This window comes from Arthrobacter sp. SE2 (genome assembly GCF_058244265.1).
Genome location: NZ_JBZAYA010000006.1, coordinates 1 through 56929, shown reverse-complemented (window position 1 = coordinate 56929; position 56929 = coordinate 1). Strand labels below are relative to the sequence as shown.

Annotated in this window: 55 protein-coding genes and 3 riboswitches (1 of these 58 cut by a window edge); of the genes, 28 read left to right on the top strand and 27 right to left on the bottom strand. The window is 63.9% G+C overall.

Annotated features, from left to right (window positions below):
* The 7 genes from AC4CS3_RS10150 to AC4CS3_RS10120 all read left to right on the top strand — a co-directional run.
* Positions 1-102, top strand: the 3' end of a protein-coding gene (locus AC4CS3_RS10150; protein ID WP_490783339.1) for an acyl-CoA dehydrogenase family protein. It extends 1059 nt beyond the left edge of the window; the window shows 102 of its 1161 coding nt (coding positions 1060-1161); the start codon falls outside the window, past its left edge; it ends in the stop codon at positions 100-102.
* Between the two features lie 354 nt (positions 103-456).
* Positions 457-1785, top strand: a complete 1329-nt coding sequence (locus tag AC4CS3_RS10145; protein WP_490783338.1) for an MFS transporter — start codon at positions 457-459, stop codon at positions 1783-1785.
* Positions 1786-1798: 13 nt separating this feature from the next.
* Positions 1799-3043, top strand: coding sequence for an MFS transporter (locus AC4CS3_RS10140; protein WP_490783337.1), 1245 nt, complete (start codon positions 1799-1801; stop codon positions 3041-3043).
* Positions 3044-3090: 47 nt separating this feature from the next.
* Positions 3091-3744: a histidine phosphatase family protein gene (locus AC4CS3_RS10135; RefSeq protein ID WP_490783336.1), complete on the top strand. Its 654-nt coding sequence runs from the start codon at positions 3091-3093 to the stop codon at positions 3742-3744.
* Between the two features lie 53 nt (positions 3745-3797).
* Positions 3798-4556, top strand: a complete 759-nt coding sequence (locus AC4CS3_RS10130) for an SDR family oxidoreductase (RefSeq protein ID WP_345046611.1) — start codon at positions 3798-3800, stop codon at positions 4554-4556.
* On the top strand, positions 4553-5026 hold the full coding sequence (locus AC4CS3_RS10125; RefSeq protein ID WP_490783335.1) for a MaoC family dehydratase: 474 nt from the start codon (positions 4553-4555) through the stop codon (positions 5024-5026). The genes AC4CS3_RS10130 and AC4CS3_RS10125 overlap by 4 nt, the downstream gene beginning before the upstream one ends.
* 64 nt (positions 5027-5090) lie before the next feature.
* Positions 5091-6293 carry an acetyl-CoA C-acyltransferase gene (locus tag AC4CS3_RS10120; protein WP_490783334.1) on the top strand — a complete coding sequence of 401 codons (1203 nt, stop codon included), beginning with the start codon at positions 5091-5093 and terminating at the stop codon, positions 6291-6293.
* Between the two features lie 89 nt (positions 6294-6382).
* Here AC4CS3_RS10120 and AC4CS3_RS10115 read toward each other — a convergent pair whose 3' ends face one another.
* Complete coding sequence (locus tag AC4CS3_RS10115; protein ID WP_490783333.1) at positions 6383-7450, bottom strand: YeiH family protein; 1068 nt, start codon at positions 7448-7450, stop codon at positions 6383-6385.
* Between the two features lie 166 nt (positions 7451-7616).
* On the opposite strand from AC4CS3_RS10115, the gene AC4CS3_RS10110 reads away from it, so the two are divergent.
* The 7 genes from AC4CS3_RS10110 to AC4CS3_RS10080 all read left to right on the top strand — a co-directional run bounded on the left by AC4CS3_RS10110 (position 7617) and on the right by AC4CS3_RS10080 (position 12834).
* Positions 7617-8522, top strand: coding sequence for a LysR family transcriptional regulator (locus tag AC4CS3_RS10110; protein WP_490783332.1), 906 nt, complete (start codon positions 7617-7619; stop codon positions 8520-8522).
* A gap of 162 nt (positions 8523-8684) precedes the next feature.
* Positions 8685-9071 carry a DsrE family protein gene (locus AC4CS3_RS10105; RefSeq protein ID WP_490783331.1) on the top strand — a complete coding sequence of 129 codons (387 nt, stop codon included), beginning with the start codon at positions 8685-8687 and terminating at the stop codon, positions 9069-9071.
* 300 nt (positions 9072-9371) lie between these two features.
* Entirely contained in the window at positions 9372-9728 is a 357-nt protein-coding gene (locus AC4CS3_RS10100) for a hypothetical protein (protein ID WP_490783330.1), read from the top strand.
* Positions 9729-9968: 240 nt separating this feature from the next.
* Positions 9969-10418, top strand: a complete 450-nt coding sequence (locus tag AC4CS3_RS10095) for a DUF2293 domain-containing protein (protein WP_490783329.1) — start codon at positions 9969-9971, stop codon at positions 10416-10418.
* Between the two features lie 54 nt (positions 10419-10472).
* Complete coding sequence (locus tag AC4CS3_RS10090; protein ID WP_490783328.1) at positions 10473-10640, top strand: hypothetical protein; 168 nt, start codon at positions 10473-10475, stop codon at positions 10638-10640.
* Between the two features lie 48 nt (positions 10641-10688).
* Complete coding sequence (locus AC4CS3_RS10085) at positions 10689-11240, top strand: heme-degrading domain-containing protein (protein WP_490783327.1); 552 nt, start codon at positions 10689-10691, stop codon at positions 11238-11240.
* Positions 11241-11820: 580 nt separating this feature from the next.
* Positions 11821-12834, top strand: a complete 1014-nt coding sequence (locus AC4CS3_RS10080; protein ID WP_490783326.1) for a YncE family protein — start codon at positions 11821-11823, stop codon at positions 12832-12834.
* Between the two features lie 276 nt (positions 12835-13110).
* On the opposite strand, the gene AC4CS3_RS10075 is transcribed toward AC4CS3_RS10080, so the two are convergent.
* Together AC4CS3_RS10075 and AC4CS3_RS10070 are read right to left on the bottom strand one after the other, a co-directional pair.
* Entirely contained in the window at positions 13111-13323 is a 213-nt protein-coding gene (locus AC4CS3_RS10075) for a hypothetical protein (protein ID WP_490783325.1), read from the bottom strand.
* Between the two features lie 319 nt (positions 13324-13642).
* Positions 13643-14311, bottom strand: a complete 669-nt coding sequence (locus AC4CS3_RS10070; protein WP_490783324.1) for a TetR/AcrR family transcriptional regulator — start codon at positions 14309-14311, stop codon at positions 13643-13645.
* A 97-nt stretch (positions 14312-14408) separates the two neighbouring features.
* On the opposite strand from AC4CS3_RS10070, the gene AC4CS3_RS10065 reads away from it, so the two are divergent.
* Together AC4CS3_RS10065 and AC4CS3_RS10060 are read left to right on the top strand one after the other, a co-directional pair.
* Positions 14409-15155 carry a maleylpyruvate isomerase family mycothiol-dependent enzyme gene (locus AC4CS3_RS10065; RefSeq protein WP_490783323.1) on the top strand — a complete coding sequence of 249 codons (747 nt, stop codon included), beginning with the start codon at positions 14409-14411 and terminating at the stop codon, positions 15153-15155.
* Between the two features lie 49 nt (positions 15156-15204).
* Positions 15205-15444, top strand: coding sequence for a hypothetical protein (locus AC4CS3_RS10060; protein WP_490783322.1), 240 nt, complete (start codon positions 15205-15207; stop codon positions 15442-15444).
* Positions 15445-15639: 195 nt separating this feature from the next.
* Here the strand turns inward: AC4CS3_RS10060 and AC4CS3_RS10055 are convergent, their stop codons facing one another.
* Positions 15640-16032, bottom strand: coding sequence for an LGFP repeat-containing protein (locus tag AC4CS3_RS10055; protein WP_490783321.1), 393 nt, complete (start codon positions 16030-16032; stop codon positions 15640-15642).
* Entirely contained in the window at positions 15974-18712 is a 2739-nt protein-coding gene (locus tag AC4CS3_RS10050) for an Ig-like domain-containing protein (protein ID WP_490783320.1), read from the bottom strand. The genes AC4CS3_RS10055 and AC4CS3_RS10050 overlap by 59 nt, the downstream gene beginning before the upstream one ends.
* Before the next feature lie 1323 nt (positions 18713-20035).
* On the opposite strand from AC4CS3_RS10050, the gene AC4CS3_RS10045 reads away from it, so the two are divergent.
* A complete protein-coding gene (locus AC4CS3_RS10045; protein WP_490783319.1) occupies positions 20036-22324 on the top strand; it encodes a fibronectin type III domain-containing protein in 2289 nt (762 codons plus the stop codon).
* A gap of 129 nt (positions 22325-22453) precedes the next feature.
* Here the strand turns inward: AC4CS3_RS10045 and AC4CS3_RS10040 are convergent, their stop codons facing one another.
* The 3 genes from AC4CS3_RS10040 to AC4CS3_RS10030 all read right to left on the bottom strand — a co-directional run bounded on the left by AC4CS3_RS10040 (position 22454) and on the right by AC4CS3_RS10030 (position 24804).
* Positions 22454-22747 carry a type II toxin-antitoxin system RelE family toxin gene (locus tag AC4CS3_RS10040; protein WP_490783318.1) on the bottom strand — a complete coding sequence of 98 codons (294 nt, stop codon included), beginning with the start codon at positions 22745-22747 and terminating at the stop codon, positions 22454-22456.
* Positions 22744-23019, bottom strand: coding sequence for a type II toxin-antitoxin system Phd/YefM family antitoxin (locus tag AC4CS3_RS10035; RefSeq protein WP_441431936.1), 276 nt, complete (start codon positions 23017-23019; stop codon positions 22744-22746). Before AC4CS3_RS10035 ends, AC4CS3_RS10040 begins: the two co-directional genes overlap by 4 nt.
* A gap of 120 nt (positions 23020-23139) precedes the next feature.
* Positions 23140-24804, bottom strand: a complete 1665-nt coding sequence (locus AC4CS3_RS10030; protein ID WP_490783317.1) for a PucR family transcriptional regulator — start codon at positions 24802-24804, stop codon at positions 23140-23142.
* Between the two features lie 126 nt (positions 24805-24930).
* On the opposite strand from AC4CS3_RS10030, the gene AC4CS3_RS10025 reads away from it, so the two are divergent.
* Genes AC4CS3_RS10025 through AC4CS3_RS10005 form a run of 5 tightly spaced genes read left to right on the top strand, consistent with a single transcriptional unit; the run spans position 24931 to position 29303 of the window.
* The gene (locus AC4CS3_RS10025) at positions 24931-26226 is read left to right on the top strand and encodes an alpha-hydroxy acid oxidase (RefSeq protein ID WP_490783316.1); all 1296 of its coding nucleotides are present in this window, start codon (positions 24931-24933) and stop codon (positions 26224-26226) included.
* On the top strand, positions 26223-27173 hold the full coding sequence (locus tag AC4CS3_RS10020; protein WP_490783315.1) for an ABC transporter substrate-binding protein: 951 nt from the start codon (positions 26223-26225) through the stop codon (positions 27171-27173). Before AC4CS3_RS10025 ends, AC4CS3_RS10020 begins: the two co-directional genes overlap by 4 nt.
* A 12-nt stretch (positions 27174-27185) precedes the next feature.
* On the top strand, positions 27186-28109 hold the full coding sequence (locus tag AC4CS3_RS10015; protein ID WP_490783314.1) for an amino acid ABC transporter permease: 924 nt from the start codon (positions 27186-27188) through the stop codon (positions 28107-28109).
* On the top strand, positions 28106-28870 hold the full coding sequence (locus AC4CS3_RS10010) for an amino acid ABC transporter ATP-binding protein (RefSeq protein WP_490783313.1): 765 nt from the start codon (positions 28106-28108) through the stop codon (positions 28868-28870). Before AC4CS3_RS10015 ends, AC4CS3_RS10010 begins: the two co-directional genes overlap by 4 nt.
* Positions 28871-28922: 52 nt before the next feature.
* Positions 28923-29303 carry a RidA family protein gene (locus tag AC4CS3_RS10005; protein WP_490783312.1) on the top strand — a complete coding sequence of 127 codons (381 nt, stop codon included), beginning with the start codon at positions 28923-28925 and terminating at the stop codon, positions 29301-29303.
* 61 nt (positions 29304-29364) lie between these two features.
* On the opposite strand, the gene AC4CS3_RS10000 is transcribed toward AC4CS3_RS10005, so the two are convergent.
* The 3 genes from AC4CS3_RS10000 to AC4CS3_RS09990 form a co-directional block, all read right to left on the bottom strand.
* Complete coding sequence (locus AC4CS3_RS10000; RefSeq protein ID WP_490783311.1) at positions 29365-29994, bottom strand: hypothetical protein; 630 nt, start codon at positions 29992-29994, stop codon at positions 29365-29367.
* A 133-nt stretch (positions 29995-30127) separates the two neighbouring features.
* Complete coding sequence (locus AC4CS3_RS09995) at positions 30128-30562, bottom strand: SRPBCC family protein (protein ID WP_490783310.1); 435 nt, start codon at positions 30560-30562, stop codon at positions 30128-30130.
* 54 nt (positions 30563-30616) lie between these two features.
* Entirely contained in the window at positions 30617-31270 is a 654-nt protein-coding gene (locus AC4CS3_RS09990; protein ID WP_490783309.1) for a hypothetical protein, read from the bottom strand.
* Between the two features lie 317 nt (positions 31271-31587).
* Here AC4CS3_RS09990 and AC4CS3_RS09985 point away from each other — a divergent pair, with 317 nt between their 5' ends.
* Entirely contained in the window at positions 31588-32640 is a 1053-nt protein-coding gene (locus tag AC4CS3_RS09985) for an iron ABC transporter substrate-binding protein (protein ID WP_236813736.1), read from the top strand.
* A 73-nt stretch (positions 32641-32713) separates the two neighbouring features.
* Here the strand turns inward: AC4CS3_RS09985 and AC4CS3_RS09980 are convergent, their stop codons facing one another.
* Together AC4CS3_RS09980 and AC4CS3_RS09975 are read right to left on the bottom strand one after the other, a co-directional pair.
* A complete protein-coding gene (locus tag AC4CS3_RS09980; RefSeq protein WP_490783543.1) occupies positions 32714-33487 on the bottom strand; it encodes an SDR family oxidoreductase in 774 nt (257 codons plus the stop codon).
* A 78-nt stretch (positions 33488-33565) separates the two neighbouring features.
* Entirely contained in the window at positions 33566-34279 is a 714-nt protein-coding gene (locus tag AC4CS3_RS09975) for a response regulator (protein ID WP_490783308.1), read from the bottom strand.
* 203 nt (positions 34280-34482) lie between these two features.
* Between AC4CS3_RS09975 and AC4CS3_RS09970 the strand changes: the two genes are divergently transcribed.
* Entirely contained in the window at positions 34483-34686 is a 204-nt protein-coding gene (locus tag AC4CS3_RS09970) for a cold-shock protein (RefSeq protein ID WP_035743560.1), read from the top strand.
* A gap of 18 nt (positions 34687-34704) precedes the next feature.
* On the opposite strand, the gene AC4CS3_RS09965 is transcribed toward AC4CS3_RS09970, so the two are convergent.
* The 13 genes from AC4CS3_RS09965 to speB all read right to left on the bottom strand — a co-directional run bounded on the left by AC4CS3_RS09965 (position 34705) and on the right by speB (position 48653).
* Positions 34705-35439, bottom strand: coding sequence for a maleate cis-trans isomerase family protein (locus AC4CS3_RS09965; RefSeq protein WP_490783307.1), 735 nt, complete (start codon positions 35437-35439; stop codon positions 34705-34707).
* A gap of 7 nt (positions 35440-35446) precedes the next feature.
* Positions 35447-36895: an amidohydrolase family protein gene (locus tag AC4CS3_RS09960; protein WP_490783306.1), complete on the bottom strand. Its 1449-nt coding sequence runs from the start codon at positions 36893-36895 to the stop codon at positions 35447-35449.
* 8 nt (positions 36896-36903) lie between these two features.
* Complete coding sequence (locus AC4CS3_RS09955) at positions 36904-37728, bottom strand: aspartate/glutamate racemase family protein (RefSeq protein WP_490783305.1); 825 nt, start codon at positions 37726-37728, stop codon at positions 36904-36906.
* Positions 37725-38408: a GntR family transcriptional regulator gene (locus tag AC4CS3_RS09950; protein ID WP_490783304.1), complete on the bottom strand. Its 684-nt coding sequence runs from the start codon at positions 38406-38408 to the stop codon at positions 37725-37727. The genes AC4CS3_RS09955 and AC4CS3_RS09950 overlap by 4 nt, the downstream gene beginning before the upstream one ends.
* Before the next feature lie 101 nt (positions 38409-38509).
* Positions 38510-39862, bottom strand: a complete 1353-nt coding sequence (locus AC4CS3_RS09945) for an MFS transporter (protein ID WP_441412298.1) — start codon at positions 39860-39862, stop codon at positions 38510-38512.
* Between the two features lie 558 nt (positions 39863-40420).
* The gene (locus AC4CS3_RS09940; protein WP_490783303.1) at positions 40421-41368 is read right to left on the bottom strand and encodes a proline dehydrogenase family protein; all 948 of its coding nucleotides are present in this window, start codon (positions 41366-41368) and stop codon (positions 40421-40423) included.
* Between the two features lie 80 nt (positions 41369-41448).
* On the bottom strand, positions 41449-41703 hold the full coding sequence (locus AC4CS3_RS09935) for a hypothetical protein (protein WP_490783302.1): 255 nt from the start codon (positions 41701-41703) through the stop codon (positions 41449-41451).
* Between the two features lie 29 nt (positions 41704-41732).
* Entirely contained in the window at positions 41733-42596 is an 864-nt protein-coding gene (locus tag AC4CS3_RS09930) for an ACT domain-containing protein (RefSeq protein WP_490783301.1), read from the bottom strand.
* 122 nt (positions 42597-42718) lie between these two features.
* On the bottom strand, positions 42719-43150 hold the full coding sequence (gene mscL, locus AC4CS3_RS09925) for a large conductance mechanosensitive channel protein MscL (RefSeq protein WP_490783300.1): 432 nt from the start codon (positions 43148-43150) through the stop codon (positions 42719-42721).
* Between the two features lie 110 nt (positions 43151-43260).
* Positions 43261-44556, bottom strand: coding sequence for a D-arabinono-1,4-lactone oxidase (locus AC4CS3_RS09920; RefSeq protein ID WP_490783299.1), 1296 nt, complete (start codon positions 44554-44556; stop codon positions 43261-43263).
* A 28-nt stretch (positions 44557-44584) separates the two neighbouring features.
* A complete protein-coding gene (locus AC4CS3_RS09915; protein WP_490783298.1) occupies positions 44585-46117 on the bottom strand; it encodes an aminobutyraldehyde dehydrogenase in 1533 nt (510 codons plus the stop codon).
* Positions 46118-46194: 77 nt separating this feature from the next.
* A complete protein-coding gene (locus tag AC4CS3_RS09910; RefSeq protein WP_490783297.1) occupies positions 46195-47652 on the bottom strand; it encodes a purine-cytosine permease family protein in 1458 nt (485 codons plus the stop codon).
* Positions 47649-48653, bottom strand: a complete 1005-nt coding sequence (speB, locus tag AC4CS3_RS09905; protein WP_490783296.1) for an agmatinase — start codon at positions 48651-48653, stop codon at positions 47649-47651. Before speB ends, AC4CS3_RS09910 begins: the two co-directional genes overlap by 4 nt.
* 245 nt (positions 48654-48898) lie before the next feature.
* On the opposite strand from speB, the gene AC4CS3_RS09900 reads away from it, so the two are divergent.
* A complete protein-coding gene (locus AC4CS3_RS09900) occupies positions 48899-50392 on the top strand; it encodes a PucR family transcriptional regulator (protein ID WP_490783295.1) in 1494 nt (497 codons plus the stop codon).
* 51 nt (positions 50393-50443) lie between these two features.
* On the opposite strand, the gene AC4CS3_RS09895 is transcribed toward AC4CS3_RS09900, so the two are convergent.
* On the bottom strand, positions 50444-51907 hold the full coding sequence (locus tag AC4CS3_RS09895; RefSeq protein ID WP_490783294.1) for an amino acid permease: 1464 nt from the start codon (positions 51905-51907) through the stop codon (positions 50444-50446).
* Between the two features lie 51 nt (positions 51908-51958).
* Positions 51959-52067: riboswitch (glycine riboswitch) on the bottom strand.
* A 1-nt stretch (position 52068) separates the two neighbouring features.
* Positions 52069-52166: riboswitch (glycine riboswitch) on the bottom strand.
* Positions 52167-52389: 223 nt separating this feature from the next.
* Positions 52390-52490, top strand: a riboswitch (glycine riboswitch).
* A 162-nt stretch (positions 52491-52652) separates the two neighbouring features.
* Between AC4CS3_RS09895 and gcvP the strand changes: the two genes are divergently transcribed.
* The 3 genes from gcvP to AC4CS3_RS09880 form a co-directional block, all read left to right on the top strand.
* The gene (gcvP, locus tag AC4CS3_RS09890; RefSeq protein ID WP_490783293.1) at positions 52653-55511 is read left to right on the top strand and encodes an aminomethyl-transferring glycine dehydrogenase; all 2859 of its coding nucleotides are present in this window, start codon (positions 52653-52655) and stop codon (positions 55509-55511) included.
* 11 nt (positions 55512-55522) lie between these two features.
* Positions 55523-56659, top strand: coding sequence for a glycine cleavage system aminomethyltransferase GcvT (gene gcvT / locus AC4CS3_RS09885; RefSeq protein WP_490783292.1), 1137 nt, complete (start codon positions 55523-55525; stop codon positions 56657-56659).
* 62 nt (positions 56660-56721) lie between these two features.
* On the top strand, positions 56722-56929 hold a 208-nt coding region (locus AC4CS3_RS09880; protein WP_490783291.1), incomplete at its 3' end, for a glycine cleavage system protein H.

Here is a 56929-nt window from a genome sequence, read left to right as displayed (position 1 = left end):
CACGCGAACAACCTCGAATCCGTGCGCACCTACGAGGGCACCGACGAAGTCCACACCCTCATTCTGGGCCAGCGACTCACCGGCGTCGCCGCGTTCCGCTAAGCCGGGAGCGGCAGCCCCCGATCCAAAAATAAGGTCCCTTGGGAAACAGCGACGTTACCGGGACCCACGCGAAGGAACTCGATTCATGCAAATGTTGAGGCGAAATGAACCCTATCTGATGACGCGGTGGAAGTACCTGTGGCGTGGGGAGTTCGTCGAGCTGCGCCGGGACGGGCGGGAAATAGACTCCGGCTGGGTCGATGACGTCAGCCCTGATGGCTCCATCATGTGGATCCACCTGACAACAGGACGGGGCCGCGTCATGGTTCACGTCAGCGACGGACTCGACGTCTGGCGAGTGGATACCCGGATATTGCTGTTGGGCGACGGTGGCAACACTAGAAGGGTAATGACATGTCCAAAGTGACCACACGGCAGGCAGTGCCAGAAATGATGACGCCACCGGGTCAAGAGTCACGCGCAAAGGCGTGGGGCCTGACGTCAGTACTGGTTTTGCTGTACACCGTCAACTACAGCGACAAGATCCTGCTCGGACTTGTCGCCCAACCCCTCAAAGACGAATTCGGGCTCACGTCAGCTCAAATCGGGCTGGCCGCGAGCGTGTTCTTCTTCGCGTTCTCGGCCGGGGGGTTCTTTGCCGGACTCATCAACAGGTGGGCCACTCTTAAATGGTCCCTCATGGCATTGGCCGTGATTTGGGCGGCCTGCATGGTCCCCATGATCGTCGCAGGCAGCTTCGTGGTTCTCCTGGTCAGCCGATTCCTGCTAGGCCTGACAGAAGGCCCATCGGGTGCGCTCATCCATACGGCCGCGTATTCATGGCACCCCATGGAAAAACGCTCCATGCCCGGGGCGTTCATCGCCTCTTCAAGTTCGCTGGCAAAGATCGCCGCTGCACCGGCATTGGCCTTCCTCATCGTGCAATTCGGCTGGCATTCGGCCTTCGTTGCCATGCTGGTCGTCGGCTTGGGCTGGTGCGCGCTGTGGTACTTCACCTGGCGTCCGGGACCCTACGGCGAAGTCCGGATCCCGGGTGTCAAGGGTTCGGCCACTACTCCAGCTCCCGCCGTTCCGTGGATGTCGATCTTCCGCACGCGGACCTTCCTGGGTGCACTTGCAGCCGTTATCCCCATGTACGCCCTGCTGACCGTTGTCCTCACGTGGTTGCCGTCGTACTTCGAAGTCGGACTGGGTTTCACCCGCTTCCAGGCCGGAGCCATGTTCGGGTTCCCCAGCATCGCGGCAATGCTCGCAATGTTCTCCAGCACGTACCTCAGTGACAAGTTCATGAGCCGGGGCGTGAGCTCGAGGATCATGAGGGGAATCGTCCCGGCAGCAGGACTCCTTGTGTGCGGCGTGTCGATGGCAGTGCTGCCCTACATCGGCACACCGACTGTCGTCGTAGTAGTTGTCTCAATCGGCTACGGAATCGGCTGCATCCTCGCCCCGATCATGAACGCAGCCATTTCACAGATCTGTCCCAAGAATCAAGTAGCTGGTTCACTAGGCATGTTCCTTGCCTTGATGGCCCTTGGTGGCATCGTCGCCCCGCCATTGACTGGAATGATCGTGGACCAGGCAGTTTCACCTGCCGTCGGGTACGCACAATCCTTCCAGATATTCGGCATTGTTTCGATCGTCGGGGCGATTTTGGCCATGATCCTGGTGGATCCCGACCGTGACTCGGCGCGAGTGATGGCACAGCTTAAGACCGCTGCCTAAGGAGAACCCGACCGTGACCACCGCTGTTGCAAGATCCGCCACCCCGGGCCTGATGCGCCTCGGCGTGGTCCTGACCCTGGCCACGGGAATCGGCCCGCTGCTCACCACAGGTGTGAGCGCCCTGGGTCCTTTGCTGGCACGTGACCTCCACCTGACGCGCTTGGAGTTTGGCTCCTTCGCCGTGGTGGCCTGTGTTTCCGCGGCGATCCTGTCCACACCGCTCGGCTGGGCTGCCGACCGTTTGTCACAACGCACCGGGATCCTGATGCTCCACGGCTTCGGGCTGTGCGCGATGGTCGCGGCAGCCTTGTCCCAGTCCATGGCCGGCCTGTGGGTCAGTGCTGTCTTCGGCGGCGCAGCCCTTGGCCTGGCCAATCCGCTGACCAACGGCATGGTGGCGTTGCGGGTGGAGCCGGGCCGCCGCGGCATGTTGGTGGGTGTGAAACAAACGGGCGTCCAGCTCATCCAGGTGTTCACCAGCCTGGCCTACCCGCTGGCTGCCACGCTGGTGTCCTGGCAAGCAGGGTTCGTGGTGGGCGCCGCGGTCACCTTCCTGTCGCTCTGGGTGTCCCTGCACTACCTCCACGTCCGTCCCCAATGCACCGCTCCACCACGCTCATCCCGGAACCGGCCGCGCCGCGTCAAGGCGATAGGACTCGCGTGGCTCGTGGCCTACGCCTTCCTGTCCGGCGTCCAGTACCAGACCTTGGCCACTTACCTGCCGCTCTTCGCCTTCGAGGGCCTCCATCTGCGGGCCGAAATCTCAGCCCTGTGCGGTGTGGTGCTGGGGGTGAGCGGCCTGGTGTCACGGTTGGTCTGGGGCCGGTTGACGGAGCGGTTCAGGGCCCCCGGGGTGCCGCTGGCCCTGATTGCGGTCTTCAGCGCCGTGGCCGTAGGGCTAGTTGCCGGTTCATCGCTCTGGGGAACACAAGTCCTCATGTGGACAGGAACCGCGCTCTATGGTTTGTCCGGAAACGCCGCCATGGTGATCCTGCTCACAGTGGTTATGCGCCTGGTCCCAGGGTCCCAGGCCGGCGCAGCGACGGGACGGATCTCCACGGGGTTGTTCGCCGGATTCGCCGCAGGTCCGGTGCTTTTCGGACTGCTGACCGACCACTGGGGCTATTCCACCGGCTGGGTGAGCCTGCTGGGCGCAAGCGTGATGATGATCCTGGCACCGCTTGGCCTGCGCAGGCTGGCTGTTCCCGATCAGCCCAAAAAAGAAGTACCCGTGAGCATCCTGCTGGCACCCCGATAGCCAACAAGGGATGGTTCCCGACCGCCACGTTGGCTACGGTCGGGACTGTGAGTGTTCTCTATTTGGTCCGGCACGGACAAGCATCATTCGGCACCGAGGACTACGACCGGCTGTCAACACGCGGCAAAGACCAGAGTCACGCGCTCGGCACCTACATGATGCGGGCCGGGACAACTCCGACCCGCATCGTCAGCGGCGGTATGAAACGCCAGCGCCAGACGGCACAGGGACTCATCGAGGCTGCCGGCTGGGACACGACCCCCGTCGTCGATCCGGGCTGGGACGAATTCAACGCATCCGAGCTACTGGACGCATATCCGGAAGAAGACCCGAGCGCCAGAACCGACTCGCGAGCATTCCAGCGCCTGCTCGAGAAAGCCTCTGCCCGCTGGGCCTCCAACAACCACGACGCCGACTATCTGGAGTCGTTCTCCGCGTTCACCCAGCGGATCGACACGGCCCTGGATAGCGCCGTCGAAGGGCTCGGATCGGGTCAGGACGCAGTGGTCGTCTCGAGCTCAGGCGCCATTGCCTGGGCAGTGGCCCGGCTTGTCAACGGCGGCTTTCCACAATGGCTTGCACTCAACCGGGTCACTGTGAATTCAGGTGTCACCAAGATCGTTACGGGTGCATCCGGGAAGACGATGGTGACATTCAACGACCATGGCCATCTTCCCCGCTCCTGGGTCACGTACCGCTAGGCGGCCCGGGACAGGCATGGACTTCACCCAAGAGTAAGGAAACAGGATTCATCATGACTGAACAACAACGCACGGCACTGGTCACCGGAGCAGGCCGCGGCATCGGCGCCGAAATTGCCCGGCGCTTGGCGTCCGACGGATTCAACATCGCAGCGCTCGACCTCGACAAGGCAGGGCTTGAAGCCCTCACCGCCGAGCTGACCGCAGCCGGCCACCGGGCCGTCGGCATCGTCGCGGACATCTCGGACGAGACAGCGGTCGAGGCCGCCGTCGCCCGCACGGCAGACGAGCTTGGCCCTCCTGTCGTGGTGGTCAACAACGCAGGCATCATCCGCGACAACCTGCTCTTCAAGATGACTGTCTCCGACTGGGACCTGGTCATGAACGTGCACCTGCGCGGATCCTTCCTCGTCGCCCGCGCCGCCCAGAAGCACATGGTCGAGGCCAAGTGGGGCCGCATCGTCAACCTCTCCAGCACCTCGGCCCTGGGCAACCGCGGTCAGGCCAACTACTCGGCGGCCAAAGCCGGGCTGCAGGGCTTCACCAAGACCCTTGCCCTGGAACTGGGCCCGTTCGGCGTGACGGCCAACGCGATCGCCCCCGGCTTCATCGAAACCGAGATGACCGCCTCCACGGCCGAGCGGATGGGCATCACCTTCGAGGACTTCACTGCCAAGGCAGCCGCGGCGATTCCGGTGCGCCGGACCGGAAAGCCCGCGGACATCGCCAACGCCGTGTCCTTCTTCGCCTCCGAGAACGCAGGGTTCGTTTCCGGCCAGGTGCTGTACGTGGCAGGCGGCCCGAAGGCATGAGGATCTTCAACGGCATCGACGACTTCGCACAGCGCGTGGGGAAAGAAATCGGCGTCACAGAATGGCGCACCATCACCCAAGAAGACATCAATGCCTTCGCCAAGGTGACCAACGACTACCAGTGGATCCATGTCGACACCGCGCGTGCCGCCTCGGGCCCGTTTGGCACCACGCTGGTGCACGGCTACCTGACGCTCTCGCTGGTCTCCGGGTTCATGTTCGACACCTACCGCATCGACGGGCTGTCCATGGGCGTGAATTACGGATCGAACAAGGTCCGTTACCCGGCCCCGGTCCTGGTCGGCTCGCGCGTGCGCGGCCGGATCAAACTCGTGGCCCTAGACCGCGAGGACAACTGGGCACAGTCAACCGTCCAGGTCACTATCGAACAGGAGCTCAACGGGGAGGCGAAGAAGCCAGGCTGTGTCGCCGAGGTCGTCTCCCGGCTCTACGAGGCCCCTGCCGCCTGAACCCGGTGCCCACTCCCCCGGTTGGCCCGCATTCGTCAAAGACCCCTCATATTAAGGAGCACCCATGACCAGAGCAGCCATCGTTGCCACGGCCCGTACCCCCATTGGCAAGGCGCACCGCGGCGCCTTCAACAACACTTCGGCTCCCGAGCTGGCCGGGCACGCGATTGCTGCAGCACTGGCCAAGACTGGACTTAACCCGGCACTGGTCGAGGACGTCATCATGGGTGCCGCCGCGCAACAGGGGACGCAAAGCTTCAACGTAGCCCGCCAGGGCGCGTTGCGCGCCGGGCTGCCGGTGACCGTTCCCGGGCAGACCATCGATAGGCAATGTTCCTCCGGCCTGATGGCGGTAGCGACCGCGGCCAAGCAGATTCTCGTCGACTCCATGGCGGTGACCGTGGGCGGCGGAGTCGAGTCCATCTCTCTGGTGCAGAACGAACACCTCAACAAATACCGCAGCAGTGATCCGTGGCTTGAGGCCAACCACCCCGGCACCTACATGCCGATGTTGCGGACAGCTGAACTCGTGGCCGAGCGCTACGGCATCAGCCGCGAGGCGCAGGACCAAATGGGTGCACTGTCCCAGCAGCGGGCGGCGCGCGCCCACGCGAATGGCCTATTTGACGACGAAATCGCGCCGATCCGGGTGACCACATTGCGGACCGACAAGGAAAGCGGTGAAGTGACGGAATTCGAGCAACTCGTCTCCCGGGATGAGGGCGTGCGCGCCGACACCACCGCCGCTACCCTGGCAGGGCTCCGAACCGTCCTGCAGCCCGGGGAATTCACCGCGCATCCGACGGTGAGCGCCGGCAATGCCTCGCAACTGTCCGACGGAGCCTCCGCCAACGTCCTGATGAACAGCGACTATGCGGCGTCATTGGGCCTGGAGCCGCTGGGCTACTACTGCGGCATCGCAGTCAGTGGGTGCGAGCCCGAGGAGATGGGGATCGGGCCGATCACCGCCATCCCGAAGCTCCTCAAGCTCCATGGGCTGGGCGTTGAGGACATCGGGCTGTGGGAGCTGAACGAGGCCTTCGCTTCGCAAGCCGTCTACTGCCGGGACTTCCTGGGGATCGACCCGGAGAAGCTGAATGTCAACGGCGGCGCGATCGCCCTGGGCCACCCGTACGGGATGACGGGCTCGCGGGCAGTAGGCAGCGCCCTGCTTGAGGCGCGCCGCCGCGACCAACAATTCGTCGTGGTGTCAATGTGTGTCGGCGGTGGCATGGGGGCCGCAGGCCTCTTCGAAGTCGCACGCTAGGCAAGCCCCATTAAATGCGCGCGTTCGCGCCGGAACATAATGACAGGCGGTTCCCCTCTGCATCACGTCGAGGGGAACCGCCTGTGTTCCTAGATGAAGTGCACGCCGACAAATGCCAGCGCTGCGATGAGACCCCAGGAGAGCATCGCTGCGATGATGGCCCTGCCACTGGTCTGGAGCAGAGACCGGATCTGCACTGACGCCCCAAGCCCATACAGAGCTGCGGCAAGCAGCAGGTCCTGGACCGTGCCAGCAACTTCGAGGACAACGGGCGGCAGGATCCCCAGCGTCCGCACAACGATCATCGCCATGAACCCGGCCACGAAGAGCGGGATCAGCGGAGGAAGCTTGATGCCGTTATCCTCAGCGCCGTTTGCCGTCCGTCGGCGGTGGAAGCGTCCAACCAGCGCGGCTCCGGTGACCATCGGCGCAAGCATCAGCACGCGGGTGAGCTTGATGATGAGCGCGACGGCAAGGGCGCCCGCACCCGCCGTTTGCGCCGTTGCCACAACCTGCCCGACATCGTGGACGCTGGCTCCCACCCAGTATCCGAACTGAACAGTGTCCAGGCCAAGGGGCCCCTTGAGCGCGGGAAGGACCCCGATCGCCAGCGTTCCGCACAAGGTCACAAGGGCGATCGGAACAACGGTGTCGCGGTGATCCGTTTTGGTGACCCCGCTCATCGCCCCAATGGCGGAGGCGCCGCAGATGGAAAATCCGGTGGCGAGAAGCAGGGGCTGATCGCCCGGAAGTTTGAGGGCCTTACCCAGAACCAGCGTTCCCATAAAGGTCAGCAGGACAATGCCAACCACGATCGCCAGCGTCTTCCAGCCCAGCGCAGCCACATCGATGAGGCTGAGTTTGAGACCTAGCAGAACGATTCCCAGCCGCATGAACCGCTTGGCGGAAAGTGTCAGCCCGGGCTGCAGTACTCCTTCTACGGCGGTACTGATCCCGGGGAGATTTGCAGAAAGAATTCCCAGCATTACTGATGCTGTGAGGAAAGGTATCACCGGGACAGCCGTATGGATCAGCCAGGCGACGGCGACCGCGGCCGCTGCCGCCGCCAGTCCGGGCAACTGCTTGTTCCGCAAGCCTCGGGGAAGCAACGCATCCTGCCGTTCGTCCTTTGCGTGTGTGGCAACGTCTTGTCTCATACTTTTCTGCGATCCTCCCGGAGCCGGCATGCACCAGGATCCGGCTGGATCTCCTGGCTGCTCATCTCTCAATTCTCGGCCGAACCATGGCCTGGGGATAGCCGTCTTCTTGACATAGGGGTATATCAAAATCGCATCACATGTCGCATTGTTATATGATTAGCGCATGGCACAGTGGCCGGATCTGACCGTGCTGGAACTAGTAGTCGGGGTGGACGATTACGGAAGCCTCAGCGCTGCCAGCCGACGTGCGGGCCTCGCCCAACCCAACGCGAGCCGGTCGATCAGATTGATGGAGCGCCAGCTGGGCATGACCCTGCTGCAGCGCAGTCCAACAGGTTCCACCCTCACCCCTCAGGGCACGGTCGTGGCCCATTGGGCGCGAAGAATCCTCGCCGAAACGCGGCAGATGCTGGAAGCTACCGATTCCCTGCGCGCTGAGAGGCGAACGGCACTGACGGTAGCTGCCAGCATGACTGTCGCCGAGCACCTTGTGCCCAGTTGGCTTGGCAAATTTGGCAGGCTGCACCCTGACGTGCGAATACACCTGCTTGTGCATAATTCTGCGCAGGTTTTCGAGGATGTGACCAGCGGGGCCTGCGATATAGGCTTCGTGGAATCTCCAACCATCCCACGGACCTTGCATAGCCTCACCGTGGCCCGCGACGAACTCGTCGTTGTGGTTCATCCTAAACACCCGTGGACCCGGCGCCGGGAGCCGATCTCCATTGCCGAACTAGCATCAACATCCTTGCTGGTCCGCGAACCGGGGTCCGGCACTCGGATCACGCTTGACCTTGCATTGCTTGAGTACCCGCGCGCCGCTCCCTTGCTCGAACTTGGCAGCGCAGCCGCTATCCGTACAAGCGTCTTGGCCGGCATGGGTCCTTCAGTGATGAGCACCCTTGCAGTGGCAGACCAAGTAAAGACCGGAGAACTAAAGATCGTCCCAGTCCAGGATCTTGTCCTGCATCGGGCATTGCGTGCGGTGTGGGACGGTCCCCGTCAACTATCAGGTCCAGAAGCAGAGCTCGTGCGGCTTGTTCGTAACCCGAGAACATCCCAAAACTAGACAACTGAACTGCTCCCCGGAAGGCGGGCGTGCCTGTCGGCTGCCCCTGCGCCGGGAAGCTCGATGCGCCAGATGGATCCCTTTCGCACGCTGTGCAATGGGATAATCACCGCAAGTCTTGCGCAGACCAAGATTTGGCCTGCCGATGCTGAAGGAGCCCTCATGCCGGATACCGAACTTTCGGACAATACCCCGGAGGCCGATACCTCGCGGGGCGTTCTGGTCCACAGCGCAGGACCGGCCGAGAGCGCCGGGCTCGCTGCAACTTTGCGCAGCGCGGCAAACGCAGTGACAGCCCTCACTCCGGGTGTCCCTGTCGAAGTCGTTGTCCAGGGGCCGGGAGTGGGCCTGCTGGTCTCAGGTTCAACGCTGGGGAAGCCCATCAGCGAAGCAATCGGTCAAGGCATCCGGATCCTTGCGTGCCGGAATAGCCTGCGTTCAGCGGATCTGATGCCGGAACAACTCCTCGCCGGCGTCGGTTCCGTGCCCTCGGCAATTGCCCATCTGGCGACTCGGCAGTGGGAAGGATGGGCGTACATCCGCCTGTGATGCCCGCACACTCGAGAAGGAAGCACCGGGCCACAGGCTCGTCTGCCCTGTCCCGGCCATTTGATCAAGGAGCCGCTGGCGATCCGCTGGTTCCATGCTTTTCCGATGCAGAGCGACCCGCATCTGGACCCTGGTTCCGCGTCCGCCTCGCGGCACCGTGGGACCAGGGGTAGGATTTAGCCCTTCTACGACACGGAAGTCAATCACCTCACGGCGCAATACGCCGCCCGTCGGCTGCTTACTGCGCCGCAAAGCGGGTGGCGCGGAGCGCGAGTTCGAGAGGCGGTAATAAGAGAGAACATGACGCAATCAATCGAGCAGCGGGTCGCACGGGCGGCTGAGAAGGCGTTGCAGGACCACGGTTACGTTGCACCGGTCGACGTGCTCGTGGAAATGGGTTGGCTGCAGCCGGTGCATCGAGACTACTGGCGCCAGGGACGCATACCCTACCTCGAACAGGTCGTGCAGGTCGGCTTGGGCAAGATCTCGACGGCGATGCAGGCATTGCCTCTCTGGGCCCAGGAGCAGGGGTTGCAGCCCAGCGAGACCGGATACACCGCCCGGCCCCGCGGCAGCAAGACGCTGCAGTTCTCCGCCAGCGGCAGCCCGTCCATCGAGCGCGCATACCGTACGCACTGGGTTTCCCCGGCACTGTGAGCGACCAAACGCGCACGCGTCCAGGACCAGGCCGGCCGGCCGCCGGACCTCGTCGTCGTCTCGCCCCTGAAGGACTGGACATGCTCGGGCTGCGGCGGGCGCGGGGACCTGCTGCTCATGGAAGACGACGCGCCCTTGTGCATGAGCTGCGCCGATCTCGACCACCTCACATATCTGCCGGCCGGCAATACTGCTTTAACGCGCCGGGCGCGCAAGGCCAGCGGCCTGTCGGCGGTAGTCGTGCGCTTCAGCCGGTCCCGACGGCGCTACGAGCGACAAGGCGTCTTCGTCGAGGAGCAGGCGCTGGTGGATGCCGAGGCATCGTGCCTGGCTGACGCAGAGGCGCGCATCCGCCGTCGAACTCGCGATGAGGAGCGACGCCGCGAGGCTGACAGCGAGCTCGCAGACCGGATGGCCGCGGAGATCAGCCGGCTGCTACCTGGATGTCCCCCTCAGCGTGCCGCCGCGATCGCCGCGCACACCGCGGCACGAGGTAGCGGCCGGATCGGCCGCACCGCCAAGGGACAGCGCCTTGATGAACAGGCGCTGAAATTGGCGGTCGTGGCCTCCATCCGCCACCAAGACACCGACTACGACGAACTGCTCATGGCCGGCGTGCCCCGGGACAACGCCCGCGAGCAGGTCCGTGAAAGAGTCGACGAGGTGCTCGACCACTGGCGACTGGGCTGAGACCGTTAGGGCCTCCGCGCAACCCTCCTCAAGGCGCTTCAGCAACCCGGCATCGTGGCGCAGGACGAAGTCCAAGCCAGCACTGACATCGGGGCTGTGGCCGTGACGATGAAGGTCCACCTCGGGCCATTGACGGACATCGTCCGGTTTGGAGGCGTGCGCCTCGCCAGGCAACTGATCTTCCCGGCGGACGTTGTCTTCTCGAAGGGGGCCCTCCCATGACACGGCGGATGGTTGCTACGGCCGTGTCAGAGAGGAACAAAACCACTCATGGTCCAACACGCAATTCCTAGCTCCGAGCCGGAATTCGACCCGGACTCTCACGACGAACAACCCGAAGCCGCGCTGCACCCGCTGATCGAACGCCTCGAAAACGAGGTCAGCGCCCTTCATCTGAACAGCTTCAACCGGGCTGACGCCCTGGGCCTGGGTCTATTGCTGGTGGAGCTCGCTACCAGGCGGAACCTCCCGGTCGCCATCGACATCCGCCGAAACGACCACGTCCTCTTCCACGTCTCCCTCCCCGGGGCGACGCCCGACAACGAGCTTTGGGTTCAGAGGAAGAGCAGAACGACTGGGCGGTACGCAGAACCATCACTGCTCGTTGGACTTAAAGGCCGGCTCGGCGGAGGCAGGCTGGAAGACAACGGATGGTTCGATGAAGCGCGCTACGCCTCCCACGGCGGAGCATTCCCGATATTCGTCGAAGGCACCGGGCACGTCGCCACCGCAATAGTCTCTGGACTCCCGCAAAAGGCCGACCACGACCTCGTCGTCGAAGCACTGACCACATTCCTGGCTTCAATCAACGACGGGCGCTAGCCACGACTGAGGGGTGGTACCGCATTTCTGCGCACACCACCCCAAGGGTGCGGGGTCCTTCATCGGATATCTATTTGGTCGCCCGCGGAGAACCTCTGGGGGTCCGGCGAGGAACACGCTCACTAAGGCCTGCCAGGAGTGAACGAAGGGCCCATACCCCCTGCTCGCATTTGTCGTGATCGGACTCCTCATCCATTACCCCGCCCCGACCGGTCAGAGGCCGTCCCCCAAGCCGGTCGATCGGCATCACTATCGGTAGTTAGAGAGGTGGTTTACCTCCTGGGCCGTCGAATATCGAGTATCGGCCACTCATGACAAGCTCCAGCTCGGGGTGAAGGATTGGCCCGGCGTGAAGACCCCGTTCTCCGGGGCAAGACGGGATGGGGGGCGAAACCGCAATGTCGACGGCAGCACTTCGGACCGGCAACAAAAGCAAGCCGCCTGTCCGGCATCCTCACCGAGCACTCGGAAAGCTGCCGCCTTGGGCTGGGCATTCAACGGCGCCCGCGGGGGACATGAGACCGCCGCCCCTGCCTGAGCGGATACTGCGGCGGCAATACAGCAGTCAAGGAGCGTCACCATGAAATCATCTAGAATGGCCGCGCTGGCAATCGCCACGGCAGCCGTCTGGGTCGCCAGTTTCGCCACGGCGGGCCCAGCCACTGCCGCCTGCGCCGGTCCCGGTTGCCACCCGGGCCACCCCGGTGGACCCACCGTAACCAACACCATCGCCCTTGGGCCTAGCGGTGCAAACATCAATCCCCTTGCGGTCGCAGAGGACCCCGGTAACCACACGGTCTACACCACCAATGACGGCGGCGACTCCGTGACCGTGATCAACGGAGCCTCGGTTTCCGCGACCATCCCCCTGGGGGCCAACACCGATCCCTTCGCCGTGGCCGTGGACCCCGGGACCCACAATGTCTACGTCACGAACCCCCGTTACGGCACGGTATCCGTGATCAACGGAACCACCGTCATCGCGACCATCACCGTCGGGAGCCAACCATACGGAGTGGCCGTGGACCCCGGGACCGGGACTGTCTACGTCGCCAATCAGTCGGACGGCACACTCTCCGTGATCAATGGCACCACCGTCACCAACACCATCCCCGCAGCGACCTACCCGTACGGGGTGGCCGTGGATGCTTCAACCCACACCGTCTACGTCACAGACCCCCTTTCCTACACGGTTTCGGAGATCAACGGAACCAGCGTCACCAACGCCGTGTCCGTCAGCAACCGGCCATACGAAGTCGCGGTTGACTCCGGAACCCACACGGCCTACGTCACCAACTACACAAACGGCAGCGTGACAGTGATCGACGGCACCACCGTAACCGCCACCGTCGGGGTCGGGGACTATCCCCTTTGGGTAGCAGTGGATCCGGGAACCCACACCGTGTACGTACCAAACAGCGGCGGAAGCGGCACACCGACAGGCACCACTGTGTCCGTCATCAACGGCACCGCGGTGACCGACACCATCACTGTGGGCAACAGCCCGGATGGCGTTGCGGCCGATCCGGTCACCCACAAGGTCTATGTCGCGAATTACAGCGACAGCACGGTATCCGTCATCAAAAGCCACTAGGGACAGGGCCGGGTGAGGCTGCCAAGGGCAGCCGCGTCGACCGTCTTTCGCATGGACTTGGACAAGGGGAAATCGGGGGGCAGATCCGGGGCATGGGAATTGCCCGGGCCGCCTATGGGCGTCTAGCGAACTCAATGCGTATGTAGCCGAGCTCATCCCGCGGGAGGACGGCCTTCACGACCCCGCCTTGTCCTAGGGATGGCCCACCCCGTACACGAATGGGTCTGTGTCGATCTCGACGCCCTGCACATCGATGCCATCAACCCGCGCGGTAATCTAAGCGGCGTGACGGACCGAACCGTTGATTCCGAGCCAATCGCGCCGGTAGCGGTTCATGAGGACGTGATTCACGTGATCCACCAAGACCCGGCCTGCAGAGAACTGCTCAGACGCATCGCGGTGCCACGTGGTCCTCACGGCCTCCCAGAGCTGCGGGGAACGCACACGCGCAACCGCATCGACCAGCCACGCCAGCCGTGGCCACGCCATACGAGGCGATACGGGGCGCCTATTCTCATCGCCTAAGCTCGTCCGAACAGGCCGCCAGCGAACGTAGCGCCACCCTGGCCGGCCTGCTTAAGCTCTGCAGCGGCAACAGCACCTGCACCCAACTCACCGCCGACACCTCACCGCCTACAAAGGCCAGTCAGTTGCCGGCCAGGCCGGGTTCCGTGCAATGTTTGCAGCCGGCCGGGGGCCTCCCGCCTTTCATCGGACCAGGACCGGGAAATGATCCGGGATTGGGAAGAGGGTGGAAGCCAGAACAGTCTGTTGAAACGGGACGGTTGAGTTCCCCAACGGTTCCGGCTCAACGCAGGCCAGGATCAGTTCCATCTTCCTCGCCAGCCTGCGGGTATTGCCGGGTGACGTGCGCAAGGAACATGTCGACGGCATCCCCAAGAAGTTGCCGCCAGCGGTCTCCTCCCGGGTCGTTGGAGAGCTGTTGGCTGACCAGACCAGTGATGAGCGCTGTCCAGAGGTCGACAGCATCGGGCGTGTCGGCTCCGACGCCGGCGAGGAAGGCGGAGGCCTCCTCGAGGGCGCGGACGGCGCTGGAGTAGGATTCCGGACTCGGTCTGAAGCCGGGGACGGGGCGTTCGAACAGTAACTGGTAGCGTGCGATGTCGGCGGTGCAAAAATCGAAGAACATCCGTGCCGCTGCCAGAAGCGTGGCCCGGGGGGCTCCTGAAGGGCCGGACTGGAGAACAACTGTCAGGAATTCCCGGGCCGCCTGGTCGAACATCGCATCGTAGATGGCCGCCTTTCCGGGAAAGTAGACGTAGAGCGACGGCGGGCGCATACCGACCTCGTCGGCGACTTCGCGCAGCGACAGGGCGGCGACACCTCGTTTCCGGACGTTTTCCCACGCAGCGCTCAGGATTTCACTGCGCGTGTCCTGATGCCTGCGGGCGCGCCGGTCCTGCCGCCGCACAGGCGCTGGCTCCCGAGGCGGTGCAGCCGGCTGCTGGGAATTCATCATCATTCTCCTACGCACATTAGGTAAACCTATTGACTTCAGTCTAAAGCGGGTGTCCTATTCATATTAGGAAAAACAATTACCAGGAGGCAATGCAATGCGGGGAATTCAGCCGGAGGATTCGGCAACGTTCACGCTTAGCCACGCGGAATGGATGGACAGGGCTACAGAGGAATACGGGCGCATCCTGGCCCTTCTGACCGCGTTGCCGAAAGACGCCTGGTCCGCCACCACGGACTGTCCCGAATGGGACGTCCGCAGACTGGTGGCGCATCTGGTCGGAGCCGCGGAGGCATCGGCGAGTCCCCGCGAAAGTATGCATCAGGTGCGGGCCGGAAAGAAGCTGCACCCGGGCGGCCCCGTCGTCGACGGAATGAATGCGCTCCAGGTCCGCGAGCGTGCCAGCCATACCCCGGCAAGGCTTCTTACGGACCTCGCCGAGGCGTCAGTTCGTGCGGTGGCGGCGCGCCGAAAGATTCCAATTACCGTCCGGGCGATACCGGTGCCTTGGGGGCCTCCGCTAGGCGTGCGGTCCGTCGGATACCTGATGGACCGCATCTACACGCGTGATGCCTGGATGCACCGGATTGACATCAGCCGGGCCACCGACGCCAGCCTGGCCACGACTGCGGCCCATGACGGGCGGATTGTTGGAGACATCGTCCACGAGTGGGCAGCCAAGCACCGGCGGCCGTTCCAGCTGGAACTCACCGGCACCGCAGGCGGTCGCTGGTCCTCCGGTATCGGCGGGGAGCAGATCTGTCTGGAGGCGATCGAGTTCGCCCGGGTTCTCTCCGGACGCGGCAAAGCCACCGGGCTGCTCACCATCGGGGTACCTTTCTAGGCGCGGCCACCATGGACACAGCTGCGAACCGCACGAATCGTAGGAAACCATGCCTCTGCAAAGTACACGGAACGGTTTCGCTCACCACCCCATGATGCTTGTTCCGGGGATTCTTTTGAGCGTGGGATTGCTGCACCTGCCTGGCGAACCGATACGTGCCCATCTTGAAATCACGACGGGCAAGGCACTTCCTCAGGGCTGGACGCAAGTCAAGATGGAAGATCCCTGGAGCAGCTTCCCGCTCGATTCGCGCGAACTCTGGAAGTTCCGGCTGACCGCCAGACATTGAGGCATTCCAGCGTTGCCTGCCCTCTCGAAGGCGGCGTAGGCGCGTGCTCCGGTCTGACCTTTCCTCAGCAAAGGGGATGTTCCCTCGGATGGCTGCAACTGCCTCCGGACTGCACCCTGCTGGCTCGTGCCGCGCGACCCGTGGTGCCAGAACCTTTTAAGCTGCAGCCCGACGGGGCGCTCTTCGAGCAGGCGGCTAGCCGCTGACCGTTCCTGTTTGCGAGTTCCATGTCAGCCGACCGCCGCCGAAATCCGACTCCCGACCGACGGGAACTGCGTACTCGTCGGTCAGCGGGTAGCCCAGCCGTCCCTGTTCCCAGCCCAGCGCGGCCCACTTCGCCCGGATGGCCCCCTGGACCTCGTGCGCCCCCGTCGCCGGCGACCAGTAAATCGAAGAGCCCCCGGAACCGGTGAAATGGGTGTATTGACCCACCCCGTCAGGAGCGCCCATAACGTCGGTGGTCGGGAAGCCAAGGCTCCCGGCCGCCCCGCCGGCAGCCTGATACCGGGTATAGACCGCACCATGGACCTCATGCGCCCCCGTCGCCGGCGACCAGCANNCTGTGATACCGGGTATAGACCGCACCATGGACCTCATGCGCCCCCGTCGCCGGCGACCAGCAGACCACGCCATGGACGAAATCCTGACATTTCCCTGACGCCACGGAATATTGCAGAGAAAGCGCGCTCCCAAGATTCGATTGCAGCTGGCCGGCACCGACCTGCTGCGCCTTGACTGCGATTGGGTCGTCCACGCCGTTGCCGGTGAGCATCACGGTGAGTGGGCCTTGGCCGTCGTCGGCGGTGATCAAGTAGAAGGTGTTCTGAGTTCCGGCGGGCCCGACGGCGGTCGGTGCGAAGGTCACGCTTTGGAATGCGGAGCCACCCGCGGGAATCGTCAGGCCCTCAGCGATGGGTGCGGTCGTTGAGAAAAGTCCTAGCGGCGCCTTCGCCTTGGTGATGGTCATCGGGATGTTGCCGGTATTGAGTATCTTGAAGTCCCGGGTTGTCGATGTCCCCACCGGGATGTCACCGAAATCCAGCGTGGGCGGCAGTTGCAGGTGCGCAGCCCCTGAGATGGCGGTCGCGGTGATCGGCACGGTCACCGCGCCGTGGTCGCTGACGACAACGAGCTGGTCGCTCACCGGATTTGCTGTGGCGGGGCTGAAGGTCAGGGACACCGGGACCGAGGCAAGGGGCTCGATTTGTTGACCTACGACCGGCGCTGTGCCGGTGTCCACGCTGAGCTCTGCATTGGCTGGGAAGGTGATTCCGGTGATCGTGACAACCGTTGTGCCTGTATTGACGATGCTGACGGTCCGCCGGCTGATCGTCTGGGTCGGCACGCTGGTGAACTGCAACGCCGGCGGTGTCGCGCCCAAGCCGTCCTTCGTGCCGACGCCGTGGACGCCGAGGATGTCGGTCTCGCCGTCGGCCGTCGTGATGGTCAGCGTGCCGTCGGCCTGGCCGGCAGCCGACGGCGAGAAGGTCACCGGGACAGCGAGACTGCCGCCGCCGGCCAGAGTCTGAGGCAGCGTGAGGGAGGTTCCGATTTGGAACGGAGCACTCGCCGTGACGGAGCTGATCGATACCGGCCTGGACGCGGTGATCGTCACTACACCCGTCTGCGCGGCACCTACCGGGACCTGGCCTAGGTCGGTGCTCGTCGCACCTACTGCGGCGGTTGTCGGGGAGCCGAAGGCTAGCACGTGCCCGTCGCGGGTGCCCAAGAACACGCGACCGCCGTCGGTGGCCACGGAGGAGAACTTGGAACCTACGCCCAGTGGGGCGCTGAACACCTGCTGGAGGTGCCCGGTGCTGTCCGGAAGCGCGCTGTAGGCGCGCAGTTCTGCGTTGGCACCGGTGGGTCCAGAGACATAGACGACCCAGACAAGGGCGGAAGACCCGTCCGTACCGTTAGAGGTCACCGCCGGCGCACCGGAGGTGTACCCGAAGGTGCCGGGGGACGTCGCCACGGACGCGAGGGTGACCCCGCCCGCACTGTTCGGCATGAGCTTGAGAGCACGTAAGTAGCCGTTGTTCTCGACGTCGTAGAGGTAGCCGCCGCCGCTGGTCCCGAGGAATGCCGGCCGCCCCCAAACTCCGGCGTACGGACCGGCCTCGTCGAGGATGGCGTCGGTTCCGCCGGGGCCTTGCGCCATGCCACCCAAACGGTCGCGGTCCAGAAGGTAGACGTGGCCGTCTTTTCCGACCTGGGCCATTAGGTGCGGGTGCTGCGCCGTGCCGTAACCGTCCGGAATGGCGACAGGGGCCCCGGAACCGAGGTCGGCGTCGTTTTGGTTCAGCCTGGCGTTGGCGGCGGGGCTGAAGAAGTCGGTCGGCGTCAGGTTGCCGTCACCACCGACTTGGAGCCGGACCACGGACTCCGCCAGCGTCGCTGGTGGAGTGGTGCCCACACCAGGTGCCGGGGAAATGCCGTTCCCGGTGGTGACTATGATCTGGCCCGCGCCGTCGGACACCAGGCCGCCGCCGGACTGCCAGATCCCGCCCTCCGCGTTGCTGTTGCCCGATTCGGTGGCCCACATCGTTGTCTGCCGGCCGCTTGTAGACACCCCGACGATGTACCCGACGAAAGGGACGTAATCGCAGTGGCCGCCGAAGCCGGCGTAGACGACCCCGTTCATGAGCAGCAGTCCTGGCCGCTGCATCGCGGTCATGGCGTTGAATGGATGGGTCGGATCATTGCTCGGGGCTCCGCCAATGAGGACAGGGAACCCCGCCCTCTCGGCCCCGGTCACCGGATCGAGGGAGTGCATGTACCAGTGCGGGAGCTGCGGGCTCGATCCGTCGTTCGTCTTGGCCATCAGGAAAACGGACTTTGTCGCCGGGTCGAAGACCGGAGTGGACGTGATGCCGATGGTAGGCGTGAGGTCGCCGCAGCTCACTGTTGACGCCGGCCAGGCCGGACCGAGGGCACGTACCCACTTCGCCGTCCCTGTAGTGCTGTCCAACCCGTAAACGGCATTGTTCTCCGTCGCTGCGATGACGGTGCCGTCGACGACGAGCGGCTGGGCGTACACCTGCCCGTCCACCGCTGTGGAGAACAGTTTGCCGAAGGTTGAGGACGCAACTGACGACGGCGAAAGCGCGCTCTCGGTGCTGTCCCACCCCGTCCGCAGCGCATCGTGGGCGACTGTCCCTACGTCCGCAACGGCGGTGTCGCCAATGGACAGCCCGGTGAGTACAAGCAGTGTTGACACGAATGCCGCCCAGACGCGGCGGGGCAGCGGTTTGGGTTGACCACGCATGTGAGAGACCTGTTTCTGACCCTTGGCTACTGACTCATTGCGTGGAGCCTAGGCGCGGAAAAAGGGCCGCACAGGAGTGGTTCGTGCCCGACTTTGTGGCGCAGGACACCCTATTCTTGAGCCGTCACTACCTGCTCGGCGTGTGCAGATCCGCGTGACTACTTGCTTGGTCGAAACCCCGCAGGCCAGAGCATGAGGCCAATTTGCGGCCGAAAAAGACCGCCTTAGAGACCGCATTCGACGAGGACTTGAGATCCCTCCGGCTTCGGGTAGGTACTGGCGAGGTTGACGCGGGATGCCCCCAGCCATCAGCAACGCTTGCAGGGTCTTCGAAGGCCACAAACCCATGCACGGCCGCATGGGAGGGGTTGCGTTCATCTTCTGTGGCCATCCGGAACCAACACCCGGCCTAAATTTGGGTTTGCCGAGCCTGTATACATAGGCAATACGAGCCAGACCGGCTGATGTGCGACCCACTCCGAAGCCGAAAGTGTTAACACTGTCAACAGCGCCAGATTCGAAGTCCGGTCGATGGGAGCGCTCCGGGACCCAGGATATGCGAGTATTCCCACACAAAAAACAGGTGCCGCCCACTCTCGCCCCAGACGCTGGCCGGCACTTAGGCTCCGGATCGGGCCGCTTTCACGGCCGGCCGTCATGAGGCGGGCCCAAATGACATGAGGAGCGCTTTCGATCGCGCGGCCAACCAGGTACTGACTATGAACGGCTCTGTCCATCCACAGGAGGTCATGATGCGGGCGAGGATGACCAATGAAGTCGTTAACGCCGGCGGTGGCCCTTCGGCTAGCTCTCTGACTGGTCAGCGGCAGCCTCAAGGTCCGGGCAAGCCGGCACCTCGGGCGTACCAGTGCCAGCCCCCGGAGGAACACAGTCCCCCGGGGGCTGTGGGAGTGGTCCGTGCCGCACAGTTCTCAGGTATAGCACCTGCACCGATACCACCTCATTAGGGGCACTCCCATGGCAAATACGGGGCATAAGCGAAATTCGGCACGAAGAGGGCGCCACCCGGCTCTGGCAGCATCGCTTGTAATGGCCGCTTTAGTGATTTATGCAAGCTTTGGTTCGGGGGGCAACGTTCAGGCCAGTACGTCCCCCTGTAACCCCACCGCTCCGGCTCCCACTAACGCTGACCCCGGCACAGTCGTTCTGGCCGATAACTTTGAAACCAATGATTTCAGTAGATGGACGACTGTCACCCAGTTGGGCGACGCCACCGCCACGGTGCAATCGGCAATTTCCAACTCCCCCGCCTGCGCTGCACGAATACATGTGACGGGGAATAGCGGCTCTGAGGCTAACGTGGTGAAAAATTTTCCGGCTTCGGCCAGCGAAGTTTGGGCCAGCGGCTGGTTTGACATCACGCGCGAAGGCAACGCTTCGAACAGTAACGTTCCCACCTTGCGCTTCTTCAACGGCAGCAACCGCCTGTTTGACGTATCGCGTCAAAACGGATCGGGCAGCCTGTTCGTGAGGTGGGCTAGCGGCTCCGGATTCACCATCGTGGGCGTGGGTAATGTAGCCGTCGGCCAAAAGTTTGCCCTGAAAATTCACCTGGTAGTCAATGGTGCGCAAAGCCAGGTCCAGGTATGGCAGGACGGCACGAAACTCTTTGACCGTTCGAACAGCACGACCGGGTTTATAGATCTCGGTTCAAATACTTCGATGAATGTGCTCCAGCTGGGAGCAGAGCACGCGATGCAGGATGGCGACATGATCGCTGATGACATTATTCTGAAGACGGTGGCTGCCGGTATACCGGCACCTCCGGTGTTCACCGCGGACACTCCCCCGGGCACCGCCACCGCCCACACCGCCTACAGCTACACCTTCGCCGCTACCGGCAGCCCGGCCCCGACCTTTGCAGTGTCGTCCGGTGCCCTGCCCGGCGGGCTGAGCATGGACGCCACCACCGGGATCCTCTCCGGCACCCCGACGACGGCCGGCACGGCAACGTTCACGGTCACCGCGACCAACGGGACCAGCCCCGACGCGGTCACCCCATCCCTCACGATCACCGTGGCAGCCTCGGCGACCGCGCCTGCCGCACCAACGGGGGTGACCGCGACGGCGGGCAACGCGTCCGCGGTGGTGTCCTGGACGGCGCCGGCCAACGGCGGGTCCCCGATCACCTCGTATGCGGTGACGCCTTCGTCCGGCGGCACGGCTTTGGCTCCGGTGACGGTTTCCGGGAGTCCGCCCTCGACGACGGCGACCGTCACCGGGCTGACTAACGGCACCGCCTACACGTTCACCGTCACCGCCACGAACGCCGTCGGGACATCCGCGCCCTCCGCCGCCTCGGCCCCGGTCACGCCCGCGGCGCCGGTTCCCGGCGTCACTAACGGCGGTTTCGAGTCCGGGCTGACGTCCTGGACCACCGGCGGCGTCAGGGCACCCGTGGCCTCCACCACCGCCCACACCGGCACCGGCTCGGCACTGCTGGGCCTGGCCTCCGGGGCCGAGCCGCTCGGGGACAGCAGCCTGTCCCAGACGATCACGATGCCCGCTGCAGGGACGTCCACCCTGTCCTTCTGGTACCAGCCCCACACCGCGGACGAGACCTGCAACGGCACCGCCTGCAGGTACGACTGGATGGAAGCACAAGTCCGCACCACCAGCGGCACGGTCCTAGCGAGCCTGTTCAAACTCAGCAACGACAACGGCACCTGGACCCAGCTCAGCGCCAACCTCTCCGCCTACAACGGCCAGAGCATCGTGCTCTGGTTCAACGTCCACCTCGACGGCTCCAGCCCGGCGGACGACACCTGGATGTACCTGGACGACGTGACCCTCACCAACACCCAAACGACGGCGACGGCGCCTGCCGCCCCGACCGGGGTCACGGCAACGGCGGGGAACGCCTCCGCGACCGTGTCCTGGACCGCCCCGGCCAACGGCGGCTCCCCGATCACCTCCTACGCCGTCACCCCGCACGCCGGCGCCACCACCCTGGCCCCGGTCACCGTCACCGGGAACCCGCCCGCCACGTCGGCGAGCATCACCGGGCTGACTAACGGCACCGCCTACACCTTCACGGTCACCGCCGCGAACGCCATCGGCACCTCCCCGGCGTCGGCGGCCTCGGCGCCGGTCACCCCCACGGGAACCACCACCTCGACCATCACCAACGGCGGCTTCGAATCCGGGCTCAGCTCCTGGATCACCGGCGGCGTCAGGGCACCCGTGGCCTCCACCGTTGCCCACACCGGCACCGGCTCCGCACTCCTGGGCCTGGCCTCCGGGGCAGAACCCCTGGGCGACAGCAGCCTGTCCCAGACCATCACCATCCCCGCCACCGGAACCACCACCCTGTCCTTCTGGTACCAGCCGCACACGAATGACGACACCTGCAACGGAACCACGTGCCGGTACGACTGGATGGAAGCGCAGGTCCGCTCCACGAACGGCACCACCCTGGGAAGCCTGTTCAAACTCTGCAACAACAACGGCACCTGGACCCAACTCACCGCCGACCTCACCGCCTACAAAGGCCAAACCATCACCCTCTGGTTCAACGTCCACCTCGACGGCTCCACCCCCGCCGACGACACCTGGATGTACCTCGACGACATCACCCTCACCAACGGCTAAATCGGCGCGCGTTGAGGTCCGAGTTAAGGGCGGGGCCAGGCCCGAAACGCTGTCCCCGCTCAAGTGACCCGGCTAGTACGGAACTGACAAATATGTTGAGACCGGACATCTTCCTTCGAAGAGACCGTACTAGCGCGGTTTGTAGACGTCGGAGCGGTGTTCGATGCGGTGGATGTAGAGGATGCGCTCTTCGCTGTCGAGGGTGAACAGGACCCTGTAGTCGCCGCGCCGTGCGGTGCGGAGTCCGAGGAGTTCGTTCGTGAGGGGTTTGCTCAGCCTGTGGGGATTGTCGGCCAGCGCGCCGGTGACGAATTCGACGATCGCGGTTGCTGCTTTCTTCGGCAGCCGCCGGAAACCCTTCAGTGCCGGGCTGGTGACTTCGACGTTCCACGGCGTGGGGCCGGTGGATTCGGCGTCGGTCACCGTGGCGGCAGCCCGAATTCGCGGCGGAGGTCTGCGCCGCTGGTCGTGTTGCCGCCGGCGATGTCGCGCCGGGCCTGGTCCAGGTCTTCGCGGATGCCAGGCTGCGAGAGCCAGTGGATGGTCTCCTGCAGGGATTCCAGGTCATCGGCGGACATCAGCACCGCTGATGGGTGCCCGTGCCGGGTGATCTGGATGATCTCGTGCGTCGTGTCTGCTTCCTCCACGAGGGCGGACAGCTTGTCCTTGGCTTCGCTGAGCGGTACCGTTCTCATGCTTGGAATTATAGCTTGATATCTGGCCACTCACTAGCCGGACTTTTAGCCGATAATCCGTTCGCGAGGTGGCCCAGTCGAGAACCTGACCTCCCCTTCGGACGCCGGTGGCGGTGGCCGCTATTCCGCTTCAACCGCTAGGTCCATGGTTGTGAGCCGCAGCCAGAGCCAGAGCCGCTTCTGCGGGTCGTCCAGATCGAGGGCAAAGTCCTTGGCCAAGCGTGAGATCCGGTAGCGGACAGTGTTGTTGTGCACGTGGAGGCGGGCCGCCATCGCGGAGATATTTCCGTTCGAGGCCATGTATGCCCGCAGGGTGTCCAGATAGTCGGTCTGCTGCCCGGCGTCGTAGGCCTGGACTTTCGCGATGTCGTCGAGCTCGGCAAATCCGCTCTCGCTGATGAAAGCCCCGATCTTCAGGAGATTCAGGGGGATCCTGTAGTCCTCGAAGAGCCCGACGGAGGGGGCGGGCCCGCCGGCGGCATCTGGCTTTGTCGATTGTTGGTGGAGCAGGTATTGGAGTGTCTGCAGGGCTTCTGACCGGGACCCTGGCAGCTCCTCAACGCGGGCTGCGATGCCGCCGACGGCAGCGATGAGCGGATAGGAGCTGATCGTGTGGCCATACGCGCCGATTTCCTGCACCACGCGCCGATGGATCGCCCTTGAGGTAGCCCCGTCGGAGGGGAGAAGCGCGTAGACCACGGAATCGATGAGGGCGCTGTGGCTGGTGTTGAACTGCACGGTGCAAACGGTGGTCACCAAGTGCAGCAGCCGATGGATTTCACGCACCGACTCCAGGCTGCCTGTTTCGGGCCGAACGATCGAAAAGGCCGCGACGGCGAGCCCGCCGGAGGATTCGAGCCCCAATTGGGCCGCGGCAAAGGGCGCGTGTCCGGGGTCCTCCATGAGGGTCCGGATCAGGTCTCCGTTCCTGCGTTCCCCGAAATCGGACGCAGAGCGGGCATGGAGCATGTGCAGTCCGGCCAGCGGCGCCATCCGGTCGAGTGCCTCCAGGGCCGCCTCCCGTTTGTCTTCCCCCGGGTCGATTATCCAGATCGAGCCAAGCAGTTCGCCGCCGGCCCTCACGGCAAGGGCGAGCCTGGGCATCTCTTCATCGATTCCGGGGATGAGCACGGCACCGCCGGACGCGTAAGCGGTCTTGAAGTCAGCATCGAACGCTGGTGGCTTGATCTCCTGCAGCGAGAGAGTGGTGACGCGGCGGAGCTCGTCAATGGGCTGGCCGGGCAGCGTCGAGTAGCCCAGGATCCTGCCGAGCGGATCCACAATACTGGCCGCGCCGTTGGTGATGGATGCGGCAGCGTTGGCGAACGCGTAAAGGTCCCCGAGGCGGACGCCGGAGACCGAGTCCACGGCCGCGCCCATGACCGACGCCCGGGCCAGTGCCACGAGCCGTGTCCAATCGGCGGAGTCAGGTGCGATAAGGACCGCCAGGTCGTAGCGGATCGCGGCAGAGCGCAGCTCCTCCAAGGGCGCCCCATGGGCCTTGATGATTACTGCGGCCGCGTTGCTGTTCGAAGCCCGGAGAAGCAGCTGGTCAAAATCCGGCGAACCGCACATGAGCCCGACGGCGAGGATGATCCGGCCATCGATGCTGGTCCATTCATCCATGGGGTCGTACATGAGTACGTCCGAGACGGGATGTCCGAGGTTGTCCGGGGTGGGATTCGCGTGCACCAAATCGGCCTGCATGAGCTGGATGCAGTCGGACAATCGCACGACGGCGGTCTGGAGATCCGGCTCTCCGCGTCGCCCTTCCTTCATATCCATGGTTGGAAGATATCACAAGTGGACAGCCGATCTTATGGAGGAATCGACATGTAGAAGGGGAGAGATCTACATCACCATTGAGGAAGGTACCGAAAGAGAATCCCCCCAAAACAGAGGAACAGAAAAATGAGATTCAAGGACATCAGGGCGCTGGCCTCGGTGCAGGGACCTGCCCGGTCTGTGCCGGAGCGGCTTTCCAGGCGCTGCTACAGCATCGAGGACATGAGGAAACTGGCCGCGAAACGCCTTCCGGGAAGCGTGTTCGATTACATCGAGGGCGGCGGCGAGGACGAGGCCTCCTTGAGGCGCAACCGCTCTTCCTTCGATGACTGGGCCTTCCTCCCGAAGTGGGGTTCGGTGGAGCACCTGGACCTTGGTTCAACCCTCCTGGGCGGTCCGGTGGCGATGCCGCTGACGCTCTCGCCCACCGGCGGCACCCGGCTCTTCCACCCCGACGGCGAGACTGCCGTCGCCCGCGCGGCCCTCGAGGCAGGCGTCCCCTATGGACTGGCGCACTTGAGCACCACCACCATGGAGGACGTCAGTGCCGCTACCCCGGGCCTTCGGCGATGGTTCAATATCGAGCCCACTGCGGACAAGGGCCTCCTCCAGGCCGTCCTGGACCGGGTCTCGAATGCCGGATACGAAGCGCTTCTCGTCAACGTCGATTGCCGCGCGATTGGCCACCGGGAACGTGACTACCGCAACGGATTCACCGCGCCGCCGTCGATCAAGCCAAAGACTGTCATCGAAGGTGCGCTGCATCCCAGGTGGGCCTTTGGGTTTCTGGCCAACGATGCGATCGCCTTCCCGAACCTCGACGCCGAAATTCCCGAAGGCCCGCTCTCCAGCAGCCCTGACATGTGGCGGACCCTCCTGGCTGGATCATACGAACCGACGGACTGGGACGATATCCGGGACCTGAGGTCGCGCTGGGACGGTCTCATCATCCTCAAAGGCGTCGTGAATCCCAGGGACGCGGTCATCGCGGCCGAGCTTGGTATCGACGCCATCCAGGTCAGCAACCACGGAGGCCGGCAACTTGACTACATGGCTTCCCCGCTCGACGTCCTTCCCGACATTGCCGAGAAGGCGGCCGGCCGGCTGGAAATCATCGTCGACGGCGGCATCCGCCGCGGCTCCGACGTCGTCAAGGCGATTGCCCTCGGCGCCGACGCTTGCTCCATCGGCCGCCCTTACCTGTACGGACTGGCAGCGGCCAGCCAAGCGGGAGTAGCTCACGTCTTGAAACTGTTCGCCGCCGAAATCACCCGCACCATGATGCTCCTCGGAGTCTCCACGATCCGGGAACTCCGGGAAGAAGGCCGCCAGCTGATCCGTCACCGCAGCGAAGCGCTCCCGGGCACTATCCCCAACCCCGAGGCCCAGATGGCCTACGCAGAAACGAGGTCCTCCCGATGAAATCCCCAACCACCAGCCCCCGCACGAAACACTCCAGGCTCGGCGTCGCCGCCGCCGTCGGAACGGCAGCACTTTTGCTTGCCGTCACCGCTTGTTCTCCCGCAACGTCCGCCACTTCGGTAGTGTCGCCGGGCGGTACCTCCGGGCAGGACGCAGGCGTCCCCGCTCTCGACGTCAACCAGGCAGCCGCGCAGCTGCTCCCGGAATCCATCAAGGCGAGCAAGGTCCTGCGCGTCGCCATCCCCACCAACGAACCGCCCACACAGTTCTACCGGGAAGGCACTCAGGAGATGACGGGTGCCAACCCCGACGTCGCACGCCTGATCGGAGAGGCGCTCGGAGTGAAGGTCGAGATCCAGGTAGCCAATTTCGATTCCATCATCCCGGGGATCGCCGCCGGGCGGTATGACATGACTGTCTCCTCGATGACCCCGACGGCGGAGCGCATGAAGGTGCTTGATTTCGTTGACTACATGCAGTTTGGCAGTGCCGTTGCGGTGCCCAAAGGCAACCCATTGGGAATCAGCAATGAACACGCGCTGTGCGGTAAGAAGGTCGGCCTGCTGACCGGGTCGTACCAGCTCACGGTCAATGTCCCCGACTTTGATAAAGCATGCACCGACGGCGGCAAAGACAAGATCCAAAGAAACGAGTTCCAGGACACGCGGCAGGCTATTTCCGCCCTGACCAGCGGACGCGTCGACGCCGTCCTGGCGGATTCACCCATCCTGAACTTCGCCGCCACGCAGAACGCGCAGATCGAGATCGCCGCCAAGTATGACTTCTCACCGGTCGGCGTTGGCATGCCGAAGGACTCCGGCCTGGTCAAGTCCGTCTCCGCCGCTCTCAACACTGTGATCAAGAGCGACTCGTACGTCAAGGTCCTCGGTAAGTACGGCCTTGAATCCAGCGCCATCACCGACGCCCGCGTCAACTTCGCCCAATAAAAGGTGACCATCATGCAGCAACACTCCATTTCCGACGCAAGGCAAAGCCTTTCCACGGCCCCGGGCGACTCCATCCCCGTGGTGCCGCTCAGGCACCCCGTCCGCCTGGCAATCGCCGTCGTCCTCATTCTTGTCGCGTTTAGTGCCGCGTGGGACGTGGCGGTAAACCAGCGGTACCACTGGGACGTCGTCGTCTCGTATCTCTTCTCCCCGCAGATCATTACGGGAGCCGGGCTCACCATCCTCCTGACCGTAGTGTCGATGAGCGTCGGCATTGCCCTTGGCACGGTCCTGGCGATCATGCGGCTTTCGGCCAACCCGATCGTCAACACCATCAGCCGGGCCTACATCTGGTTCTTCCGCGGCACCCCGCTGCTTGTGCAGTTGATCTTTTGGTACAACATTGCCGCCCTGTATCCGGTGATCGCGTTCGGACTGCCCTTCGGCGGCCCCTCCGTGGTCCTTGGTTCGGCCAACGTGCTCGTCTCTCCGCTCGGTGCGGCATTGCTCGGACTGTCCCTCAACGAGGCCGCCTATATGGCCGAGATCATCCGGGGCGGCATCGGATCCGTGGACAAGGGCCAGTACGACGCCGCCCAGGCCCTTGGCATGAACGGCAACAAGCTCATGAGCCGGGTCATCCTCCCGCAAGCGATGCGCGTCGTCCTCCCGCCCACCGGAAACCAGGTCATTTCGATGCTCAAAGGCACCGCTTTGGTCAGCGTCTTGGCCATCTCCGACCTGCTGTATTCGGCGCAGATCATCTACGCCAACAACTACCAGACCATCCCGCTGCTCATCGTCGCGAGCCTGTGGTACCTGCTCATGACGACCATCCTGAGCTTCTTCCAAACCAAACTCGAACGACGCTATGGCCGCGGCTTCGACGCCGCACCGCGACGGACGCGCCGGCTAAAGACAAGGACAGCACGATGACTACCGCGATGGTGGAGGCCCAAGGAGTCCACAAGAGCTTCGGCTCGACGGAAATCCTCAAGGGCATTGATCTGAAGGTCGAACGAGGCTCCGTCACCTGCCTCATCGGTCCGTCCGGCTCAGGAAAGACAACCTTCCTCCGATGCATCAACCACCTGGAGAAGGTCGACGCCGGCCGCCTGTACGTCGACGAACATCTGGTCGGCTACTCCGAGCGGAACGGACGCCTCTACGAAATGAAGGAACGGCAGACCGCCCGTTCCCGGCTGACCGCAGGGATGGTCTTCCAACGCTTCAACCTCTTCCCGCACATGACCGTGCTGGAGAACGTCGTGGAAGCACCGATACACGTCCTGGGCCGCCCGCGCAACGAGGTCACCGAGGAAGCCCAGGCCTTGCTGGACCGGGTAGGCCTTGGCAACCGGGGCCATTCCTACCCCCAGGAACTCTCCGGCGGGCAGCAACAGCGCATCGCGATTGCGCGCGCACTGGCCATGAAGCCCAAGCTCATGCTCTTCGACGAGCCGACGTCGGCGCTGGACCCGGAGCTTGTGGGCGAAGTGCTCGATGTCATGATGTCCCTGGCCGAAGCCGGGATGACCATGGTGGTGGTCACGCACGAACTCGGCTTCGCCCGCCAAGTCAGCGACCAAGTGGTCTTCATGGACCACGGCGTAGTTGTTGAAACCGGCAGGCCCGAGGACGTCCTGGGCAACCCGCAGCACGAACGCACCCAGGCCTTCCTCTCAAAGGTCCTCTAAACGTCAGCAACCCCGGCCGGCCAACGCCGGTCCCCGGAAAGGAACCAACCCAATGTCCCGCAAGCAAGTAACCACGGAACTCGCACCCAGCCCGGCCGGCCCGTACTCCCAGGCCATCGTCGCCAACGGCTTTCTCTACACGGCTGGCCAGACTCCGCATGACCCCGTTAGCGGTGAGGCGGTGGGAACCACCATTGAAGAGCAGACGCTCCAGGCCATGAACAACCTGGGCGCCGTCTTGGCCGCGCACGGGCTCGATTTCTCCCACGTTGTCAAAGCGACGGTGCACCTGCATCATCCGGGCCGCGACTTCGCGGGATTCAACACCGTCTACGAAAAGTTCGTCGAAACCCCGTACCCGGCCCGGACAACGGTGGGTTCGTTCCTGGGCGACTTCCTCGTCGAGATCGACGTGGTCGCCGTCGTGCCCTAGCGCATAACGCGATGGCGGCGGCAGCGAACTTGGTTCGCGGCCGCCGCTTCCTGGTCAGCGCTTAGCGGTTCCTGGTGGCGGCGAACATGCGGCGAAGCGTGAAGAAGCAACCCAGGGCGCCGAAGAGCAACGCCATGAGGAAGTCGCCCATGTAACTCTTCACGAAGTCCGGGTTGTTCGCCAGGTTGTAGTTCATCAGGTCCCACGGCTCGGAGCTGGTGATCAAAGAGAGGGGTTGGCTGTTGATGTATTTGGCAGCGTCCATCCAGACTCCCGCGACGAAAGACAAAAGCGCGGTGGCAGCTGTGATAGCCGCTACCACCCACACGCCTTTTCGGCTCAGCCCGCCAGCTCCCATCACATAGAAACGGGCCGCCACCGCCGCAGCGGCGAAGGTGACGAGCGAGGACATCCAGTCAAAACTCCAGATGACGAGCCACAGAACGACGCCGATCGGGAGGGCCGCGAGGGCGAACAGGGCGCCTCGGCCCACGTTTTCGCGGCTTCGGATCGAGGGAGCGGGCGGCCACGCTGTTGCCTGGGTCTGGTTTGCTTCCGGATGCCAAGGGGGAATCTGCGGGCCGGAGGATTCCGGGGCGCTCATTCCGAACTCAGGCTGGGGACGCTGCGATGCGCCATATTCGTTGCTGCCGGGCTGCGTGTTTTCCGGCAGGTTGGTGCTTTCGGTCATTTTTCCCCCAAATGTGGACCGCTGCGATCGTATGGGTCATCCTTGCACGCAACAGCAGATTTTCGCCAGCATGCGCATCGAACAACTCAGTCGGCGACCCGCAGCCGCGGGGGAGAGCCTGGGGCCGCCGTTTCTATGTGGCTTCGAGGATCTTCTTGAGGTTCTCCAGATCCTTGCGCATGGCCTTGCGCATCATTGGAGCCATGACGATGCCCGCAAGCGCGGAGAACCCGGAGGGTTCACCTGTGTTGCCGAGGGTCATGCGGGTCGCACCATTCTCATCGGACCAGGTGTAAGTGGTCCGCATCGGGAAAGGACCTTGGCTTGTGCGCATGGTGAGTTTCTCGCCGGGGACAAGCTCGGTGAATTCGTAGACATAGTCCAGATTTCGGCCCAGGAACCGTGCGGTGAAGGCAACCCGGGATCCGACCGCCAGGGGCTTCGGCGTCTGCCACTGTGCAGATCGTATGTTCACATACCAGACCGGCGCGTTGTCCGGGTTGGAAGCATAACTTGCCACGATCTCGCGGGGTCGCTCGATCAGTATTTCGGTCTGAACGTTCACCATGTCCCCAACTATCGCAGAACGCGCCCACCGGGCGGTAACCCACATTGAAGGAACTCAGGGCAGATTGTCAGTTTCGTTGGGATGCTGCTCCGCCTCCGCGGCACGCGGTTCCATCTCCACGTAGTAGAGCGCCCCTGCACCAGGGGCGTGGAGGCGGTGTGTTGCATGACGGGTTGGCCGGTAGTCGTGTCCGAAGGGATCGCGCACAGTGACACGTTCAAGGTGATCCAGCCGCGCGAGGAGGCCATCGACGTCCCTGAGTGTCGCGGGATGGGTCTCTTCCCCCGCTACTTCCACTACCCAGGGCGAACTGGTGGCGCTGCTGGCGAGTTCCAGGCTCAGGGTTTCAAATATTCCAGCCAGAAGGGCATCGAGCGTTGTGGGGTAGAGGCGCAGCAATCGATGCGCTTTCGGTTCGCGGCGCCGGTCGGTGATCCAGGTCTGGCGGAGCCAGGTGAATTCGACCCGGCCGAACGAGGAGCCCAGGCCCAGCTTCCGGCCCTCTTCCAACCTCAAGTGGAAGTTGTTGCCCGCCCGGTCCAGGATGCTGGCGGCTTCGTCAACGTACTCAAGGTCCTCGAGCATGGCGGTTTTGGATGGATAGTACGTGAAATCACCGAGTTCATCGACAACGACGTAGTCTTCCGGAGCCGCGCCGGCAAGCTCGGAAGCGTGTGCCGCTCCTTGGTTGAGGGGAGTGCGTTTCATGGTGGATTCAGCTCCTGCCGAGGTTAGCCCAAAGCCCGAATTGTCTATCCTCATCAGACCACCAAACCGGGCGGCCGTCGTCGGTCCTTAATGGTTTCCTTACGCGGACAGGAGCAGATCTAGCGCCTGGGTTCCCGTTTGTAACAGTCGACCTCAGCGTGCCCAGAATTACGCAACAATGGCATGTTGTTATTACAGTAAGGATTGCCTTGCCTATCTCGCTACCGTTCCCCCGACTCCTCGGGCTGCTCGGCGTGAAGGGCAGTGGTACCCCCCCAACCGTTCCGGGCCCAGCCGGAATCCTTGAAAGGCCCCCCATGAAATTCGGCATCAAACCCGCTACGGCCCTTGCCGCCGCCACGGCCACGCTGCTGGCACTTTCGGCGTGCAGCGGCGCACCAAGCGGTACCGCAAGCGGTGGTTCCACGGCCGGCGCGTCCGGCGACGGCATCGTCGTATACAACGCGCAGCATGAAAACCTCACCGGCGCATGGGTGGACGCCTTCACCAAGGAGACGGGAATCAAGGTTACGCTCCGTAATGGTGACGACCTTGAAATGAGCAACCAGCTCAGCGAGGAAGGGAAGAACTCCCCGGCGGACGTCTTCCTCACGGAAAACTCCCCGGCCATGGTCCGCATCGCGAGTGCCGGATTGCTCGCCCCGGTGGACCAGGCAACCCTCAGCCAAGTCCCCGCGCAGTACCGGCCCTCCACCGGCGACTGGACGGGCATCGCGGCCCGCTCCACCGTGCTGGCCTACAACAAGACCAAGCTCAGCGCAGACCAGCTTCCCAAGTCCTTGATGGACCTCGCGGACCCGTCATGGAAGGGGCGCATCGGCGCGTCCACAGGCGGAGCTGATTTCCAGGCCATTGTCAGCGCGATGCTTGCGCTCAAGGGAGAGGACGCCACCCAGAAATGGCTGGAGGCGGCCAAAACCAACTTCAAGTCCTACAAAGACGACACCCCGGTGCTCGCAGCCGTGAACGCCGGAGAGGTCGACGCAGGAGTCCTGTACCACTACTACTCCTTCGTCGATCAGGCCCAGACCGGAGAAAACAGCAAGAACGTTGATCTCCACTACTTCAAGAACCAGGACCCGGGTGCGTTCGTCAGCGTCTCCGGCGGCGCTGTTCTGGCCTCGAGCAAGAAGCAGGCCCAGGCCCAGCAGTTCCTGAAGTTCATCACGGGCAAAGCGGGTCAGCAGGTCCTCCAGAACGGCGACTCCTTTGAATACACGGTTGGCTCCGACGTGCCGGCGAACTCCAAGCTTGTGCCTCTCAAGGACCTCCAGGCACCTTCGGTGGACCCCGCCAAGCTCAACAGCGAGAAGGTCACCGAGCTGATGACCAAGGTCGGGCTTCTCTAGCCCCAGCGTCGCCTTGCTGCTGCAGACCGCCGCCCCTGTCCTGCAATGGGGCGGGGCGGCGGTCCGTCAGTGCTCAGCCGACCTTGAAGCCCCCGTTGCTATAAAGAATCTGGCCATTCATCCACGAGCCCTGCTCGGAAAACAGGAATCGCACCAGGTCCGTCGTGTCCTCGGCCGTGCCGAGTCGAGCCGCCGGAGTCGCGTCAATGCCCGAACGCCGCGTAGCGTCGTCCATCCACCCGGTGTCGATCGGGCCCGGGTTCACCACGTTCGCACGCACACCCCGGCCTGCCAGCTCGACGGCGGCTGCTGTGACGATGCGGTCGAGTGCGCCTTTGCTCGCGCCGTACGGCAGATTGTGGACAGTGTGATCGCTCGTCAAGGCGACAATCCGGCCACCGACGTCGCCCGGATCAACGGGTTCCCGCAGCTGCTCCGCGAAGGCCTTGATGAGGAGCCACGTCGCCCGGGCGTTGACAGCGAAATGGCGGTCCCAACTCTCAAGGTCGGTTGTCAGGATCGAACTGTCCACTGATTCGCAGTGCGACATGACCAAACCTGTCACCGGCCCAAGGGTTCCCGCAGCCCTGATGAGCTCAGCCGGCACCGCCGGATCGCCCAAGTCGCCCGGGACGAGTTCGACGGCGGCTCCCAACGCGCGGCATTTGCTGGCGATGGACTCCGGGTCGTCGGCATTGCGCTCCAATCCGAGGCGATCGTCGTACGGCCGCCAATAGTTGAGGGCGAGGTCCCAGCCGTCGCGCGCCAGGCCGACTGCGAGGCTCGCCCCGATTGAGCGCCGCCGGCCGACCCCTGTCACAACCGCGACTTTCGAATGGCTCTGCATAGTCATGGTTCGATTCTAGGAAGCGGTATCGGCGGCCACGCCGCGTTCCCCGGTGAGTCGCCGCGCGGCACAACCCCCTCACCGATCGGGGAGCAGCCAGCCGTCGGCGATCAGTAGTTCCCGGAGCGCGGGCCGGCTGAGTGATTCCGGTCCGTTATGGGCTTTGCGACGGACTGACACGAGGAGCTTCTTGACGCCGTCGGCACTGATGCCCAGGCTCGCACCGACATCCGCCATTGTCCCGCCGGAGCCGCCAAGATACAGCGTGACGGCTTCGTGTTCGCGCGGGGTGAGGCGGATCCGCGGCCCGGGGACGTCAAAGACGCCGGCTAGCTCGGGCAGGATGAACTTCTCGCCGCGCGCGGCGGCGAGAACGGCCGTGGTGAGCACTTCGGCCCCCGCCGTCTTGGGTATGTAGGCCAGTGCGCCGGCGTCGAACGCTTGGCGGATCACCAGGGGCGTCGCGAGGGAACTGCAGACCACCACTTGTGACCCTGTTGAGAGAATGGCGTGGATCTTGGAGCGCAGCGGGATCCGGTCACCAAGGATGATGTCCAACAGGACAACGTCAGACAACTGTCCAAGCGAGGCGGCGAGCTCAGCCCAGGAGCTGAACCTGCCCACCACCTTCACGGTTGCTGCGTTGGCTTCAAGCCAGGAAGCAAGACTCTCCCGGAGCAGTGCGTGGTCTTCGAGGATGTCCACGTGGATCTTTGGCGCTGCCGCTTCGAACCGGCGCCGGAACAACCCCACCTGGTGTTCTCCTTTATGGCCGACGACGCTAATCGTCAACCACTCTGCCTTCCCAGTTTCAAGATCCCGCACTGCAGAGGAGCAAGAAATCCTCAAGATTCTGGCACTAGGGAACACCGAGACCTCCGGAGATCCTTGCGCCCCCGAACCCCGCACCGTAGGTTTGAGGAAGCGGACGTATGCGTCCGGGGGCATCGGGGTTGAAGCCGGTGGTCAGTCAGATTCAGAGAAGGAACATGGCCGTGGCAACAGGTATTGTCAAGTGGTTCAACGCCGAAAAGGGTTTCGGCTTCATTGCCCCCGACGACGGTTCGGCGGACGTTTTTGCCCACTACTCAGCGATCGCCTCGAGTGGGTACCGATCACTGGACGAGAATCAGCGGGTCCAGTTCGACGTCGTGCAGGGCCCGAAAGGCCCCCAGGCAGAGAACATCCAACCTCTTTAAGAGGGGACCACAGACGAATCAGGCTAGTTCTGCAAGCAGCCGGCCCCACTTGGGCGCCAACAACGGCGCCCCGGCGAGCTTGAGGCAATGCCACAGCGTCACGGCTACGGAATCAAGGACCGGTACTCCGGTGGTTTCCTCCACTTCCGCGGTGATGTTGGCGCCGTAAAGGTTCGTGCACAAGTAAATGAGCGCGTCCGGGTTCGAAGCGGCAAGTTCCAAGGACCCGGGCAGCATTTCTGCGTCCGTGACCCGGGCGAAGGATTCGTTGTTGCTCAGGTCCAGGTGGCGGTGGTCAACAGTCTTGATTCCTTCGCGCGCATATGACTCGATGACGGCTTGGTTCACGTCTCCTGTATAGGGGGTGAACATGCCGATCCTTTCCGTGCCGAACGTCCTGAAGGCCTCTTGGTACGCCAACGTAGAGGTCGTTGCCGGGATCCCGGTGGCCTCCGTGATGTCCCGGACCAGGGCTTCGTCATGGGCGGCACCGAGCCAGGAACCCGAAGTTCCGTTCCACGCGATGACGTCCACGTCCGCCGTCGCGAGCAATGCGGCGGCCTCCCGCATGACGGTCGCATCAAACTGTTTGTCCGAGGAATCATCCAGCGCAATCCGGGTGACAGGAATCCGCGTGAAGTGGATGGTCACGTCCTGGCGGTCACCCAGAATCCGGTAGCTCTGCGGCTCCAGGCACGTGTTGGACGACGGCACGATCATGCCGATGCGGGTGGGGCGGTGTGCGGAAGGCATGGTTCTCCTAAGCAGAAACGGTGGCGGGAACGGGCGGCGATTTTCGAACGGACAGCGCATCGCGGTGGGCGGCGAAGCCGTTGCGGGCAACGAAACGGCCAACCGGACCGGGATCGTGGAAACCGCCGTCGTCGACCACCACGCGTCCGGCGGACACGACGACGGCGGGCCAGCCGCTCAGCGTCTTCCCTTCGAAGGGCGAGAAGTCAGTTCCCATGTGGAGGGCGCCGCCGGCGACCTCGCGTTCTTCGGCGGGATCAAAGATGACGAGATCGGCGTCGAACCCTGCCGCGATAGTGCCCTTGCCGGGCACGGCATTGATTCGTGCGGGGCCGGCCGAAAAGACCTCGACGAAGTCCTCCACCGTGCTGCTGGGCGCCATCGCGGTGAACGTGACGGGCATGCGGGTTTCGACGCCGGGCAATCCGTGCGGCATGAAGCGGACGTCGTCGGTGCGCTCGCGCTTCTGCGAGAGGTCGTAGCAGGAGTGGTCCGAGGACACGGTGTGGATGGCTCCGCTGGCGAGGCGTTCCTTCAGCCTGGCTACTGTTTCAGCGCTGCGCATGGGCGGGCAGCACGCATACCATTCGGGGAAAGTGCTGCCGTAGACGGTCCCATCCAGCGTCAAGTAGTGCGGGCACGTCTCGGAGTAGGCTTCCTGGCCGCGCCCGCGGGCCTCAGTGACAAGATCCACCGCGCCGGGGGTCGACTGGTGCACAAAGTAGACGGGCGCACCGGTGTACTCGGCCAAGGCGAGAGTCTCTTTGACGGAGATTTCCTCGGCCAGTTCGGGCCGCGTGGAATGCAGGTGCTCGATGCCGATCCGGCCGTCCGCGGCGTGCTGTTCCGTGCAGTCGGCAATGATGGGATCGTGCTCGGCGTGGATGTACGTGAGTCCGTCCAGGCGCACCATTTCGCGCATGACCTTCAGGATGGTGTCACCGTCGGCCATAGTGGAGCCGCGGTTAGTGGTGTACATCTTGACGGAACGGACGCCCTCGGCGGCGAGCTGTTCCAGCTGCCAGGGCACGGTCTCATCCCATGTGACCACGGAGCCGTGCAGTGCGACATCGCAGCGGGACTCGGCGGCCAAGCGCTTCTTGTTCAGGACGGCGTCCAGCGGGGATTCCTGGGCATCGCGCGGGATACCAAAGTCGATGATGGTCGTGGTGCCGCCCCACAGGGCCGCGGTGGAGGTAGTGCGGTAGTCGTCCAGGGTGCGGAAGCGGCCGGTCACTTGGGCTACATGGCAATGACCGTCCACACCCCCGGGGATGACCAACTTGCCGGACGCGTCGATGGTGCGGGAGGCGGCGGGGACCGGTTCCGCGGCGTCGATGAGCTGGGTGATGCGGCCGCCGTCGACCACGACGTGGGCGGCCTGCCGGGCCGGCCCAGTGGATTGACGGCTGTTGACGACGGTGCCGTGGGCGATGACGAGGTCGGGAATATTCACGATTGTCCCTACTTTCCGGCTGGAACGGAAGCTGCGACAGCATTGGCAGCAACTGAGGCACTGGCGGCGGACTGGATGGCGGTCAGGGCGGCGTCGAGGTTTTCGGACAGACCCCGGCGGTGCTTGACGGGCGGCGGCGCAAAAGCGCCTCGGCGGTGGAAGCCGGACTGCAGCGCCACGACCGCTTCGGTCATTCGGATCCCGGCGGAGATTCCGTCCACCACGGGCACGGGGATCTGTCCTTCAAGCTCCCGCGCAAGTCCCGCAAGCGGGGCACCCGCCAGGATGACGACGTCGGCGCCGTCCTCAGCGACCGCTAGCCGGCTCAGTGCCAGGAGGGTTTCCTTGAAATCCTGTTGCACTGTGCCGATGCCGTTGAGGCTCTGGTTGATGGACCGGATCGAGGCAAGACGGCTGCCAAGTCCGAAATGCTCCACGCAGTCCCGGTACCAAGCGGTGATGCGGTCCGAAATGGCAATAATGGAGAAGCGTTGGCCCTGCAGGGCTGCGGCGCAGAGGGCGGCCTCCGTGATGCCGATGACCGGCACGTCAGCGAGTTCCTTGAGGGCAGGCATCCCGGGGTCGCCGAATGCGGCCACCACGACGCCGTCTATGTGGTCCGCTGCCGGATCGCCGCCGCAGTGCTCGGCGATGATTTCGGCGACTGCGCCGGCTGCGATGAGGGCTTCAAAACGGGTCTCGATGTATTCGACGCCATGTCCGGCGGTCCGGACGACCAGCTCGGTGTCAGTCCCCGCCGAGCGGCGGGCTTCGGCGTCGATCAACGCAGTGACGTCCGCGCTGATGTTGGGATTGATGACTAGCAATTTCATGTTCGTTTGCCTTGCAACTTGAGTTCGGTGGCGAGCTCGTTCTGGGGGAACTGCTCGCGGTACTTTCCAATGTGCGACGCCGATTGGGTTGCGGCGCGCTCGGGATCGCCGCTCGCGATGGCGGCGTAGAGATCGCGGTGCTCCTGGATCAGTTCCGGCAGGTCATCCACGTGGCGGAAGAGCCAGTGCATGCGGCCTTGGAGCGGTTCCAGCGCGGTGCGGAGAAAATCGTTGTTGGCGATGGCCGTGATGGCATCGTGGAATTCGCTGTTGGCGCGGTGTGCCTCGAGGATTGAGCCTTTCGCGAGGAAGCGCTCGGCTTCATCGAGGAGTCTCGCCAGGTGTTTGAGGTCCTTGTCCGTGGCGCGGGCCGCGGCCAGGCGGCAGGCGAGGACTTCGAGCGACTGGCGGACGTCGAAGAGGTCCTCGACGTCTTTGGGGCTCAAGCCTGCCACTTCGGAACCGCGGGAGGCCCGGTCCTGGATGAGGCCTTCCTGCCGCAGCATGCGGAGGGCTTCGCGGATGGGGAGTCGCGACACGTTGAATTCGGCGGCGAGGTCCCGCTCCACCAGCCGGGTGCCGGGCGCGTAATGGCCCTCGAAGATTCGCGAACGGATGGCGTCCCGCACGGATTCCCGGAGGGGGCGGTCCGTGGTGGGGGTTTCATCTGCAATCAGCATCTTTGCTCCATTCGTGTTCTCTTGGATCATTGCGCCCGGCAACCCGGAGGCGTACGGCCGAGCGGCGGTTCAGGACCGCCCGGCCGGCCCGGTCAGGCGAGTTAGACCGGAAGCCGTTTGTTGTAATTCAGGGTCAGCACGGAGACGCCCATGATCACGGCGGATCCTACAAAGTACAGCAGCGCCCACGTGTAGGAGCCCGTGGCCCCGACAATCAGGCCTACCACAATCGGGGTGACGAAGCCTGCGATGTTGCCGCTGAAGTTCATCGCACCGCCCAGGACGCCGGCGTTGGTGCGGCCGCCCAGGATTGAGGGGATGCTCCAGAACAGACCAACCCAGCGGAGGAAGAACAGGACCACTGAGAGGAGCACGACGGCGGTGATCGGGTCCGCGACGACCGTCACGCCAACCAGGCCGCCGACTACCACGACGCTGGAGATGCCCAGCAGGGTGCGCATGACCAGGTTGGCCGAGGCGCCGGATGCGCGCCACTTGTCAGCGATGGCGCCACCGAGGATCTCGCCGACGAAGCCTGCGCCGAAGATCACGAAAGTGGACCAGCCGATGGTGTTCAGGTTGAAATGCTTGGCCTGGGCCAGGTAGAGCGGGCCCCATGTCAGGAGGCCGTAGAACACGCCGTTGAATCCCAGCCAGCCAAAGCACATGGCCCAGAAGGAACGGAATTTCAGGTAGGGGAGAAGGGCGCGCTTGCCCTTGACGCCGTCCTTCTCGGCCTCGGCGTCTTCTTCGGCGTGGGAGGACTCGATGTATTCGGCCTCGGCGTCGTTGACGGCCTTGTGGTTGCGGGGATTGTCCCGGACATACCACCAGACAGCCAGGCCCATGAGGACGGTGGCCGCGCCGGCGATGATGAACGAGTAGCGCCAGCTGCCGGTGGAGGCGATGAGCCAGGTGATGAGGATGCCGCCCAGGCCGGCGCCGAGCGGAGCGCCTGCGTCAAGGATCGTGGCGCCGCGGCCGCGCTCCTTCTTGTGCATCCAGATGGCGTTGAGTTTGCCGCCGGCCGGCATGACGCCTGCTTCGGCGACGCCGATACCCAGGCGGGCGATGAACATGCTGAGGAAGCCGCCGGCCAGGCCGGATGCTGCCGTGGCGGCTCCCCAGCCGATGCACGAGGCCGTGACGACCTTTCGGGGGCCGAACTTATCGATGAGCAAGCCGACCGGGATCTGCATGAGGGCATAGGTCCAGAAGAATGCCGAAAGCAGGAGCCCGACGAGCTCCGGCGCGAGGTTGAATTCCTTTTGGATGATGGGCAACGCGACGGAGATGGAGCCGCGGTCGATGTAGTTGACGGCCACCAGGATCAGCAGCAGGACGAAGAGCCTCCAACGGACACTCGTGCGTCGCTGCACGCCGTCCTTGCCGGCTTTTTCTTCTGCTTTTCCTTCTACGGCATGCGCGTCTGTTTCGGTGTTTTGGAGAGACACAGTTTCTCCTTCAGGGGGAGTTTGAGGAGCGGGGAAAGTCTTGAATTGTTGTGCTGGGTGCGGGTTGCCGCGGCAGCTGGACTCGCGCCGGCGGCAGCAGTTGCAGCCCGGTCCTCTTTCTGGGAGGAGGGACGCTGCCGGTTCGTTGAATCCGTTTTGGGATCCCGCGTTGGGATCCCAAAAACAAAAGTAGATGTGACCCGGCGCACTGTCAAGAGATTTGGTATACAAGGCGAAGAAACGGAATGTGACCGAGGGGTGAAATCCTGTGACATGTGGGCACGGGTGCCCGAAGCGACGCCGGTATGGGATACCGGCGCGGTTCCTAGACCCGCCGAGGTATGGCATGGGATACCGGAAATACCGGGCTGGGCGTTGCGGCGTTGGCCTGGCGACACGCAAATGGCCTGCCGACCCGCTCCCCACCTCACGACGCGCGACTGGCTACGGGACCGGGAGAAAGTCCTGCGACGCCTGAATTCCGGTGTCGACAGGGACTTTCCGTGTCACGAGGCATTTGGGGCGTCGCGAAGCGTTTGGGACAGGACCCGGGAGGGCTTAGCTCGGGTTGAGGTCGGCGAGGGCCGTCAGCGCGCGCTCGGGATGTTCCGCGATGCGGTTGAGGACGTACAACCACCACTCGCCACCGAAGATGACGTACTCGCGCGTCCTGTAGCCGTCCCGGTGAAGCTGGTCGAGAAGATCGGTCCCCAGTCCGAGGAGCATTTCGAATTCGATCGCGTCGGTCTTCAATGCCTCGCCGTGCCTGGTGATGAGCGTGTTGACGAGCTCGTCGTCGTGCGTCGCGAGGGAAAGCGGGTGGCCGGAGAGGATGAGCTGGCTCGCCAGGTCGAGGTAGGCGTCGGTCAATTCGACGCTGTTGCGAGGGTAGGCGACGGAGTCGGGTTCAAGGAACGCGCCTTTGACCAGCCGAACGGTACCCGGGTGGCGAAGGGCCCGCTCGAGGTCTCCGGGGGTGCGGTGCAGACGGGCTTGGAGTGTGATGCCGACACGGGGGATCTCGACCGCGAGTTCGTCGTACAGGTCCAGGACCAGATCGGTCCGATCCGAACCTTCGGCCGAGATCATCAGCCCCGTTCCGAACGGTTCCGTTATCGCGGCGAGCTGACGTACATGGTCGAGCGCAAGCTCAGGGTCCACGAGGGCACCAAGGTGGGAAAGGTCGAAAGAAATCGTGCTCGGCAGGCCGGTCTTTCCGAGGGCAGCGCCCAGCTCAAGGAACACCCCGGCTTCCGAGCGTGCGAGGTCGGCGTTGCGCACGCTCTCACCCGCGTATTCGATACTCGCGGCATGCCCGCGGGCCACCGCCGCTGCCGCTACCTCGATCGCGTCGGCCGAAGTGTCCCCGGCCGAGTATCGCCTTGCCACGCGCGCGGCCATTGTCGCCAAGGCCGGTGTGGACATGACTCGTTGCTTCAGGTCTTCATCCAATGCCCATGCCCGGAGGGTATCGGCGGCACGCTGGAGATCAATCTTGGTAGTCACCCGACAAACTGTACCGGCGGAGTTTGCGGTCGCCGGCGTCGGGTTCACCATGTGAAATCCAGACCGGCCCTCTGCCCTCGCTACTCCTCCGGCAAACACCACATCGAGATGCGTGTGCCGTCCGGATCCGTGGTGATGCGGAGCCGCAGCTCCCGGCCCATCAGGGCTTCATGCCCATCCTTCGACGCCAGCTGGTCCCCGAGTTTGCCGATGGCAACGGCCATCGCCCGGCCCCAGTGCTGGGGCTCCCGGCTCGTGGCCACCGCCTCGGCGCTGGGCTGCCCGGGAACGGATACCCCCGGAGCATCCGGCTCTCTCATGTCCATGGCACTCATCCCGCCACCACCTTCCAGTTGTCGCCCGGTTAGTCCCGGTACCTGGATTCGGCGCTCCGGGTGTGCGCCAGGATTTCCGCGAGCTCGGCCAGCCGATGTGCACGTGCTGATTCCGCCGGCGTGAACGGCTCGCCCGGTCGGGAGAACACTAGCGGGCCGTGCCAGGCGGTGGGGATCTTGAGGAGCGTCGTGGAGGGCCCGACGGCGGCGCCCGCCTCGACGGCCTGACCTTCGGGTTCCGGGGTGACGATTTTCGCCGAAAGGAGTTCCGCAACCGCCAGCGGTAGTTCTTGCGGGTTGTCGGCGATCCGGGCAGCCAGGCTCAAGGCCTTGGTCTGGCCGTCCGCCATGGCGAGTGCAGTGGTAGGCCACACGTGCGAATCCCGGCCGCCGCCGTCGTCGAGCGCTGTCAGTAGCTCTTGCTCGCCGAGGTGACCGGGAGCGGAAAGTACGAATTCGTCCATGACGGCTCCATCCATGGGGTGGACATGGATGCTGAGGATATTGATGTCGGTCCGGGCCAGCGATTGGGTGATGCGCTGGAGGGAACCCGGCTGGTCGCGGAGCACGGTCCTCGCCCGCCAAAGAGCCGGGGCCAAATGGAGCTTCCTGCGGTGGCGGAGGGCAGGCGCGTGGATCCAGCGCCGCAGAATCCTGGCCGCGGAGGGCTCGGCGACCCAAATGACCAGGATCGTTGCGGTGACGGTGAGGAGGAGCACCTTGGCCAGGTATGGCAGTTGCGTTTCAACCACGATGGCGTGGACAAGAAGTTCGATAGGGAGCATCACGGCGATTTGGGCCACGGTGACCCGGGCCTTCGGAGCCTCGGGCATCTGGCCGCACACTTCGCAGGAGAGCTCGGCTGTAGCGGAAGTCCTCTTGTTCGGCTTCATGGCACTATCGTGCCCGAGCCCTGTTTCAGGCGGATTGCGCCTGCGTCACGATCTTGGGCAGCACTGGTGGGGGCCAGTTCGGCGCCGACCGGACGCGCCGAACTGGCCGTAATGCCCGAAACCTAGCGGGCGTTCTCGTTGCTCTTGTTGGCGGCGGCGAGATCGGTCAGGAGGTCGCGGATTTCAACAAGCAGGGCGGTGTCAGCCGGCAGCGGCTCGTCCTCGGGCTCTTCGATGGAGGCACGGCGCTTGGTCAGTTCGTTGATCTTGTTCATGGGCGCAACGAAGATGAAGTACACCACGGCGGCCGTGATCAGGAAGGTCACGAACGCGGTGATGACGGCACCGAAGTTGACGAAGGTCTTCGCGTTGTCGGGCCAAATGGAGAAGCCCAGTCCCTGCGCGTTGACTCCGCCGGCGGCGGCGATGACCGGGTTCACGATGTTGGTGGTGAACGCTGCGACCAGGGCTGTGAACGCGGTGCCGATGACCACGGCGATGGACAGTTCGATGATGTTGCCGCGAAGAACGAAGTCTTTGAAACCTTTGAGCATGGAAAATCCTCCGATTGGGTGCGGGTGTCTGGCTCAAGCAGAGATCAAACTACCATTCCAAGGTTTCAACGAGTGTATTGGGCCCGGATTTGCCGAGCCCAATACACCGGCTAGCCCAGCAGGGCGCGAGTGTGGTCGTTGAGGAACATTCCGCGCGGATCGAACTCGCGGCGTACCTGGATGAAAGTGTCCAGCTCCGGGAAGAGGCGTTCCAGGCGGCTCCGCGTCATGAAGTGGATCTTTCCCCAGTGCGCACGCGGCTCGAATTCCTGGAGCAGCGCATCGGCATCCCGGAAGAACTGCCAATAGTCGGTACCGGGTTCGGTGGTGAGGGTAATGACGGTGCTGTCGCGGCCCTGGAACTGGGACATGTAGCCCTCGTCGGCCTTCACCCAGCGGACCTCCACGGGGTACCTCTGCTCGGGATACTTGGTGCGGATCAGGTCCTGGATGGCCTCGACGGCGGCCAAGCCGTCCTCGCCGCGGACGAAGTACTCGAGTTCGTGGAACTGAGTGGTGAATCCGCCCGGATAGATCCGGTAGGAGCGGTCCAGACGGGAGCCCTCAACGGTTGATATTTCGCGCTCGTCCTGAATGTGGGCCACGTTGTACCGCTTGGTGTAGCTGCGGTTTGCCATGCTTAGGCCGGGCGCGCCCGGGAGGTCCAGAAGCTCGCACGAATCGTTCTCGGGACACCAGAGGAATGAGTAGTGCCTGTTGGAGTCGATATCGGTATCCCAGGTAGAAGCGGTCTCGGCCCACGTGGGGTAGGTGATTTGCTCCTGCAGGTAGTAGCTTTCCTCAACAGCCAGTTCGACCTCCAGGAAAACCCCGAGCGTACCCAAGGCGACCTGGGCGGCCCTGAGTTCCCGCAGCTGCCCTTCGCCAATCTCCACGATTTCGCCGTAGCCGTTGATCAGCTTCACCCAGCGAAGGTTGGACGAGAAGCTGCCCAGGTTCTTCCCCGAACCGTGGGTACTGGTAGCCAGCGCCCCGGCGATCTGCTGTTTGTCGATGTCGCCCTGGTTACCCAAAGCCAGCCCCTGTTCCCAGAGGGGATCGCCGAAGGCGTTGATGGTGGTGCCGGCCATGGCCCTCGCACGACGGCGCTCGCGGTCGGTTCCGGTGATCGCCGAAAGAGCGGACATGTCCATCAGGACACCGCCCGTTTGGACCAGCGGCGAGGACGAATGCCCCGAGCCGACCGCCCGCACAGGCAGGCCTTCGCGGATGGCGAAACGGACGGCGTCGAGCGCTTCTTGTTCATTCCGCGGCCGGACGGTGAAGGCCGGCGTGGCGCTCTGGTTACCGCCCCAGTTGGTCCACGTGACGTCCGTGCCGAAGGGGGCGGAAGGAGTGGCGGCGCGTGCCGGGGATGCGTTGCGGGGAAGGTTCGCGATGGTCATTGATAAGCTCCGTTGCTTGTCTGAACGCTCATGCGCCGTGGTTGATCATGACGTGCTTGGTGCGGGAGTAGTCGTCCAAAGCGTAGAGCGAGAGGTCGCGGCCGTAGCCGGATCCCTTGAATCCGCCCCACGGTACCTCGCAAGCCAACACCAAGTGTGAATTGACCCAAACGGTACCGAAGTCGAGCTGCTTAGGAACGCGCAACGTGAGGCTTGAATCCCGGGTCCATACTGAGGCTGACAAGCCGTAAGGGCTCTCGTTTGCGCGGGTGACGGCCTCTTCAGTGGAACTGAAGGTCTCCACCGTGACCACGGGACCAAAGATCTCGTGGGTTGCAATATGCGCTCCGGCTGGCACGTTGCTGATGACGGTGGGCTCGATGAAGTAGCCGGGGCCTTCCAACGCCGAACCGCCGATGGCGACCTGCAGGCCAGCAGCTTTTGCCTCGGCCAGCGATTCCTTGACGCGCTCGAAATGCGGGCGCGAAATCATGGGACCGATTTCGACGTCGTCCCCCGCCTCTGGTGCCCCGACCACCAACGTGCTGACTTCGCGCACGAGGTGTTCGGTGAACTCGGCAGCCACCGATTCGTGGACGAGCACGCGGCAGGCAGCGCCACAGTCCTGGCCTGCGTTCCAGTAGCCGGCATTCCGCACGCCAGCCGCGGCGGCGCGGAGGTCGGCGTCGGGAAACACAACAACCGGGGCCTTGCCGCCGAGTTCCAGGTGGACGCGCTTGACCGACTTCGCGGCGGTTTCCGCCACTGCCTGTCCGCTGACGACGCTCCCCGTCAAGGCGACGAGGGCAACATCGGGGTGTTCGGAAAGCCGCTGGCCAACGGTCCGGCCCTGGCCCGTGACGACGTTGAGAATGCCATCCGGAATGCGCCCGGCCACGAGCTCCGCCAGCTTCAGCGTGGAGAGCGGCGTCTGCTCGGAAGGCTTGAGGACGATGCTGTTTCCGGCGGCAAGGATCGGCGCGATCTTCCAGGCCGCCATCAGAAGCGGGTAGTTCCACGGGGTGATGACGCCCACCACTCCTACGGGTTCCCTGAGGATGACCGAGGTGTGCCCGGTGGCGTAGTCGCCGCCGGCCATGGAGGTCAGCGTGCGGGACGCTCCGGCCATGAATCGGAAGGTGTCAATGGTGCTGGAGACGTCGTCTTCCGCGACGGCCCGCGGTTTGCCTGTGTTGGCGGACTCGATGGCTTGGAAAGCTTCCCGGTTCGCTGCGATGATGTTGGCGATCAGGTTCAGGACCTCGGACCGCTCCTTCGGCGTGGTGGATCCCCAGGACTTCTGCGCCGCCACGGCTGCTTCGACGGCAACGTCAACGTCTGCGGCGGTGCCGGCCTGCACGGAGGCGATGACCTGCTCGGTGGCGGGGTCTACCACGTCGATGAGCTCGGCGGAGGAACCTGGAACAAACGATCCGCCGATGAAATGCCCGCCAGGCGGCAGGGGCAGGGGCAAGATGCCCGGGACGTTGCGGGCCGCAGAGGAGCTGTTGTCTTCGCTGACGCGGCGGACGGTGAACTGTTCGGTGTCAATGAGTGTCATGATTTTGCCTTTGTTTTCTGGCGCCGGTCGCGGCGTCGGGAGTTTATGGGGGAGTGCGGGCCTAGGCCCGGGATGCGTTAGACCAAGTCGCTTGCGAGTGCGAGGGCCTCAAGCGGTGCGGCCTCGGTCTTCTTCCGGAAGGTGCGTGCCGCTACGTAGTAGAGAGGCGCCACCACGACGAGTCCGACAATCCAGGAGAGGTCTACGCCGCCCATGGCTGCTGCGACGGGTCCGGTGTAGATCGCTGTTGCCGAGAACGGAAGCTGGACCAGGGCACCTGCCACGTAGGAAGCGATGGCGACCCAGTTGAACCGTCCGTACACTCCGCCGTCGCGCTTGAAGAAGTCTTCAACTCTGTAATCGCCGTGCCGGAGGAGGTAGTAGTCCACCAGGTTGATGGCCGTCCAGGGAACCAGCACGTACATCAGGAAGGAGAGGAAGTTGGTGTAAAAGAGGATGAAATTGTCGCGTGCGAACAGCGAGATCAGGAGTGCGAATGTAAAGAGGATGATTGCCGCAACGCTTCGGGTCTTGGCGCGAGGCAACCAATTCGGCTTGAACGTCTGCCCAATCGTGAGGCTGCACAGGACGCCGCAGTAGAGATTCATGGCGTTCGACGCCGCGACGCCGAGGCAGAAGATTCCCACGACTGCCAGGGTCCATGGCTGGAGCAGCGCTCCCATGCTGCCGACGATTTCGACGTTGCCTGCATCGGCACCCATGGTCACCGCGAGGGTTCCCACCAAGGCACCCAGGATCATCGGGAAGAGCGTGCCCAGGACGCAGCCTGAGTAGGAGGCCCAGAACGCCGGGGCCGAGCCGGTGCCTTGCGGCATGTAGCGGGAGTAGTCCGAGACGTAGGGAGCGTAGGCGAGTTGCCACAAGGCGGATACGGAGACGGTGGCCATGAAGCCAACCCAGTTGAAGTTTCCCTGGTACAGGAAAGTAGCGGGCAGCCCGTGGACGAACATGATCCAGACGAAGGCCAGAAGCAATGCCAAACCGGCCACGATGCTGAGGAAGCGCGCGTAGGCGTGGATGAGCCGGTAGCCGAAAATCGTGGCAACAACGCTCACGACGCCGATGATGATGATGCCACCGTCAACACTGATGTCCGGGCTGACTGCGGCCATTGCTTCGCCGCCAAAGACGAGGTTCGCAGCGAAGAATCCGACGTACATGATCACCACGATGACAACGATCAGCAACGCCCCGAAGGAGCCGAATTGGCCGCGGGTCTGAATCATCTGTGCCACGCCCAATTGCGGTCCCTGGGCGGAGTGGAGCGCCATGAAGATGCCACCGATGACGTTTCCAAGGATGATTCCCACGATGGCGGGCACGAAGCTGAGCCCGAACACCGTTGTGGCGAGTCCACCGGTCACGATGGTCATGATCATGATGTTGGAACCGAACCAGATGGTAAAGAGGTCCCGGGCTTTCCCGTGGCGTTCATTCAACGGGATGGGCTGGATGGTCTTGTCTTCGAGCCGGGGCACTTCGGTGGCCGCGGCGGGATTGCTTCGGGTGTTCATGATGCGGTCCAGGAGGCTGCTTGCAATTCGCGGACGGCGTTCGTCTCGGCCTTGCCGCGGTTCACCATCAGCGCGAGGAGGTCGAAGACAAGGGTGGCCGCGGCCACCGTGGTGATGTCTGCGTGGTCGTATGCCGGGGCGACTTCGACGACGTCGGCGCCGACGATGTTGATGCCGTTCAGCCCGCGGAGCAGTGCCAGGAGTTCGCGGGAGTGGAGTCCGCCCATCTCGGGAGTGCCGGTGCCCGGTGCGTAGGCGGGGTCCAGGACGTCGATGTCGATGGAGACGTAGACCGGGGTATCGCCCAGCCGCTCCTTGACCCGCTCGATCGCTGCCGGAACGCCGATGACGTCCAGGTCCGAGCAGCGGATGATCTGGAAACCGAATTCGTGGTCGCGGAGGAAGTCGTTGCGGTCGTAGACCGGCCCGCGGATGCCGACGTGCATGGAGGAGTCTTCCACCAGGAGGCCTTCTTCGAATGCCCGCCGGAAGATGGTTCCATGCGTGACGGGCTGGTCGAAGTAGGTGTCCCAGGTGTCCAGGTGGGCGTCGAAGTGCAGCAACGCGACCGGTCCGTGGACCTTGTTCAAGGCCCGCAGCATCGGCAGGGCGATGGTGTGGTCGCCGCCGATCGAGATGAGCTTCTTGTCCTCGCTGATCAGGGGCAGTGCCTGCTCTTCGATTTCGCGGACGGCCCGCGTGATGTCGTACGGGGTGCAGGCGATGTCGCCGGCGTCCACAACCTGGACTTCGTAGACCGGCTCAACGTCGAGTTCGGGATGGTAGCCCGGACGCAGGAGCCGGGAGGCCTCGCGGACCGCGGCAGGACCGAAACGGGCGCCGGGCCGGAAGGACGTTCCGCCGTCGAACGGTACTCCGACGATCGCAATGTCGTAGTCCGGAACGCGGTCAATTTGGGGAAGCCTGGCAAAAGTGCCCAGGCCTGCATACCGGGGGACTTTGGTTGCGTCGACGGGGCCGATGGGCTTATGCGTTGTCATGCCGGGATCCTTCGTGTAGTGCTGCCGAGCGGCTTGCCGGCAGCTTTCGGTGTTGGGAGGAGGGTGCTCGCCTTTGAGCGGGAATGTCGAGTCGGAATGTTGGGGCGGGAAGTAAGTAATCCAATTCTTGGTGACGCACATCACTGCGTATAGCGGTAGATTGACTACAAATGGCCGAGTCGCTTAGACAAATGTCTAAGCGCTGTGAAATAGCCGGAAACCAATGATCAGGGAGTGCACTTTCGATGGCGATTACTGTGGCCGAGCTCGTGGCAGAACCCCAGTTGGGACTGACCCTTCTGGCCGGATACACAGGAAGTGGCAACCGGATCACGTGGGCGCACACTTCTGACCTGCCGCGCCTGTGGGAATGGGTCACCGGCGGCGAACTGATGATGACCAACGGGCTGTCCATCCCGGCCGACGCCCCAGGCCAAGTAGCGCTCGCCGAGGCGCTCGTCGAAGCAGGCGCCAGCGCGCTCGCCATCGGCGAGAAGATGCACGCGCCGGAGTTGACGCCGGAGTTCCTGGCGGCCTGCGAACACCTGCCGCTGCCGCTGCTGAGCATTCCGTATCCGTTGCCCTTCATCGCCATCGCCCGGACCGTGGCCGAGGCTTCCCTGCTGGAGGAATCACGGCGTCTACGCCAGACCGCCAGAGTCTATGACTTGATACGCACCGCGGGAACAATTGAGGACCACTGGCAGGGCCTCCTGCAGGGCCTCGCGGCTGAGCTCGATGCGGAGCTGTTCGTGGTGGACCGGCGCTGCCTGCATCCGTGGCATCCGGACGGCAAGCCGCTGCCGGATATTCTGCTGACGGAATTGGCCCCGCTGACCGGCCACATACCCCTGGCCGGGAAGAAGTTCCAGTGGCATCGGCTAGGGGATCGGCACGTGTTGATGATGGACATCCCCACCCACGCCAATGCATTGCTGGTGGTGCTGCCCAAAAGCGATCCGCACCCTGACGCCGTCGTGCTCCTCCACGCGGCAACAGTGCTGGGGCTGGAACTTTCACGAACAGTCCTGTCCCTGGAAAGCCAGCATCGCCTGGCTGGCGAGTTCCTCCGGCCAGCCGTTGATGGACGGCTGGGAGTCGTCGAACTGGAGAGCCGGCTTACCGCCTTTGATGTCCCAGCACAAGATTTCGTGATGGTCGCGATAGCCGCCGACGACGGCGAGCGGCTGGCGAACGTCCACGTGGAACTGTGGCGCCACGGATTTCCAGCCGCTTGCCTCCGGCGTTTCAACACACTTCATGTGGCGGTATCCCAAGCGGTGACCGACGACGTCTTGATCCATTGCGCCGGGACCGACGTCCGGATTGGCATCAGCTCGCCTACGTCCGCCGCAGGCATCCAGCGTGCACTGCAGGAATCGCTGTGGGCGCTTGGTTCAGCCAAGGGCAACGCCGTCAACCTGGCCCACTACGCCGAGGGACCGTCTTGGCTGGGCCTCACGAGTTTCGAGGAAGGCACGGCGTTGGTCCAGCGGCTGCTCGGCCCGGTCTTCGCGTACGAACAGGGCCAGGAAGGTGACCTCATCGTGACTTTGAGGACCTACCTGGACACCCAGAGGTCGTGGCAAAAGACAGCTGCGGCACTCTTCGCCCACCGGCAAACCGTGATCTACCGTATCCGGAAAATCGGCGAATTGACGGGGCTGGACATGAGCGAAACGTCCACGTTGGCCCAGCTTTGGTTTGCGCTCCAGATACATGAGGCCATGCATCAGTAGGCTCCTGCCTGGCTTCCTGCTGGCTCTCCTGCCGCGGCGGTGCGGCCTGGGTCAGGGAAGAACCGCGGCCTGGTTCGCGGCATCCTGTTCGGACTCGAGTTCCTCCTGGAACCTCGCGTAACGGGCCAGATGGGCTGGACGGCGGCGCAGGAAGAACCACGCGACGCCGAGCATGATGAACCAGACCGGAGTGGCCAAGAGAGCCACCAGTGTGTCGGGCTGTGTGGTCAAGGTCCACAGGACAAAGCCGAAGAACGCGAAGACCACCCAGACCATCGGGATGCCGCCGGGCATCTTGAACGTGGACGCGATGTGCAGCTGCGGGCGACGACGACGGAATGCGATGTAGCTGGCCAGGATGATGGACCAGACGAAGACGAAGCAGACGGCGGACACGGTGGTGACCATGTCAAAGGCCTTGCCGACGTCCTGTCCCGCGTACATCAGGACGACGCCGGAGAGCAGCAGCACGCAGGAGAGGAACAGGGCGTTGCGGGGAACCTTGCGCCCGGATAGGCCACTGAACAGGGCCGGGGCGTCGCCCTCCTGGGCCAGGCCGTACACCATGCGCGAGGTGGAGTAGATGCCGGAGTTGGCCGAGGACATGGCCGAGCTGAGCACCACCAGGTTCACCACGGTGGCAGCGGCACCCAGTCCAGCCAGGGAGAACATGGCGATGAAAGGGCTGTGGCCGGCGGCGAACTGGGTCCAGGGCGTGACGGACATCAGGATGATGAGGGCGCCCACGTAGAAGAGGAGCACGCGCACTGGGATGGAGTTGATCGCTCTGGGCAGGTTCTTCTCCGGGTCCTTGGCCTCTGCCGCGGTGGTGCCCACGAGCTCAATGCCCACGAAAGCGAAGACGGCAATCTGGAAGCCAGCCACGAAGCCCATGAATTCGTGTGGGAAGAAGCCGCCGTGGCTCCACAGGTTGCTGAAGCTTGCCGGTCCGGCGTCGGACTGGAAACCGCTGAAAATCATGAACAGGCCCACAACGATCAGTGCCGCAATCGCGATGATCTTGATGAGAGCGAACCAGAATTCTGTCTCGCCGAAGGCCTTCACCGTGGTCAGGTTCAGTAGCAGCAGGATCGCGATGGTGGCCAGGCCCGGAATCCACAGCGGGAGGCTCGGCCAGAGTTCCTTCGAATAGCCGGCGATGGCGATGACGTCCGCTATGCCGGTGATCACCCAGCAGAACCAGTAGGTCCAGCCGGTGAAGAAACCTGCCCAAGGTCCCAGCAGGTCCGCGGCAAAATCGCTGAAGGACTTGTAGTGCAAGTTGGACAACAACAGCTCGCCCATCGCCCGCATGACGAAGAACAGCATGAAGCCGATGATCATGTACACGAAGATGACCGACGGGCCGGCCGCGGAAATGGTCTTGCCCGAACCCATGAACAGGCCAGTGCCGATCGCCCCGCCGATAGCAATCAGCTGGATGTGCCGGTTGCTGAGCTGGCGGTCAAGATGTGGTGTTTCGACGGCTTTGGCGGGCGGATGATGAATCGTCATGAGGAACTCCATCGTTCAAGTGGCATTAGCGTGCCACGATGATTCGGGGTTCCTCCCCGCTCTGTCTTGGACCTGAGAGATTCCGCGGCCCCGTGCTTTCGCATGGTTCCGCTTTGCACCGTCGGTGAGCCCGGGGTTCCCAGGCTGCTTTCCAGAGTTGCCTTGCCGCGGCGGTACATGGGCCTGAGAGTTTCCTGGGGAGGATTTGCTCCTACGGCGCCCGCTGAATGTACCGGCAGGACTCTCCCGCCGCAGATCATAAGCAGTATTCAGTTGGGTGAAGAGAATCGCGGATGTGGAGGATTGGCCTCTTCCGGGCGGCCACCGATTCAGTGTGGGATAGCTCACTAAGAAATGTCAATTCGGCCTTTGCTTCGTCACCTCGGTGCCCGCTGAGCGCCGTTTTCGAACCAGATGTTGCCCCGACTCTGACGTTGTGTGTATGGTGTGAGCCGAATCACCCCAAATCTGAATATGCCTTTCGAACCGTGGCGGGAGAGTCCTCCCAGTCATCAACCGGGCAGGCGCCGTAGGAGCAAATCCTCCCCAGGAATCTCTCAGGCCCCCGTACCGCCGCGGCGAGGCAACTCTGGAAAGCAGCCAGGCTTCGGTCCGGCTCACCGACGGTGCAAGCGGAACACAACGTGACAATGCGTTCTGCGGAATCTCTCAGGTCCGATACAGAGCGGGGAGGAACCCAAACCGAAGCCGTGCCATTGTGGTCGGCCCTACCTTGGAGTTCCTTTTGACTGTTCAATCAACCCCCACCGCTTTTGCAGACCGACACATCGGCGCGCGACGGCAAACCGATGTTGACATCATGCTCAAAGCTGTCGGCTACGACTCCGTTGACGGCCTGGTGGATGTCGCTGTCCCCGATTCCATCCGCCAGGACGTCGCACTCAGGCTGTCCAAGCACGGCACCGACGCCCTCAGCGAGGTCGAAGTCCTGGCTGAACTTCGCAAGCTGGCGGCCAAGAACAAGACGGCTGTGCAGATGATCGGCCAGGGCTATTACGACACCGTCACTCCGCCGGTGATCCGCCGCAACATCCTCGAATCCCCGGCCTGGTACACGGCCTACACGCCCTACCAGCCGGAAATCTCCCAAGGCCGCCTCGAAGCCCTGCTGAATTTCCAGACCATGGTCCAGGACCTCGTGGGGCTGCCCATCGCCAACGCCTCCCTCCTGGACGAAGCCACCGCCGTCGCCGAAGCAGTCCTCATGATGCGCCGGGCCAACAAGAACAAGACGGCCCACGACGGCAAGACCGTCCTCGACGCCGACTGCCTCCCGCAGACCATCGCCATCGTGAAGGGCCGCGCCGAGGCGCTGGGCTTCGAGGTGGAGATCGCGGACCTGTCCCAGGGCCTGCCCGACGGCGAGATCAACGGCATCGTGCTGCAGCAGCCGGGCGTTTCGGGCCGGGTGTTCGACCACTCCGCCGTGATTGCCGCCGCCAAGGAACGCGGTGCCCTCGTCACCGTCGCCGCGGACCTCCTCGCCCTCACCCTGATCACGCCTCCGGGCGAGCAGGGTGCCGACATCGCTGTCGGCTCCACCCAGCGCTTCGGCGTTCCGCTGTTCTTCGGCGGCCCGCACGCCGCGTACATGGCTGTGCGCGAAGGCATGGAGCGTACACTCCCGGGCCGCATCGTCGGCGTTTCCAAGGACAATGCCGGCGTGCCCGCCTACCGCCTCGCCCTCCAGACCCGCGAGCAGCACATCCGCCGCGAGAAGGCGACGTCCAACATCTGCACCGCGCAGGCACTGTTGGCGATCGTTTCCTCGATGTATGCCGTCTACCACGGACCCGATGGCCTGAAGGCGATCGCCGAGACCGCCCACAACCACGCCCGCACGCTCGCCACCGCGCTCAAAGTCGCCGGCCGCGAACTCGTCTCCGATTCCTTCTTCGACACCGTCACCGTCCGCGTCCCCGGCAAGGCCGGGAAGGTCATCGCGGCCGCCGAGGCCAGGGGCATCAACCTGCGGATCATTGACGCCGACACCGTAGGCGTCTCCGTTGACGAAACCACGACGTCGGAAGTGCTGTCCGCAGTTGCCGTCGCCTTTGGCGCCGGTCCCGTGAAGACCGCTGCCGGCTTCGAGTTGCCGGAGGCCGTGGTCCGCATTTCTGATTTCCTTCGGCACCCGGTGTTCAACACGCACCGTTCCGAAACGCAGCTGCTGCGCTACATCCGCAAGCTTTCGGACCGTGACCTGGCGCTGGACCGCACCATGATCCCGCTGGGTTCGTGCACCATGAAGTTGAACGCCACCGTCGAGATGGAAGCCATCTCCTGGCCGGAATTCGCCTCGATCCACCCGTTCGCCCCGGATTCCCAGACCGAGGGCTGGCGCGAACTGATCACGGACCTGGAATCTGACCTGACCGAGATCACCGGTTATGACCAGGTCTCCATCCAGCCCAACGCCGGTTCCCAGGGCGAACTCGCGGGTCTGCTGGCCATCCGCGGCTACCACCACTCCCGCGGCGAGGCCCAGCGCAACGTCTGCCTCATCCCGGCTTCTGCCCACGGCACCAACGCTGCCTCGGCGGTGCTGGCCGGCATGAAGGTGGTCGTGGTGGCCACGGCTGCCGACGGCACGATCGACCACACGGACCTGCAGGCCAAGATCGAGGCCAACAAGGACGTCCTCTCGGCCATCATGATCACCTACCCCTCCACGCACGGCGTGTACGACGCCGACGTGCGCGAGGTCTGCGACTCCGTGCACGCAGCCGGCGGCCAGGTGTACGTTGACGGCGCCAACCTTAACGCCCTGGTCGGCCTGGCCCAGCCGGGCAAGTTCGGCGGCGACGTGTCCCACCTGAACCTGCACAAGACCTTCTGCATCCCGCACGGCGGCGGCGGACCGGGCGTTGGCCCGGTCGCGGCCAAAGCACACCTGGCACCCTTCATGCCCGGCGACGCGAACGACGCTTTTTCCGGCAAGGGTGTCGCCATCTCCGCCTCGCGTTACGGCTCCGCGGGTGTGTTGCCGATTTCCTGGGCCTACGTGAAGCTCATGGGCGGCGAAGGCCTCACCGAAGCCACCAAGTCCGCGCTGCTTGCCGCGAACTACATCGCCTCGCGCCTCAACGAGTCCTTCCCCGTTCTCTACACCGGTGAAGGCGGACTCGTGGCCCACGAGTGCATCCTGGACCTGCGCGAACTGACGGCCAAGACCGGCGTCACCGCGGAGGACGTCGCCAAGCGCCTCATCGATTACGGTTTCCACGCGCCCACGTTGTCGTTTCCGGTGGCCGGCACCCTGATGGTGGAGCCCACGGAGTCCGAGGACTTGGCAGAGATCGACCGCTTCATCGAAGCCATGATCACCATCCGCAAGGAAATCGACCAGGTCGCGCACGGCGACTTCACGGTGGAGAACTCGCCGCTGCGCCACGCGCCGCACACGGCTGCAGCCGTTGTGAGCTCCGGTTGGGATCGTGAATACCTGCGCGAACAGGCCGTCTTCCCGGTCCCCCACCTCAAGCAGGACAAGTACTTCCCGCCCGTCGGCCGCATCGACGGCGCCGCGGGCGACCGTAACCTGGTCTGCTCCTGCCCTCCGATCGAAGCCTTCGAGAACTAAGGACTGACGCAATGACTGAGAACTACACGGCTCTCTATGAGCAGCACAAAATCGCCGGCGCGTCCTTCACGGACTTCGGCGGCTGGCAGATGCCCCTCAAATACGAGTCCGAACTGGCCGAACACCACGCCGTCCGCCAGTCCGCAGGCCTGTTCGACCTCTCCCACATGGGCGAAGTCTGGGTCACCGGTCCGGAAGCCGCTGCCTTCCTCGACTACGCCCTAGTCGGGAAGCTGTCGGCGATCGCGGTAGGCAAGGCCAAATACTCGCTGATCTGCCAGGAAGACGGCGGCATCATCGATGACCTCATCACCTACCGCCGACCGTCTTCCGAGGACGGCAGCGACAAGTTCCTCGTGGTCCCCAACGCCGGCAACGCGCAGGTCGTGACGGCAGCCCTGGTCGAAAGGGCTGCCAACTTTGACGTCGTCGTCGAGGACGCCTCCGCGGCAACCTCGCTGATCGCCGTCCAGGGCCCCAAGGCGGAAGCCATTCTGTTGACCCTTGTCCCGGCCGAGCAGCACTCCCTCGTCACCGGGCTCAAGTACTACGTGGCTGTTGAGGTCGAGATCAACGGTCAGGAGCTCCTCTTGGCCCGCACCGGGTACACCGGTGAAGATGGCTTCGAGATCTACGTCCCCAATGAAGACGCGGCAGGACTCTGGGAAGCACTCCTGGAAGCCGGCGAAGGCCACGGCCTCATCCCCGCCGGCTTGGCCTGCCGCGACTCCCTCCGCCTCGAAGCCGGCATGCCGCTCTACGGCAACGAACTCTCCCGCTACGTGAACGCCTACGCTGCCGGCCTGGGTCCCGTTGTCTCTCTCGCCAAGGAAAGCGACTTCGTAGGCAAGGAGGCACTGACGGCGATCAAGGCCGCGGGCATCGGAACGTCCCTCGGCCAAAAACTCGTGGGACTCAAAGGACTTGGCCGCCGCGCCGCCCGGGCCCACTATTCGGTGCTCAAGAACGGGACGCTGATTGGCGAAGTCACGTCCGGCCAGCCGAGCCCCACCCTCGGTTACCCGATCGCCCTGGCATATGTGGACGTCGAGCACGCCGAACCAGGCGCAATTGTTGACGTCGACCTGCGCGGGAAGCCGGAAACCTTTGAAGTCGTGGCACTGCCTTTCTACAAACGCGCCAAGTAGTCCACCCGGAAATCCCCAACCGAACAACAAGTTTTGTGAACTAGAAGAGAGAAGGAAATGAGATGAGCAAAGTAGCTGCCGAGTTGAAATATTCGGCCGAACACGAGTGGGTTGCCTCGGAAGGGGCTGGACCTGAGGGGATTGGGATTTCCGCGGTTGCTGCGGATGCCCTCGGCGACATCGTGTATGTTGACTTGCCCGGGGTTGGTTCCGCCGTGACTGCGGGGGAGACCTGCGGCGAGGTGGAGTCCACCAAGTCCGTCTCGGACC

Coding starts and splice junctions, on each gene's coding strand:
- AC4CS3_RS10145 (WP_490783338.1), top strand. CDS start 457: ATGTCCAAAGTGACCACACGGCAGGCAGTGCCAGAAATGATGACGCCA.
- AC4CS3_RS10130 (WP_345046611.1), top strand. CDS start 3,798: ATGACTGAACAACAACGCACGGCACTGGTCACCGGAGCAGGCCGCGGC.
- AC4CS3_RS10125 (WP_490783335.1), top strand. CDS start 4,553: ATGAGGATCTTCAACGGCATCGACGACTTCGCACAGCGCGTGGGGAAA.
- AC4CS3_RS10120 (WP_490783334.1), top strand. CDS start 5,091: ATGACCAGAGCAGCCATCGTTGCCACGGCCCGTACCCCCATTGGCAAG.
- AC4CS3_RS10115 (WP_490783333.1), bottom strand. CDS start 7,450: ATGAGACAAGACGTTGCCACACACGCAAAGGACGAACGGCAGGATGCG.
- AC4CS3_RS10110 (WP_490783332.1), top strand. CDS start 7,617: ATGGCACAGTGGCCGGATCTGACCGTGCTGGAACTAGTAGTCGGGGTG.
- AC4CS3_RS10105 (WP_490783331.1), top strand. CDS start 8,685: ATGCCGGATACCGAACTTTCGGACAATACCCCGGAGGCCGATACCTCG.
- AC4CS3_RS10100 (WP_490783330.1), top strand. CDS start 9,372: ATGACGCAATCAATCGAGCAGCGGGTCGCACGGGCGGCTGAGAAGGCG.
- AC4CS3_RS10085 (WP_490783327.1), top strand. CDS start 10,689: ATGGTCCAACACGCAATTCCTAGCTCCGAGCCGGAATTCGACCCGGAC.
- AC4CS3_RS10080 (WP_490783326.1), top strand. CDS start 11,821: ATGAAATCATCTAGAATGGCCGCGCTGGCAATCGCCACGGCAGCCGTC.
- AC4CS3_RS10075 (WP_490783325.1), bottom strand. CDS start 13,323: ATGGCGTGGCCACGGCTGGCGTGGCTGGTCGATGCGGTTGCGCGTGTG.
- AC4CS3_RS10070 (WP_490783324.1), bottom strand. CDS start 14,311: ATGAATTCCCAGCAGCCGGCTGCACCGCCTCGGGAGCCAGCGCCTGTG.
- AC4CS3_RS10065 (WP_490783323.1), top strand. CDS start 14,409: ATGCGGGGAATTCAGCCGGAGGATTCGGCAACGTTCACGCTTAGCCAC.
- AC4CS3_RS10060 (WP_490783322.1), top strand. CDS start 15,205: ATGCCTCTGCAAAGTACACGGAACGGTTTCGCTCACCACCCCATGATG.
- AC4CS3_RS10035 (WP_441431936.1), bottom strand. CDS start 23,019: ATGAGAACGGTACCGCTCAGCGAAGCCAAGGACAAGCTGTCCGCCCTC.
- AC4CS3_RS10030 (WP_490783317.1), bottom strand. CDS start 24,804: ATGGATATGAAGGAAGGGCGACGCGGAGAGCCGGATCTCCAGACCGCC.
- AC4CS3_RS10025 (WP_490783316.1), top strand. CDS start 24,931: ATGAGATTCAAGGACATCAGGGCGCTGGCCTCGGTGCAGGGACCTGCC.
- AC4CS3_RS10020 (WP_490783315.1), top strand. CDS start 26,223: ATGAAATCCCCAACCACCAGCCCCCGCACGAAACACTCCAGGCTCGGC.
- AC4CS3_RS10015 (WP_490783314.1), top strand. CDS start 27,186: ATGCAGCAACACTCCATTTCCGACGCAAGGCAAAGCCTTTCCACGGCC.
- AC4CS3_RS10010 (WP_490783313.1), top strand. CDS start 28,106: ATGACTACCGCGATGGTGGAGGCCCAAGGAGTCCACAAGAGCTTCGGC.
- AC4CS3_RS10005 (WP_490783312.1), top strand. CDS start 28,923: ATGTCCCGCAAGCAAGTAACCACGGAACTCGCACCCAGCCCGGCCGGC.
- AC4CS3_RS10000 (WP_490783311.1), bottom strand. CDS start 29,994: ATGACCGAAAGCACCAACCTGCCGGAAAACACGCAGCCCGGCAGCAAC.
- AC4CS3_RS09995 (WP_490783310.1), bottom strand. CDS start 30,562: ATGGTGAACGTTCAGACCGAAATACTGATCGAGCGACCCCGCGAGATC.
- AC4CS3_RS09990 (WP_490783309.1), bottom strand. CDS start 31,270: ATGAAACGCACTCCCCTCAACCAAGGAGCGGCACACGCTTCCGAGCTT.
- AC4CS3_RS09985 (WP_236813736.1), top strand. CDS start 31,588: ATGAAATTCGGCATCAAACCCGCTACGGCCCTTGCCGCCGCCACGGCC.
- AC4CS3_RS09980 (WP_490783543.1), bottom strand. CDS start 33,487: ATGCAGAGCCATTCGAAAGTCGCGGTTGTGACAGGGGTCGGCCGGCGG.
- AC4CS3_RS09965 (WP_490783307.1), bottom strand. CDS start 35,439: ATGCCTTCCGCACACCGCCCCACCCGCATCGGCATGATCGTGCCGTCG.
- AC4CS3_RS09955 (WP_490783305.1), bottom strand. CDS start 37,728: ATGAAATTGCTAGTCATCAATCCCAACATCAGCGCGGACGTCACTGCG.
- AC4CS3_RS09950 (WP_490783304.1), bottom strand. CDS start 38,408: ATGCTGATTGCAGATGAAACCCCCACCACGGACCGCCCCCTCCGGGAA.
- AC4CS3_RS09935 (WP_490783302.1), bottom strand. CDS start 41,703: ATGAGTGCCATGGACATGAGAGAGCCGGATGCTCCGGGGGTATCCGTT.
- AC4CS3_RS09930 (WP_490783301.1), bottom strand. CDS start 42,596: ATGAAGCCGAACAAGAGGACTTCCGCTACAGCCGAGCTCTCCTGCGAA.
- mscL (WP_490783300.1), bottom strand. CDS start 43,150: ATGCTCAAAGGTTTCAAAGACTTCGTTCTTCGCGGCAACATCATCGAA.
- AC4CS3_RS09920 (WP_490783299.1), bottom strand. CDS start 44,556: ATGACCATCGCGAACCTTCCCCGCAACGCATCCCCGGCACGCGCCGCC.
- AC4CS3_RS09915 (WP_490783298.1), bottom strand. CDS start 46,117: ATGACACTCATTGACACCGAACAGTTCACCGTCCGCCGCGTCAGCGAA.
- AC4CS3_RS09910 (WP_490783297.1), bottom strand. CDS start 47,652: ATGAACACCCGAAGCAATCCCGCCGCGGCCACCGAAGTGCCCCGGCTC.
- speB (WP_490783296.1), bottom strand. CDS start 48,653: ATGACAACGCATAAGCCCATCGGCCCCGTCGACGCAACCAAAGTCCCC.
- AC4CS3_RS09900 (WP_490783295.1), top strand. CDS start 48,899: ATGGCGATTACTGTGGCCGAGCTCGTGGCAGAACCCCAGTTGGGACTG.
- AC4CS3_RS09895 (WP_490783294.1), bottom strand. CDS start 51,907: ATGACGATTCATCATCCGCCCGCCAAAGCCGTCGAAACACCACATCTT.
- gcvT (WP_490783292.1), top strand. CDS start 55,523: ATGACTGAGAACTACACGGCTCTCTATGAGCAGCACAAAATCGCCGGC.